The sequence below is a fragment of the Streptomyces sp. NPDC107517 genome (assembly GCF_055582645.1).
The window spans coordinates 1-56005 of record NZ_JBVJPM010000007.1 but is presented as its reverse complement, the minus strand read 5'-3'; the positions used below and the strand labels follow the sequence as shown (position 1 = coordinate 56005).

53 protein-coding genes and 1 pseudogene (1 of these 54 cut by a window edge) are annotated in these 56005 nt (G+C 71.8%); 26 read left to right on the top strand and 28 right to left on the bottom strand.

Annotated features, from left to right (window positions below):
• From ACZ67T_RS18170 to ACZ67T_RS18155, 4 genes are all read left to right on the top strand, one after another.
• On the top strand, positions 1-382 hold the 3' portion of the coding sequence (locus ACZ67T_RS18170; RefSeq protein ID WP_469985106.1) for a DUF6643 family protein. 56 nt of this gene lie to the left of the window's left edge; the window shows 382 of its 438 coding nt (coding positions 57-438); the start codon falls outside the window, past its left edge; its stop codon occupies positions 380-382.
• A gap of 45 nt (positions 383-427) precedes the next feature.
• The gene (locus ACZ67T_RS18165) at positions 428-1252 is read left to right on the top strand and encodes an MOSC domain-containing protein (RefSeq protein ID WP_469985104.1); all 825 of its coding nucleotides are present in this window, start codon (positions 428-430) and stop codon (positions 1250-1252) included.
• Between the two features lie 169 nt (positions 1253-1421).
• On the top strand, positions 1422-2036 hold the full coding sequence (locus tag ACZ67T_RS18160; protein ID WP_469985103.1) for an Rv1733c family protein: 615 nt from the start codon (positions 1422-1424) through the stop codon (positions 2034-2036).
• Positions 2037-2151: 115 nt separating this feature from the next.
• On the top strand, positions 2152-4557 hold the full coding sequence (locus ACZ67T_RS18155) for a right-handed parallel beta-helix repeat-containing protein (RefSeq protein ID WP_469985102.1): 2406 nt from the start codon (positions 2152-2154) through the stop codon (positions 4555-4557).
• On the opposite strand, the gene ACZ67T_RS18150 is transcribed toward ACZ67T_RS18155, so the two are convergent.
• On the bottom strand, positions 4527-6866 hold the full coding sequence (locus ACZ67T_RS18150) for a hypothetical protein (RefSeq protein ID WP_469985101.1): 2340 nt from the start codon (positions 6864-6866) through the stop codon (positions 4527-4529). The two genes, ACZ67T_RS18155 and ACZ67T_RS18150, sit on opposite strands and share 31 nt — an antisense overlap.
• 216 nt (positions 6867-7082) lie before the next feature.
• Here ACZ67T_RS18150 and ACZ67T_RS18145 point away from each other — a divergent pair, with 216 nt between their 5' ends.
• Complete coding sequence (locus ACZ67T_RS18145; protein WP_383094842.1) at positions 7083-7910, top strand: DeoR/GlpR family DNA-binding transcription regulator; 828 nt, start codon at positions 7083-7085, stop codon at positions 7908-7910.
• 67 nt (positions 7911-7977) lie between these two features.
• Entirely contained in the window at positions 7978-8475 is a 498-nt protein-coding gene (locus ACZ67T_RS18140) for an SRPBCC family protein (protein ID WP_469985099.1), read from the top strand.
• 15 nt (positions 8476-8490) lie between these two features.
• Here ACZ67T_RS18140 and cds1 read toward each other — a convergent pair whose 3' ends face one another.
• The gene (cds1, locus tag ACZ67T_RS18135) at positions 8491-9648 is read right to left on the bottom strand and encodes an L-cysteine desulfhydrase Cds1 (RefSeq protein WP_469985097.1); all 1158 of its coding nucleotides are present in this window, start codon (positions 9646-9648) and stop codon (positions 8491-8493) included.
• Positions 9649-9954: 306 nt separating this feature from the next.
• Here cds1 and ACZ67T_RS18130 point away from each other — a divergent pair, with 306 nt between their 5' ends.
• Positions 9955-10299, top strand: a complete 345-nt coding sequence (locus tag ACZ67T_RS18130; RefSeq protein ID WP_469985095.1) for a hypothetical protein — start codon at positions 9955-9957, stop codon at positions 10297-10299.
• 213 nt (positions 10300-10512) lie between these two features.
• Positions 10513-11031 (top strand): ATP-binding protein, encoded by a 519-nt coding sequence (locus ACZ67T_RS18125; RefSeq protein WP_469985093.1) that lies wholly within the window; start codon positions 10513-10515, stop codon positions 11029-11031.
• 62 nt (positions 11032-11093) lie between these two features.
• On the opposite strand, the gene ACZ67T_RS18120 is transcribed toward ACZ67T_RS18125, so the two are convergent.
• The 3 genes from ACZ67T_RS18120 to ACZ67T_RS18110 are packed head-to-tail and all read right to left on the bottom strand — an operon-like array spanning position 11094 to position 14727.
• Positions 11094-13655, bottom strand: coding sequence for an ABC transporter permease (locus ACZ67T_RS18120; protein WP_469985514.1), 2562 nt, complete (start codon positions 13653-13655; stop codon positions 11094-11096).
• Positions 13656-13660: 5 nt separating this feature from the next.
• Positions 13661-14449 (bottom strand): ABC transporter ATP-binding protein, encoded by a 789-nt coding sequence (locus ACZ67T_RS18115; protein ID WP_469985092.1) that lies wholly within the window; start codon positions 14447-14449, stop codon positions 13661-13663.
• Entirely contained in the window at positions 14446-14727 is a 282-nt protein-coding gene (locus ACZ67T_RS18110; RefSeq protein WP_469985513.1) for an SHOCT domain-containing protein, read from the bottom strand. Before ACZ67T_RS18110 ends, ACZ67T_RS18115 begins: the two co-directional genes overlap by 4 nt.
• Before the next feature lie 183 nt (positions 14728-14910).
• Here ACZ67T_RS18110 and ACZ67T_RS18105 point away from each other — a divergent pair, with 183 nt between their 5' ends.
• The 3 genes from ACZ67T_RS18105 to ACZ67T_RS18095 are packed head-to-tail and all read left to right on the top strand — an operon-like array spanning position 14911 to position 16989.
• Positions 14911-15483 carry a TetR/AcrR family transcriptional regulator gene (locus tag ACZ67T_RS18105; RefSeq protein WP_469985090.1) on the top strand — a complete coding sequence of 191 codons (573 nt, stop codon included), beginning with the start codon at positions 14911-14913 and terminating at the stop codon, positions 15481-15483.
• Between the two features lie 7 nt (positions 15484-15490).
• A complete protein-coding gene (locus ACZ67T_RS18100) occupies positions 15491-16075 on the top strand; it encodes a DUF4865 family protein (protein WP_469985088.1) in 585 nt (194 codons plus the stop codon).
• The gene (locus ACZ67T_RS18095) at positions 16072-16989 is read left to right on the top strand and encodes a phosphotriesterase family protein (RefSeq protein WP_469985086.1); all 918 of its coding nucleotides are present in this window, start codon (positions 16072-16074) and stop codon (positions 16987-16989) included. Before ACZ67T_RS18100 ends, ACZ67T_RS18095 begins: the two co-directional genes overlap by 4 nt.
• A 10-nt stretch (positions 16990-16999) precedes the next feature.
• Here the strand turns inward: ACZ67T_RS18095 and ACZ67T_RS18090 are convergent, their stop codons facing one another.
• The 4 genes from ACZ67T_RS18090 to ACZ67T_RS18075 all read right to left on the bottom strand — a co-directional run bounded on the left by ACZ67T_RS18090 (position 17000) and on the right by ACZ67T_RS18075 (position 21129).
• Positions 17000-17575 (bottom strand): DUF1097 domain-containing protein, encoded by a 576-nt coding sequence (locus tag ACZ67T_RS18090; protein ID WP_469985084.1) that lies wholly within the window; start codon positions 17573-17575, stop codon positions 17000-17002.
• A 112-nt stretch (positions 17576-17687) separates the two neighbouring features.
• Positions 17688-18938: an amidohydrolase family protein gene (locus ACZ67T_RS18085; RefSeq protein ID WP_469985083.1), complete on the bottom strand. Its 1251-nt coding sequence runs from the start codon at positions 18936-18938 to the stop codon at positions 17688-17690.
• 98 nt (positions 18939-19036) lie between these two features.
• A complete protein-coding gene (locus ACZ67T_RS18080; RefSeq protein ID WP_469985082.1) occupies positions 19037-20104 on the bottom strand; it encodes an acetamidase/formamidase family protein in 1068 nt (355 codons plus the stop codon).
• On the bottom strand, positions 20101-21129 hold the full coding sequence (locus ACZ67T_RS18075; RefSeq protein WP_469985080.1) for a carbamate kinase: 1029 nt from the start codon (positions 21127-21129) through the stop codon (positions 20101-20103). The genes ACZ67T_RS18080 and ACZ67T_RS18075 overlap by 4 nt, the downstream gene beginning before the upstream one ends.
• Before the next feature lie 171 nt (positions 21130-21300).
• Here ACZ67T_RS18075 and ACZ67T_RS18070 point away from each other — a divergent pair, with 171 nt between their 5' ends.
• The 4 genes from ACZ67T_RS18070 (at position 21301) to ACZ67T_RS18055 (ending at position 27001) form a co-directional block, all read left to right on the top strand.
• Complete coding sequence (locus tag ACZ67T_RS18070; RefSeq protein WP_469985079.1) at positions 21301-22917, top strand: PucR family transcriptional regulator; 1617 nt, start codon at positions 21301-21303, stop codon at positions 22915-22917.
• Between the two features lie 132 nt (positions 22918-23049).
• Positions 23050-24615: an acyl-CoA synthetase FdrA gene (gene fdrA, locus ACZ67T_RS18065; protein WP_469985077.1), complete on the top strand. Its 1566-nt coding sequence runs from the start codon at positions 23050-23052 to the stop codon at positions 24613-24615.
• Positions 24612-26060, top strand: a complete 1449-nt coding sequence (locus tag ACZ67T_RS18060; RefSeq protein WP_469985076.1) for a YlbE family protein — start codon at positions 24612-24614, stop codon at positions 26058-26060. The genes fdrA and ACZ67T_RS18060 overlap by 4 nt, the downstream gene beginning before the upstream one ends.
• 38 nt (positions 26061-26098) lie before the next feature.
• Positions 26099-27001, top strand: a complete 903-nt coding sequence (locus ACZ67T_RS18055) for an oxamate carbamoyltransferase subunit AllH family protein (protein ID WP_469985075.1) — start codon at positions 26099-26101, stop codon at positions 26999-27001.
• On the opposite strand, the gene ACZ67T_RS18050 is transcribed toward ACZ67T_RS18055, so the two are convergent.
• From ACZ67T_RS18050 to ACZ67T_RS18025, 6 genes are all read right to left on the bottom strand, one after another.
• Positions 26986-27303 carry a hypothetical protein gene (locus ACZ67T_RS18050; RefSeq protein ID WP_469985073.1) on the bottom strand — a complete coding sequence of 106 codons (318 nt, stop codon included), beginning with the start codon at positions 27301-27303 and terminating at the stop codon, positions 26986-26988. The two genes, ACZ67T_RS18055 and ACZ67T_RS18050, sit on opposite strands and share 16 nt — an antisense overlap.
• Complete coding sequence (locus ACZ67T_RS18045; protein WP_469985071.1) at positions 27252-27461, bottom strand: hypothetical protein; 210 nt, start codon at positions 27459-27461, stop codon at positions 27252-27254. The genes ACZ67T_RS18050 and ACZ67T_RS18045 overlap by 52 nt, the downstream gene beginning before the upstream one ends.
• A 64-nt stretch (positions 27462-27525) precedes the next feature.
• A complete protein-coding gene (locus ACZ67T_RS18040) occupies positions 27526-28788 on the bottom strand; it encodes an ROK family protein (RefSeq protein WP_469985069.1) in 1263 nt (420 codons plus the stop codon).
• A gap of 69 nt (positions 28789-28857) precedes the next feature.
• Positions 28858-29583: an alpha-ketoglutarate-dependent dioxygenase AlkB family protein gene (locus ACZ67T_RS18035; protein WP_469985067.1), complete on the bottom strand. Its 726-nt coding sequence runs from the start codon at positions 29581-29583 to the stop codon at positions 28858-28860.
• Positions 29584-29643: 60 nt separating this feature from the next.
• On the bottom strand, positions 29644-30495 hold the full coding sequence (locus ACZ67T_RS18030; RefSeq protein ID WP_469985065.1) for a class II fructose-bisphosphate aldolase: 852 nt from the start codon (positions 30493-30495) through the stop codon (positions 29644-29646).
• A 39-nt stretch (positions 30496-30534) separates the two neighbouring features.
• Positions 30535-31419 carry an SIS domain-containing protein gene (locus tag ACZ67T_RS18025; RefSeq protein ID WP_469985063.1) on the bottom strand — a complete coding sequence of 295 codons (885 nt, stop codon included), beginning with the start codon at positions 31417-31419 and terminating at the stop codon, positions 30535-30537.
• 179 nt (positions 31420-31598) lie between these two features.
• On the opposite strand from ACZ67T_RS18025, the gene ACZ67T_RS18020 reads away from it, so the two are divergent.
• The 3 genes from ACZ67T_RS18020 to ACZ67T_RS18010 all read left to right on the top strand — a co-directional run bounded on the left by ACZ67T_RS18020 (position 31599) and on the right by ACZ67T_RS18010 (position 34552).
• Positions 31599-32378, top strand: coding sequence for a DeoR/GlpR family DNA-binding transcription regulator (locus ACZ67T_RS18020; protein ID WP_100598526.1), 780 nt, complete (start codon positions 31599-31601; stop codon positions 32376-32378).
• Positions 32379-32531: 153 nt separating this feature from the next.
• Positions 32532-33749, top strand: coding sequence for an MFS transporter (locus tag ACZ67T_RS18015; RefSeq protein WP_469985061.1), 1218 nt, complete (start codon positions 32532-32534; stop codon positions 33747-33749).
• A gap of 65 nt (positions 33750-33814) precedes the next feature.
• Entirely contained in the window at positions 33815-34552 is a 738-nt protein-coding gene (locus tag ACZ67T_RS18010; RefSeq protein WP_469985059.1) for a maleylpyruvate isomerase family mycothiol-dependent enzyme, read from the top strand.
• Positions 34553-34577: 25 nt separating this feature from the next.
• Here ACZ67T_RS18010 and ACZ67T_RS18005 read toward each other — a convergent pair whose 3' ends face one another.
• Positions 34578-34982, bottom strand: coding sequence for a MarR family winged helix-turn-helix transcriptional regulator (locus ACZ67T_RS18005; protein WP_454407348.1), 405 nt, complete (start codon positions 34980-34982; stop codon positions 34578-34580).
• A gap of 87 nt (positions 34983-35069) precedes the next feature.
• Here ACZ67T_RS18005 and ACZ67T_RS18000 point away from each other — a divergent pair, with 87 nt between their 5' ends.
• On the top strand, positions 35070-36596 hold the full coding sequence (locus ACZ67T_RS18000) for an MFS transporter (protein WP_469985056.1): 1527 nt from the start codon (positions 35070-35072) through the stop codon (positions 36594-36596).
• A gap of 93 nt (positions 36597-36689) precedes the next feature.
• Here the strand turns inward: ACZ67T_RS18000 and ACZ67T_RS17995 are convergent, their stop codons facing one another.
• The 3 genes from ACZ67T_RS17995 to ACZ67T_RS17985 all read right to left on the bottom strand — a co-directional run bounded on the left by ACZ67T_RS17995 (position 36690) and on the right by ACZ67T_RS17985 (position 39522).
• Positions 36690-37355 (bottom strand): response regulator transcription factor, encoded by a 666-nt coding sequence (locus tag ACZ67T_RS17995; protein ID WP_469985054.1) that lies wholly within the window; start codon positions 37353-37355, stop codon positions 36690-36692.
• Positions 37352-38644: a sensor histidine kinase gene (locus tag ACZ67T_RS17990; RefSeq protein WP_469985052.1), complete on the bottom strand. Its 1293-nt coding sequence runs from the start codon at positions 38642-38644 to the stop codon at positions 37352-37354. The genes ACZ67T_RS17995 and ACZ67T_RS17990 overlap by 4 nt, the downstream gene beginning before the upstream one ends.
• A 143-nt stretch (positions 38645-38787) precedes the next feature.
• A complete protein-coding gene (locus ACZ67T_RS17985) occupies positions 38788-39522 on the bottom strand; it encodes a TetR/AcrR family transcriptional regulator (RefSeq protein WP_469985050.1) in 735 nt (244 codons plus the stop codon).
• Positions 39523-39789: 267 nt separating this feature from the next.
• Between ACZ67T_RS17985 and ACZ67T_RS17980 the strand changes: the two genes are divergently transcribed.
• Positions 39790-40272, top strand: a complete 483-nt coding sequence (locus tag ACZ67T_RS17980) for a nitroreductase family deazaflavin-dependent oxidoreductase (RefSeq protein WP_469985048.1) — start codon at positions 39790-39792, stop codon at positions 40270-40272.
• On the opposite strand, the gene ACZ67T_RS17975 is transcribed toward ACZ67T_RS17980, so the two are convergent.
• Positions 40256-41563: a geranylgeranyl reductase family protein gene (locus ACZ67T_RS17975; RefSeq protein ID WP_469985047.1), complete on the bottom strand. Its 1308-nt coding sequence runs from the start codon at positions 41561-41563 to the stop codon at positions 40256-40258. The two genes, ACZ67T_RS17980 and ACZ67T_RS17975, sit on opposite strands and share 17 nt — an antisense overlap.
• A 212-nt stretch (positions 41564-41775) precedes the next feature.
• On the opposite strand from ACZ67T_RS17975, the gene ACZ67T_RS17970 reads away from it, so the two are divergent.
• Both ACZ67T_RS17970 and ACZ67T_RS17965 read left to right on the top strand, forming a co-directional pair.
• Positions 41776-43134, top strand: coding sequence for a M20/M25/M40 family metallo-hydrolase (locus tag ACZ67T_RS17970; protein ID WP_469985045.1), 1359 nt, complete (start codon positions 41776-41778; stop codon positions 43132-43134).
• Between the two features lie 93 nt (positions 43135-43227).
• Positions 43228-43960: pseudogene (locus tag ACZ67T_RS17965) on the top strand (MBL fold metallo-hydrolase).
• Between the two features lie 15 nt (positions 43961-43975).
• On the opposite strand, the gene ACZ67T_RS17960 reads toward ACZ67T_RS17965, so the two are convergent.
• Positions 43976-45016 carry an NUDIX hydrolase gene (locus tag ACZ67T_RS17960; RefSeq protein ID WP_469985043.1) on the bottom strand — a complete coding sequence of 347 codons (1041 nt, stop codon included), beginning with the start codon at positions 45014-45016 and terminating at the stop codon, positions 43976-43978.
• 148 nt (positions 45017-45164) lie between these two features.
• On the opposite strand from ACZ67T_RS17960, the gene ACZ67T_RS17955 reads away from it, so the two are divergent.
• Both ACZ67T_RS17955 and ACZ67T_RS17950 read left to right on the top strand, forming a co-directional pair.
• Entirely contained in the window at positions 45165-45395 is a 231-nt protein-coding gene (locus ACZ67T_RS17955) for a hypothetical protein (RefSeq protein ID WP_469985042.1), read from the top strand.
• A gap of 61 nt (positions 45396-45456) precedes the next feature.
• Positions 45457-45834, top strand: coding sequence for an anti-sigma factor antagonist (locus ACZ67T_RS17950; protein WP_469985040.1), 378 nt, complete (start codon positions 45457-45459; stop codon positions 45832-45834).
• A gap of 14 nt (positions 45835-45848) precedes the next feature.
• Here ACZ67T_RS17950 and ACZ67T_RS17945 read toward each other — a convergent pair whose 3' ends face one another.
• The 3 genes from ACZ67T_RS17945 to ACZ67T_RS17935 are packed head-to-tail and all read right to left on the bottom strand — an operon-like array spanning position 45849 to position 48981.
• Positions 45849-46781, bottom strand: a complete 933-nt coding sequence (locus ACZ67T_RS17945; protein WP_469985039.1) for a carbohydrate ABC transporter permease — start codon at positions 46779-46781, stop codon at positions 45849-45851.
• Positions 46778-47701 carry a carbohydrate ABC transporter permease gene (locus ACZ67T_RS17940; RefSeq protein WP_469985038.1) on the bottom strand — a complete coding sequence of 308 codons (924 nt, stop codon included), beginning with the start codon at positions 47699-47701 and terminating at the stop codon, positions 46778-46780. Before ACZ67T_RS17940 ends, ACZ67T_RS17945 begins: the two co-directional genes overlap by 4 nt.
• Positions 47702-47712: 11 nt before the next feature.
• Entirely contained in the window at positions 47713-48981 is a 1269-nt protein-coding gene (locus ACZ67T_RS17935) for an ABC transporter substrate-binding protein (RefSeq protein ID WP_469985036.1), read from the bottom strand.
• A 267-nt stretch (positions 48982-49248) separates the two neighbouring features.
• Here ACZ67T_RS17935 and ACZ67T_RS17930 point away from each other — a divergent pair, with 267 nt between their 5' ends.
• Positions 49249-51315, top strand: coding sequence for an NPCBM/NEW2 domain-containing protein (locus ACZ67T_RS17930; protein ID WP_469985035.1), 2067 nt, complete (start codon positions 49249-49251; stop codon positions 51313-51315).
• 69 nt (positions 51316-51384) lie between these two features.
• On the opposite strand, the gene ACZ67T_RS17925 is transcribed toward ACZ67T_RS17930, so the two are convergent.
• A complete protein-coding gene (locus ACZ67T_RS17925) occupies positions 51385-52332 on the bottom strand; it encodes an ROK family protein (RefSeq protein ID WP_469985034.1) in 948 nt (315 codons plus the stop codon).
• Between the two features lie 160 nt (positions 52333-52492).
• Here ACZ67T_RS17925 and ACZ67T_RS17920 point away from each other — a divergent pair, with 160 nt between their 5' ends.
• Positions 52493-53530 carry a LacI family DNA-binding transcriptional regulator gene (locus ACZ67T_RS17920; protein ID WP_469985033.1) on the top strand — a complete coding sequence of 346 codons (1038 nt, stop codon included), beginning with the start codon at positions 52493-52495 and terminating at the stop codon, positions 53528-53530.
• A gap of 20 nt (positions 53531-53550) precedes the next feature.
• Here ACZ67T_RS17920 and ACZ67T_RS17915 read toward each other — a convergent pair whose 3' ends face one another.
• From ACZ67T_RS17915 to ACZ67T_RS17905, 3 genes are all read right to left on the bottom strand, one after another.
• On the bottom strand, positions 53551-53760 hold the full coding sequence (locus ACZ67T_RS17915) for a hypothetical protein (RefSeq protein ID WP_469985540.1): 210 nt from the start codon (positions 53758-53760) through the stop codon (positions 53551-53553).
• Between the two features lie 92 nt (positions 53761-53852).
• Positions 53853-55145, bottom strand: coding sequence for a DUF6986 family protein (locus tag ACZ67T_RS17910; protein WP_100598506.1), 1293 nt, complete (start codon positions 55143-55145; stop codon positions 53853-53855).
• Positions 55146-55312: 167 nt separating this feature from the next.
• Positions 55313-56005 (bottom strand): electron transfer flavoprotein subunit alpha/FixB family protein (locus tag ACZ67T_RS17905; protein WP_469985031.1); only part of this gene is annotated, 693 nt, incomplete at its 5' end.

The window sequence follows — 56005 nt, the reverse complement described above, 5'->3', positions numbered from 1 at the left end:
GGACACTCCGATCTACGACTCCCTCGTCGCAGAGCGGGGCACACCCCAGATCGCCCCGATCCGGGTTCCTGCCATGTACGACACCGGCAGTCATCTGCCCGCGCTCCCGTCCGCGCTTCCCGCGCTGCCGGCCGCGCCCTCCGCTCCCATGCCGCAGTACGGTTACGGGACCCCGCAGCAGGCGCCGCTCCAGCACGCGCCGGCGCCGTACATCCCGCAACAGGCCTCCGGGCCCCGCGGCTACGCCGGCATGCAGCAGCCGCAACAACAGCAGCAGCGCCCCGCGCCCGGCACCGGCTACGAGGCCATGCGCCCCGCGGCACCCCGCCCCGCCGCGCCCTACGAGGATCCGTACAACCGTCAGCAGTACCGCGGTTACTGACCTTCCGGACATGGGGCTGTCCGTGCCGGCTGGCAGGATGGCCCCATGTCGCATGCCTCGCTCCATTCGATTCACATACACCCACTGAAGTCGGTTCGGGGGCACGCGCCGCGCGAGGCGGCCGTGGAACCGTGGGGTCTTGCAGGAGACCGCCGGTGGGTGCTCATCGACGCCTCGGGCAAGGTCGTCACCCAGCGCCAGCACCCGCGTCTCGCGCTCACTTCGGCCGAGACCCCGGACGGCGACGCTCTGCGCATGTCTGCGCCCGGCCGCGCTCCGCTGACCGTGCAGGTGCCCCGGCCCGCCGGGACGACCACGGTGAACATCTTCGGGGACAAGGTCGAGGCAGTTCCGGCCGACGGCGCGGCGCACGCCTGGTGGAGCGCTCACCTCGAGGCCGACGTACGGCTCGTCCACCTCGACGACCCGGCGACGCGGCGCCCCATCGACCCCGAGTACGCGAAGCCCGGCGAGACGGTCAGCTTCGCCGACGGGTATCCGTTGCTGCTCACCACCCTGTCCTCCTTGGACGCCCTCAACTCCCTCATCGCACAGGGCGATCACGCGGACGAGGGCCCGCTGCCCATGAACCGCTTCCGGCCGAACGTCGTGGTGGACGGCACCGCGCCCTGGGCGGAGGACGACTGGTCACGCATCTCGATCGGCGACGTCACGTTCCGTATCACCAAGAAGAGCGGCCGCTGCGTGGTGACCACCACGAACCAGTCGACTTCGGAGCGTGGCAAGGAGCCGCTGCGGACGCTCGCACGCCACCGCCGCTTCGGTGACCAGCTGTGCTTCGGGACGAACCTGGTCCCGGAGACGACCGGGACGGTCCGGATCGGTGACTCGATCACGATCCTGGGCTGACGCGTGGCCGCGAGGGGAACCCCGCGCCGGAACACGGTCGTTGGAGCACAATGGAGAGACAAAGACGGGGACAGGCGGAGAGCTTCGTGGAGTGGGGTGATTTCGCTCTCTCTTCGCCGCACCTGCGCGTGAGCAGTGCCGTTCACGGTTAAGACGGAGGCGGAAGGGGGTGCTGGCTGTGCGGGCAATCGCCGGACTCTGGCGCTGGCGGCACAATCCGCTGCGCCGCGCGACCGACCTCGCCGAGGCCTGGGTCGCGCTGGTGGCGCTGCTGCTGATCATCGTGGTCGCACCGCTCGTCGGCGTCGCGACGGGGTCCCTCGCGCAGGGCGCCCTGATGCAGTCCGTGCAGGAGCAGCGCAAGGACCGCCGGGAAGTACCGGCGACGGTCGTACGGAAGCTGCCCCAGCCGCCGCTGGACCCCGACCCCGAGACGTCCACGGCGAGAGACGCGCACAGCAGGGTCGTCGCCGACTGGAAGGGACCTGACGGCGTCAAGCACACCGGCCGCGTCCTGTCGAGCCTCAAGACCCCGCATCCGGGCGACCGGTTCACGCTGTGGGTCGATGCCACGGGTCAGGTCGCCGCCCGCCCGCTGGACAACGCGACGGCGACAACACACGCCGTGCTGGCCGGATTCGGGACCGCGGCGGGCGTGGCGGGGCTCGTCGAGGGTGTCCGGCGCCTGGTCGTGTGGCGCATGGTGCGCCTCCGGTACGACCGTTGGGACCGCGCCTGGGACAAGGCGGGCCCGGACTGGGGCAGGACAGGGACCGGCAGCTGAGCGGCCTTCCGCTCCGGTCAACTCCCGTCCTTCGCGCACGCTACGGTGGACCCACCTTCGCCGCGGGGATCGCAGCGAGGACCCGCGTACGACGAGGTGGGGGCAGTACAAAGCCATGGCACAGGGCACGGTCCAGGTGACGCACACCGGCACGTCGCGGTGGCGGCGCCGCACTGGGGAGTACGGATCGCTCGCCGCGGCACTGGAGGCCGCGGGTGACGGCGACGTGCTGACCGTGGCGTCGGGCACGTACAGGGAGAACCTCGTCGTGGAGCGCGCGGTGACGCTGCGCGGCCCGGAGGGCTCGCCCGGGTCCGTGCGGATCGCCCCGGTCGACGGGGTGCCGCTCACGGTGCGCGCGTCCGCGACCGTCATCGACCTGCATGTCGAGGGGCAGGACTCGGCCGCCCCGGCACTCCTGGTGGAGGAAGGCGCTCCGGAGCTCTGCGATCTGCGGATCGTCACGCGCTCGGCGGCCGGCATAGAGGTGCGGGGCGGCGCGCGGCCCACCGTGCGGCGCTGCACCGTCGACAACCCCGGAGGCATCGGCATCGCCGTGCTCGACGGCGGGGGCGGTGTCTTCGAGGAGTGCGAGGTCGTCTCGGCGGGCCAGGCCGGAGTCGCCGTACGCGGCGGCGCGCACCCCCGCCTGGAGCGCTGCCGGGTGCATCACGCGTCGGGTTCCGGACTGTCCGTCACCGGCGAGCACAGCGGCCTGGAGGCCGTCGGCTGCGAGGTGTACGAGGTCAAGGGCACCGGCGTGCAGATCACCGGGCGCGCCACGGCGCACCTCACGGACTGCGATGTGCACCGCACCACGGCGGACGGTGTCACGCTCGACACGGACGCGGTGCTCACCCTCTCCGACTGCCGTATCCACGAGATCCCGGAGAACGCGATCGACCTGCGCTCGCGATCGGTTCTGACGCTGACCCGCTCGACGGTGCGCCGGTTCGGGCGCAACGGCCTGTCCGTGTGGGACCCGGGCACGCGCGTGGACGCCAATCAGTGCGAGATCCACGACAGTACGGGCGACTATCCGGCGGTGTGGGTGAGCGACGGCGCGACCGCCGTGCTCGACGCGTGCCGGGTGCACGACGTGCCGGACGCCCTGTTCGTCCTCGACCGCGGCTCCCGCGTGGACGTCGTCGACAGCGATCTCTCCCAAGTCCGCAACACGGCCGTGTCGGTGAGCGACGGCGCCACGGCCCAGCTGGACGACTGCCGGATCCGGGAGACCGCGACGGGTGCCTGGTTCCGTGATCACGGGAGTGGCGGCACCCTCGCCAACTGCACGGTGGACGCCGTCCAGACCGGCGTGATCGTCACCAAGGGCGCCGATCCGACGATCGAGCGCTGCACGGTCACCTCCCCCGCCGAGGCCGGCTTCTACGTGTCGGCCGGGGGCCGGGGCAGCTTCCACGGCTGCCGGGTGACCGGCAGCGAGGGCTACGGCTTCCACATCATCGACGGCTGCCGCACGACGCTCAAGAAGTGCCGTACGGAACGGTGTTCGCGCGGTGGTTACGAATTCGCCGAGGACGGTCCCGTCGTCGAGGACTGCACCAGCGACGAGAGCGGCGGGGTGCGCTCCGCGGGGCAGGCCGCTCCGGCGCCGGGCGTCCAGAAGGCCACGCAGACCGTGGGTCTGCTCAGCTCCCTGCCCGACCAGCGTGCGGCGGCACCCGAGACAGAGGCGCCGGACAGGACGCGTACGCCGACCGACGTCCTCGGTGAACTCGACACCCTGGTGGGCCTGGAGAGCGTCAAGCGCGAGGTGCGCGCCCTGACGGACATGATCGAGGTGGGCCGGCGCCGGCAGCAGGCGGGCCTCAAGGCGGCTTCCGTCAGGCGGCACCTGGTGTTCACGGGCTCCCCCGGCACCGGCAAGACGACCGTGGCTCGCCTGTACGGGGAGATCCTCGCCTCGCTCGGTGTCCTGGAGAAGGGCCATCTCGTCGAGGTGTCCCGGGTCGACCTGGTCGGCGAGCACATCGGTTCGACCGCCATCCGCACGCAGGAGGCCTTTCAGCGGGCCACCGGCGGCGTGCTGTTCATCGACGAGGCCTACGCCCTGTCCCCCGAGGACTCCGGCCGTGACTTCGGGCGTGAGGCGATCGACACGCTGGTGAAGCTGATGGAGGACCAGCGCGACTCCGTCGTGGTGATCGTCGCTGGCTACACCGCGGAGATGGAGCGCTTCCTCTCGGTCAACCCCGGTGTGGCGTCCCGTTTCTCACGGACCATCACATTCTCCGACTACGCGCCCGAAGAGCTGCTGAGGATCGTGGAGCAGCAGGCCGACGAGCACGAGTACCGGCTCGGCGAGGGCGCGTCCGAAGCCCTCCTGAAGCACTTCACGGCGCTCCCGAAGGGACCGGCCTTCGGCAACGGCCGCACCGCGCGGCAGACCTTCGAGTCGATGGTCGAGCGCCACGCGGGCCGGGTCGCCCAGCTCGCCGAGCCGAGCACGGACGACCTGACCCTGCTCTACGAGGACGACCTGCCCGAGCTGCCCTGAGGCGCGGCGGGCTCGCCGTCCGGGCGTGGCCCCGGTACTTCCGGGCGCAGCCTGGCGAGGAGGCGGGCCCGTTCCTCGGCGAAGACGGGATCGGCCTGGTAGTCGGAGTGGCCCAGGATCGGTGCGGGCAGCGGGTGTTGCTCGGTTCGGCCGTAGGCGAGGGGGTCCTTCAGCGCCGGGTGGTCGACCTGGGGGCCGTCCTCGCCGGGCAGCCGGACGGGGCCGCCGATCGGGTCGGTGGTGCGGTGCAGGTTGCGCCAGCAGTCGACCTGACGGTGCAGGGCGCCGAGCGCGGCGGGGCCGAAGTGGGCCGGGAACCAGCGCCCGTAGAGCCGCTCGAGAGGCGAGCCGTAGGTGAGCAGGGCGACGCGTCGGCGGACCGTGGGGTGCAGCTGCCAGGCGGCCGCGGCGGCGAGGACGCTGCCCTGGGAGTGCCCCGACAGGACGAGGCGGCCGCCCGTGGTGCGGGTCCAGGTGGCCATGCGCCAGGTCAGGTCGGGCACGGCGCGCTCCGCGTAGCAGGGCGGCGCGAAGGGGTGCGCGGCGCGCGGCCAGAACGTGCCGACGTCCCACAGGATGCCGATCGTGCGGCGGGCCGACGCGTCGCGGTAGGCGCGCCTTCCCCAGGTGACGAAGAGGATGAAGCCGAGGCCGATGAGCCAGGAGCCCATCGCCTGTGCGGTCTGCGCGGCGCCTTCCACGATGTCGTACGTGCCCTGTGCCGCCCGGCCGGGGACCTGGTGGGTCGCCCACGCGCCGGTGAGGGCTCCCGCGCCGAGGAGGAGAGTGACCGTGGAGACCACGCCGATGATCATGGGCGCCTGGTCGGTGAGGGCGGCACGCGCGCGCGTGCCCGCGATGCGGCTGGTGCGGGCGGCGTCCTCGGGCTCCCCCGGGTAGTCGGTCGCGACAGCGGCCGTCTCGCGGCGCTTGAGCCGCATGGTGCGCTGGGCGAGGACGGCGCACACCACGGCGACGACGATCAGCAGCGGCGGGATCACGGAGGCCTGCCAGGACAGCAGGACGGGCGGCCCCTCGATGGTGCCGCCGGCGCCCGGCGTGCCGGAGCCGTCCAGCCAGTCGGCGACGCGCTGGGACACTCCCCCGGACATCACACCGCCCAGGGCGCAGGCGAGCATCGCGGTCGCGGGTCCGCCGAGACCGCGCAGGGCCGTGCGGGAGTCGCGGGTACGGCGGTGGATGGCGTGGGCGACAACGGCGAGCACCACGATCACGGCGCCCTGGACGAGGACGATCCCGCCGAACGTCGCGTCTCCGGGCAGGCGCCCGTGCGAGCGCCACTCGGGGCGCGCCCAGCCGGCGTACAGGAACGTGAGCACCAGGAGGGCGAGGGCGGCCGCGGGCAGGAGGCGGACGAGGGTCCGGTCGAGGGTGTGGTCGACCGTGTTCTCGCTGCGGCCCCTGCGGCACACCACCCAGACGACGACGGCGGCGCCCACGACGAGCGCGCCGTCGAGGATCCGGCCGAGCACGTCGAGGAGGACGGGGCCGCCGCTCCCGCGGTCGAAGCGGGCTGCCGAGGTGCCGACGGCGGCCGCCACCGTGAGCAGGCCCGCGGCGGTGTGCGCGGCACGCAGCCGGGCGACAAGACGGCGGCCGTACCAGAACCCCGGCCGGCCGAGCGCGTTGGTCGGGGCCTCCTCCTCCGGGTCGGGCTGGTGGGGCAGCGGCTGCTGGGACTCGTATGCGCCCCAGGTGCGCTGGGAGAGGTACCAGAGGAGTCCGGTGAGGGCGGCAGGGACGAGGGCGGCGAGGGCGAGGCGGCGGCCGGGCTGGCTCCACCAGCCGCCGTGTCCGTGCGCGTCGACCGACAGGAAGCCGAGCCAGGAGCGCCCCTCGGCGCACGCGGGCGTGCCCGCGCACTGCCAGGCCACCAGGTCGAGCGCCACCTCGCAGGCGGCGGCGACCAGGAGGACGGTGAGGCTGAGGCCGACGAGGCGCACCAGGAGTCCGTAGGCGCGAACGGTCCGCGTGCGGCGGTGGGCGTTGGGGCGCATCCAGTGGGCGAGGTTGACCACCATGAACGGCAGGAGCAGCAGCCATAAGGCGCGCGAGCCGTTGCCGGACGTGAGGTTGCACCAGACGTACGCCTCGGGGACGGGCTTGCCCCGGTAGTCGTCGGGGCGTTGCTCCGCGTCGGCGTCGTCGGCGCGGCGGTAGACCGCGGCCGTGTCGTCGCCGGAGACCCGGACCGTGCGCGGGTCGCCCAGCATCGCCTCGGGGGTGGTGCCCCCTACGCCGTGGACCAGAAGTTCGAGGGCGGTCTCGTCCGCCGTGTCACGCTCCACCGTTCAGCATCCCCCGTTTGACGTGCGCGTGTGGTGCCGGAATCAGAATCCCCGCTCACGCCCGCGCTACGCATCCCTCGTCACCGAATCTCCCCCATCCGTGCCACCGCGCGCCACACTGCCCGCGCGAGCGGGCAGTGGTCCCTCTGTCTGTGGGGCGTGCGAGGATGTGGCGACCGTGGACGGCTGTGACGAGGCGAAGGGATCCGACAGGACGTGAGCGAGAATCAGAACCTCCTCGCGGAGCAGCGCCGGGCCTTGATCCTCGACGAGGTCAGGCGCCGTGGCGGCGTCAGGGTCAACGAGCTCACTCGCAAGCTGGGCGTCTCCGACATGACGGTCCGCCGTGATCTCGACGCGCTCGCCCGGCAGGGCGTCCTGGAGAAGGTGCACGGCGGCGCGGTCCCCGTGGAGGAGGCAAGCACGCACGAGCCGGGCTTCGAGGCGAAGTCGGGTCTGGAGCTCAGCGCCAAGGAGGACATCGCGCGGACCGCCGCGGCCCTGGCGGCTCCGGGCACGGCCATCGCGCTGTCCGGCGGCACCACGACGTATGCGCTGGCCCACCACCTCCTTGACGTGCCGGACCTGACCGTGGTGACCAACTCGGTGCGCGTGGCGGACGTGTTCCACGGTGCGCAGCGCTCGTCGGGACAGCGGCAGGGCGCGGCGACCGTGGTTCTCACCGGCGGCGTGCGAACGCCTTCCGATTCTCTGGTGGGGCCGGTCGCGGACCAGGCCATCGCGGCGCTCCACTTCGACGTGCTGTTCCTCGGTGTGCACGGCATATCGCTGGAGGCCGGCCTGTCGACGCCGAACCTGGCTGAGGCGGAGACGAACCGGCGCCTCGTGCAGTCCGCGCGCCGGGTCGTCGTGGTCGCCGACCACACCAAGTGGGGGACGGTGGGCCTGAGTTCGTTCGCCTCGCTCGACCAGGTGGACACACTCGTGACGGACGCGGGGCTGCCCGCGGACGCGCGCGCGGAGATCTCGGAGGAGCTGCGGCTCGTCATCGCGGGCGAGCCCGGAACAGGTACAGACATCTGACGGTTCGCCAGCTATGGTGACCTCTTGCCCGGTCAACCGCCCGATTCCGCTTGGGGGCTGAACGTCCATGGCACGCCGACTGAAGCCCGTGGGGCTCGAGTTCACCGAGTCCGCGCCGCTGCGCCTGGTCTTCGCCCGTGAGGTGTCCGCACCTCCGCAGGCGGTGTTCCGGGCGCTCTGCGAAGACGTGACGGGCTGGCCCGAGTGGTTCTCCGCCGTGACGCTCGCCCGCCCGACGGACGGCGGCGCGGGGCGCGAGGTGCGGCTCAGGGGCGGTACGCGCATGCGGGAGTCCATCCTCGCCGCCGAGCCCGACACGGTGTACGCGTACCGGGTGGACGAGACCAACGCGCCGGGGATACGTGCCCTGGTCGAGGAGTGGCGGCTCACGCCGTCGGGTGTCGGCGGGACGCGGGTGCAGTGGACGTTCGCCGCGGACGGCGCCGCCGCTTTCCGGGTGGCTCTGCGGCTCGGCCGGGCCGGACTCGGCCGGGCGTTCCGTGACGCGGTGGCCGCGCTCGACCGCAGGATCGCCGCGAACTCCCGTGATTCCAAGGCGAGTTGAGGCAGACCCCGGGCCTCAGTCGGCGCTCGGCCAGACGCCCGTGGCGAGCAGCGTCTCGATGGTCCGCGTGTACGGCGCGATGTCCATGCCCTGGTGGGCCAGCCACTGGTCGCTGTAGTACTTGTCGAGATAGCGGTCCCCCGGGTCGCACAGCAGGGTGACGACGCTGCCGGTCCTGCCCTCGGCCACCATCTCGGCGACGATCTTCAGTGCGCTCCACAACCCCGTACCGGTCGAGCCGCCCGCCTTGCGGCCGATGGCGCCCTCCAGGGCGCGCACGGCAGCGACGCTCGCCGCGTCCGGCACCTTCATCATGCGGTCGATCGCGCCGGGCACGAAGCTCGGCTCCATGCGGGGTCTGCCGATTCCCTCGATGCGGGAGCCGCAGTCGCAGGTGACGTCCGGATCCCCGGTCGTCCAGCCCTCGAAGAAGCAGGAGTTCTCGGGGTCGGCGACGCAGATGCGGGTGTCGTGCTGCATGTAGTGGACGTACCGGGCGATGGTCGCGGAGGTGCCTCCGGTGCCGGCGGTGGCGACGATCCAGGTGGGCTCCGGGTAGCGCTCCAGCTCCAGCTGCCGGTAGATCGACTCCGCGATGTTGTTGTTGCCGCGCCAGTCCGTGGCCCGCTCCGCGTACGTGAACTGGTCCATGTAGTGGCCGCCGGTGTCGACCGCGAGGGCCGCAGACTGCTCGTACATCGTGCGCGAGTCGTCGACGAAGTGGCACCGGCCGCCGTGGAATTCGATCAGGCGGATCTTCTCGGGGCTGGTGGTGCGGGGCATCACGGCGATGAACGGCACCCCGATGAGCTTCGCGAAGTAGGCCTCGGAGACGGCGGTCGAACCGCTGGACGCCTCGATGACGGGGCGGCCCGGCCGGATCCACCCGTTGCACAGTCCGTAGAGGAACAGCGAGCGGGCGAGCCGGTGCTTCAGGCTGCCGGTGATGTGCGTCGACTCGTCCTTCAGATAGAGGTCGATGCCCCACTCCTCGGGGAGCGGGAAACGCAGGAGGTGGGTGTCGGCCGACCGGTTGGCGTCCGCCTGGACCTTTCGTACGGCTTCTTTGAGCCAGCTTCGGTACGCGGCGTCCGTGTGGTCCACGTCCAGCGTGGGCGACGGTTCCGCCCCTTGGGGGATCACGGCTGACGGGTCCTGCCGAGGGGTGCTCACCGCATGGCTCCTTAGCGTCGTTCCGAGCGCCGGTCCGACGCCGTCCACACCCGGCCGTCGTCTTCACGACCGGTCGGACGCCCCGATCATAAACACCTTCCGCACGCTTCTCACCTGCATAAACACCCCTTTGAGCAACTCAAAGGAACACCTGCCCCAAGGCAGGAACAGGCGTGCGGAGGAACAAAGGCGTGAGTCGGCCCTTCCCCTGCCGAGCGCACTCCCCCACGCACTGGTGCGGACGCCTTCGTGGGGGCAGACTGCACCGCGGGGCCGGTGAGAGCTCACACCAAGGGGGCGGACGACATGGCGGAGCCGGAGTTCACGGCGACGGGTGTGCGCATAGGGCGACTGCTTCGCTCGCTCACCCGGGCAGGCGAGGTCCGCATCAAGGGCGGCCGTCTCGAACTGCTCACGAGTTACGGCAGCGAGATCGACAGCGCTCCGCTCCAGGAAGTCCGCGCCGGCAAGGCCTGGTTCGCGCCCGGCGACCGGGCGCTCGCCGATGTCGGCGGCAGGCGCTACCTGCTGAAACTCGGCGCCGATCATGAACCCGGCGACGCGGTGCCCCGCCTCGTCGGCGAGAGCGGGCCGCCCACGACGCGTCGGTTCCTCGACGCGGTGCGCAGGGCGCGCGGCCGGCTGACGTAGTCGGCGGCGGACTGGGGGACTGCGCGCGCGAGTTGCAGGCTCGCACCCCCTGAGTCACTCTGGTCACACATCACTACTCAGGGTTTACCGGCGATAACGCGCTGCGAACCAGCCCGCCGGACACGCAGCAGGCGGGCCTCGGCTGACAACGCGACCCTCTGCTGGCTCGGTACTCCGCCTTCTTCCGGACCTTCAATTCGGGGAGTCGCAGCCGTGATCAGCCACCCAAGCAAGCACTGCACGGTGGAGCTCCAAGCCCTGCCGTCGCGGATCCGCCAGGTCCGCAGAATCGTATCGGCGCAGTTGCGCTACTGGCATCTGGACCCTCTGATCGACGAGGCGATGCTCGGCGTGACCGAGTTGCTCACCAACGTCCATCGGCACGCCGGTCCCGACAAGATGTGCACCGTCGAGATCGAGCTGCTGCGCGACCGCCTCACCGTGTCGGTGCACGACCACGACCCGCACCTGCCGCAGCTGTGCGACGCCGACCCGCTCGCGACCTGCGGCCGGGGCCTCGCCCTGGTCGCCGCGGTCAGCGAGAGCTGGGGCGCGCGGCCGCAGGGCGAGGACGGCAAGGTCGTGTGGTTCACGCTCCCCGCGCCGCCGGCGGCGCTGCCACTGCCGCCGAAACCCGAGTACCGGGTGGCGGAGGCCTTCCCCGAGCTGGACGCCCAGGCGGACCGCCGCGCGGTCCGACATGCTCCCGCCCGGTCGGCCGTTGTCGGCTGACCGGGCGGTGACCACCCCCTCGTACGGCACGGGCCACGTCACTCCTCACGGCACGGACCACGTCACTCGGTGGCGATGGCCCGCAGCACGTCGAGGCGTGCGGCGCGGCGGGCCGGACGCAGGCCCGCGAGCGCTCCGGCGGCGAGGCCCACCAGGGCCACGACGACGAGCTGGAGCGGGGGCAGGGCGAACGCGAACGCGCTGTCGCTCGCGCCGTCCGACGCCTCGACCAGGACCCAGCCGAGGAAGCCGCCGAGCACCAGGCCACCCGCGGTGCCGAACGCCGCGACCAGGACGGACTCCCACCGGACCATGGCCCGCAGCTGGGCGCGGGTCTGGCCGACGGCCCTCAACAGGCCGAGTTCACGGGTGCGTTCGTGGACGGCCAGGGTGAGCGTGTTGGCGATGCCGAGCAGTGCGATCAGCACGGCGAGGGCCAGCAGCGCGTAGACCAGGGTCAGCATCATGTCGATGCCGCCGGCGGACGACTGCGCGTACTCGTCGCGGGTCTGCACCTCCGGATTCCCGTACGCCGCCGCGACCTTGGCGACGGCGGCCTTGCCGTCGGCCGTGCTCACGCCGTCCTTGAACGTGACGGCGATCAGGGTGTCGGAGTCCTGCGCGCGGTGCGGGGCCCAGGCCTCACGCGTGATGACGTAGTCCCCCGCGAGCTCCGACCGGCCGTAGACCGCGCGGACGGTGAAGGTCTGCTGCTTGCCGTCGGTGAAGGCCAGTCGGGCGGAGCTGCCCGGTTCCAGGTGCTGTCTGTCGGCCTCCTTGCGGGTGATCGCGATGCCGTCCGTGCCGAGGTCGTTCAGCGAGCCGCGGACGGTGCCCAGGTCGAAGGACCTGGCGAGCGCTGCCGGGTCGGTGACGGTGAGGGCGCGGCCCTCGCCGTCGACGTCCGCGACGCCCTTGCCCAGGCCGACGGCCGTCGCGACCTGCGGCTGCTCGGCGATGGCCGGGGCGAGCTTCGGGCTGAGGCCGCTGCCGCCCGCGCCGAACGACGGCGCGGACACGGCGATGTCGCCGGCGAAGGAGCGGGACACCGTCTGATCCATGGTCGCCTTCAGCGAGGCGCCGAAGACAGTGAACAGGGAGACGACGGCGACGCCGATCATCAGGGCGCTCGCGGTGGCGGCGGTGCGCTTGGGGCTGCGCAGCGCGTTGCGCCGGGCGAGGCCGCCGGTGACGCCGCGCAACGTGTCGAGGGGGCTGCCGAGGACGCGTACGGCGCGTGACGAGGCGACGGGTCCGAGCACCACGAACGCGACGAGGATCAGCACGCTGCCGAGGCCGGCGAGCCAGACGGACGGCGACGCGAGGACACCGATCAGGGTGACGGCGACCGCCGCGACACCCAGTGCGGTGCCGAAGACGGCTCGGCGGCGCGAGGCCCCCGACCGGTCGACCGCCGTCTCGCGCAGGGCCGCCAGGGGTGCGGTGCGTCCGGCCCGCACGGCGGGCAGGAGAGCGGAGCCGAGGCAGACGAGGATGCCGACGGCGAGCGGGAGCAGCATGGACAGGCCGCTGATCACGAGAGCGCCGTCGGGGAACGGGAAGCCGATCGCGGGGAACAGCGCCTGGAGTCCGGCCGCGATGCCGATGCCGCCGGCGAGACCGGCGACCGACGCGAGGACGGCGACGGCGCTCGCCTCGACGAGCGTGGTGGCGGTGACCTGGCGGCGGGAGGCACCGAGGGCACGCAGGAGCGCGTTCTCCCGGGTGCGCTGGGCGACGACGATCGCGAACGTGTTGTGGATCGAGAAGGTCGCCACGAGCAGGGCGATGCCGGAGAACACGAGGAGGAAGGTGGTGAAGAGAGAAAGGAACTGGCCGGAGATCATGTCCGTGTTCTCCTGCGCCGACGCCTCACCGGTGATGGCCTCGACTCCCTTGGGCAGTACGGGAGTCAGCTCGTCGACAAGTTCCCGCTGGCTGGTGCCGGGAGCGGCCCGCACCTGGATGGACGCGGCCTCGCCGGGCCTCGGCGTGAGGTACTTCTCCGCGTCGGCCTGCGTCATGCCGGTGTACGTCACCTGGGCCATGCCGTCCTCGCCGCCGAACGTGGCGAGGCCGACGATCGTCACCCTGACGGGGTCGGGGGTGCGCAGGGTCGTGGTGTCGCCGATCTTGAGGCCGCCCTTCTCGGCGGCTCCACGGTTGACGACCACCTCGCCGGTCTTCGAAGGGATGTGTCCTTCGGCCAGGCGGTACGGGTTGAGTTCGGGGTCGGTGATCCAGTTGCCCGCAAGGGTGGGCGGGCCCTGGCCGCCGATCGCCTTGCCGTCGCTGCCGACGAGCTGGCCCGCGCCCTGGATGCCGGGCACGGCGGCGGCGACGCCCGGGGTGTCCGCGAGCTCCTTCGCGAGCGACGCGGCGACCGGCTGCCGGGAGCCCTGGCTCTCACCGGCGGTCGTGATCACGTTCGTGCTGCGGACGACGGCGTCGGTGCCGCTCGACGCGTTGCCGAACATGGTGTCGAAGCTGGCGCGCAGGGTGTCGCCCATGACGAGTGTGCCGGCGAGGAACGCGACGCCGAGCAGGACGGCCAGGAAGGTGCCGGCGAAGCGCCGCTTGTGGGCGCGCAGGGACGACAGGCTCAGACGCGCGGAGGTGCTCATCGAGCTCATGCCGGGGCCTCTCCCGCAGGTCGTGGGCCGCCGGCCGCGTCGAAGGCCTTCATGCGGTCGAGGACCTTGTCCGGGGTCGGGTCCTGCATCCGGTCGACCAGGCGGCCGTCGGCGAGGAAGACGACCTCGTCGGCGTGGGCGGCGGCCACCGGGTCGTGGGTGACCATGACGACCGTACGGTCCATCTGCCGCACGGCGCGGCCGAGGAGCCCGAGCACCTCCTCGCCGGAGCGCGAGTCGAGGTTGCCGGTCGGCTCGTCGGCGAAGACGACGTCGGGGCGGCCCGCGAAGGCCCGGGCCACGGCGACGCGCTGCTGCTGTCCGCCGGAGAGTTCGGACGGGCGGTGGTGCAGGCGGTCCCGCAGGCCGACGACGTCGACCAGGGCGTCGATCCACTCCCTGGAGGCGGCGTCGTCCTTCGCGCCCGCGAGGTCCATCGGCAGGGTGATGTTCTCCGCGACCGTCAGCGTCGGCACCAGGTTGAAGGCCTGGAACACGAAGCCGATGCGGTCGCGGCGCAGCAGGGTCAGACGGCGGTCGTCGAGGTCGCTCAGATCGGTGTCGCCGATGAAGGCGGAGCCGGCGCTGAGGGTGTCGAGGCCCGCCGCGCAGTGCATGAGCGTGGACTTGCCGGAGCCGGAAGGCCCCATGATCGCGGTGAACCTCCCGGCCCCGAAGCCGACGCTCACGCCGTCCAGGGCCCGGACCGCGGTGTCGCCGCTGCCGTAGACCTTCACGGCGTCGACGACTCGGGCCGCGGTCCGGGTGAGGGTGGCGGTCGTCATTCCGCACCGCCCTTGGCGCGGCCGAACTCCTCGTTCAGGACGGAGCTGCGGCGCCAGTACTCGTCCTCGTCGATCTCGCCCGCGGCGAAGCGCCGGCCGAGCACGGTGATGGGCGAGTTCTCGTCGGCTGCGGGCCGCCAGGGGCCGCCACGACGGCGTCCGCGCCACACCGTGCGGCGCAGCAGCGTGACGACGCCGATGACGACGGCCGCCCAGATGAGCGGGAAGAACAGGATCCACGGGCCGGGCCCGCCGTCCCAGTTCGCCAGGGTCTGCATGAGAGTCATCTCCTCGGAACGTGTGCTCACGTTTTCTCGATGACTCGAGACTCGCTCCGAAGGGGGGTCGAAGTCGTCGTACAGCCAGCGGCAGCGCGCGTACCACCACGGGAGTACTGGGCCTGCCGCCGTCTACTCTCCTCGCTCTCGACTTCTGTACCTACTAGTATGTACAGTTGCTTCATGAGCACTTCGGACCGGTTGATCGAGTCCACCCGCGAGCTCCTGTGGGAGCGGGGGTACGTGGGCACGAGCCCCAAGGCGATCCAGCAGCGCGCCGACGCCGGGCAGGGCAGCATGTACCACCACTTCGGAGGGAAGCAGGACCTCGCGCTCGCCGCGATCGAGCGGACGGCTCAGGAGATGCGGGCCACGGCCGCGAAGTCGTTCGGCGGCGCCGGCTCCGCGTACGCCCGCATCGAGGCGTATCTGCGGCGCGAGCGCGAGGTGCTGCGCGGCTGCCCGATCGGCCGGCTCACCATGGACCCGGATGTGATCGCGAGCGACGCGCTGCGCGCTCCGGTCGACGAGACGATCGACTGGCTGCGCGAGCAGCTCGCCGGGATCGTCGAAGAGGGCAAGGAACAGGGCGAGTTCGCACCTTCGCTGGATGCCGAGGAGATCGCGGCGACGATCGTCGCGACGGTCCAGGGCGGCTATGTGCTGGCCCGCGCGTCGGGCTCTCCCGCCGCTTTCGACGCAGGGGTCCGCGGACTGCTCTCGCTGCTCGCACCCGCCGCCCGAGCCGAGGAGTGACACGACCGTGCACGCGATGCAGTACGAGATCACGCTGCCCGCCGACTACGACATGGCCGTCATCCGCAAGCGGGTGGAGACCAGAGGGCATCTCCTGGACGAATTCCCCGGACTCGGGCTCAAGGCCTATCTGATGCGGGAGCGCGGCGTCGCCGGGTCACCCGTGAACCAGTACGCGCCGTGCTACCTGTGGAACACCCCTCAAGGCATGAACTCGTTCCTGTGGGGGCCCGGTTTCCAGGGCATCGTGGACGACTTCGGCCGGCCCGAGGTGCAGCACTGGGCCGGACTCGCGTACGAGGAGGGGCAGGCCTCGCACGCCACCGCGAGGAGCGCGGTACGCCGCCGGACACCCCTCACCGGGCAGGCGCCGCTCGCCGAGGCGGCGGACGCCGCCGTGCGCGACGCGGCCCGCATCGCCGCGCAGGACGGGGCGGTGTGCGCGGCAGTCGCCGTCGACCCGCGCCACTGGGAGCTGCTCACCTTCTCCCTCTGGGACCACGCGGCGCCGGACACGCCGGGCGACCTCTACGAGGTGCTGCACCTGAGCGCCCCCGAGCGCGACCTGCTTCCCCGGGGGAGGCAGTGGTGACCGCGACCGTACGGACCGTGCTCGGGGACGTGGCGCCGGAGGAACTCGGTGTGTGCGACGCGCACGACCACCTCTTCTTCCGCAGCCCGCTCCTGCCCGGCCAGGAACTCGACGACGCGGCAGCCGCAGAGGCGGAACTGCGCGCCTACGGGAAGGCGGGCGGCGGCGCGGTCGTCCAGTGGACGCCGCACGGTCTGGGGCGCCGGGCCGAGCTGCTGCCCGGGTTGTCGGCCACGACGGGTGTACGCATCGTGGCCGCGACGGGCCTTCATCAAGGTGCCCACTACCCACCGGAGTTGCTCGACCGGCTGCGTCCCGACCTCGCCGGCGTGTTCGTACGGGAACTCACCGAGGGCATCGGCGCCAGCGGTGTGCGGGCCGGGCTCATCAAGGTCGCCGGCGGCTTCCACGCCCTCGACGGGCACGCGGTGTGGACGATGCGGGCCGCGGCCGAGGCGCATCACGCGACGGGCGCGCCGATCGCCGTCCACCACGAGCTGGGTACGGGTGTGCTGGACGTACTCGACCTGCTGTGCGGGGAGTTGGGGGTGGCGCCGGAGCGGGTCGTGCTGGGGCACCTCAACCGCTCCCCCGACTTCGCCGTGCACCGCCAGGCCGCCGAGTCCGGCGCGTATCTCGCCTTCGACGGGCCGTCGCGCGCCCACCACGCGACGGACTGGCGGATGCCGGACGCGATGGCGGCGCTCGCCGACGCGGGGTTCGGCGACCGGCTCCTGCTCGGCGGCGACACGACGACCGCCGGGGCGCGTTCGGTGAGCGGCGGGCCCGGGATGCCGTACCTCCTGCGCCGCCTCCGCCCACGGCTCGAACTGGCCCTGGGTGAGGAGTTGCTGGGCCGGATCCTCGTCGACAACCCGGGCAGGGCGTTCGCGGTGGAGCGGCTGCCCGGGTGACGGACGGACTTCACTCCGCGCGCGCGGGTCCGGCGGAGGGTGACGGGACGTCCGGCGCGAGTCCGACGGGCGCCGGTTCCGTCGCCTTGACCGGGAACGTCAGCCTGTTGGACAGGTACGCGAAGACCGGTCCGAGCGCGTTCATCGCGATGACGCTGACCCAAGCCGTCCAGACGTTGCCCGCGTCGTAGCCGAAGCCGCCGAAGAACGTGGCGAAGTAGCTGGCGAAGCCGAAGAACATGCCGGGGATCAGCGACAGCGCCTTGATCCGACCCGAGTACATCAGAGCGCTGTTGACGGCCAGGATGACCAGGGCCTGCATCGCGTTGCGGGCGAACTGGCCCTCGCCGAGGGCCGTGCCCGCGTGCTGTTCGATGAGCACGATGGCGAGGGCGAAGGTCGAGCCCGCGGGCATCGCGAGCCACAGCCTGCGGGCGTTGGCCCAGCTCGGTCCGCCGAGCAGGAACGTGCCCGCCCACGATATGAAGATCGCCCAGGGCGGCAGATGGAGTGCGTTGCCGCCGATGAACGCCGTCAGGCCGGCGAGGACGGAGGCGACGATTTCGTGCGGGAGGCGTTCGCGCATGGGGATTCCTCTGCTGGAGGTGTGGTTGACGGTGCGCGGGGCCGTGCGGGTGCAGTAGTCGGTGCGGGGCAGCTGCGGTTGCGGGCGCGGTTGTGCGGAGGGGCAAGTGGTGTCAGCGGGTGAGGAGTTCGCTGGTCCTGGTCGTGCGGGCCACCACCTTTCCCGCCTTGATGACATGGGCGCGTTCGGGCCGGTCCAGGATGATGTCGTCGTAGACGTGCGTGTCGAGGACCACCAGGTCGGCGCGGGCGCCGGGCCGTACGCCGTAGTCGTGGGCGATCCCGACGACGCGGGCCGCGTCGTGCGTGACCATGCGAAGGACCCGATGAAGATCGACGGGCCCGGACAGATGGCCGGTCTGCGCCAGCAGGAGCGCCGTGTCGAGGGGGTCCGCGCGCCCGAACGGGGTGAAGGCGTTCCGGATGTTGTTGGAGGAGCAGGCGGCGAGCACGCCGTGGTCCCACAGTTCCCGGACCGGGGCGATCCCCCGCCGGACCGACCGGGTGTCGCGTCGGCCACCGAGGTGCAGGTCCGTCGCCGGGAGCGGCACGACGGCGACGCCCGCGTCGGCGAGTGCCGCCATCGCCCGCGCCCGGTCCGCCGGCTCCCGGCCGCCCAGCGAGGTCATATGGCCGAGCGTCACCCGGCCACCCAGGCCCCGGCGCACCGTCTCACCGGCGATGAACTCGGCGAGCGCGTACCGGGGGTCGGACGCGTCGTCGGCGAAGTCGGCGTGCAGATCGGCCGGGACTCGGTGCTGTACGGCGAGGTCGAGCACGAGCTCGACGTGGCGGCGGCAGTCCTCCAGGGTGGCCTCGTTGTACGTGCAGCCGCCCACCACGTCGGCGCCCGCCGCCAGCGCCGCGATCAGCAGCTTCTCGGTGCCGGGTGAGCGCAGGACGCCCTCCTGGGGGAACGCCACGATCTGGAGGTCGACCACATCCGCGTATTCCTCCCGGAGCTGGAGCAGGACCTCGACGCCGAGCAGCCCCGCGATCGGGTCGACGTCCGGATGGGCACGGATCACCGTCGTGCCGTTGAGGACCGCCGCCTCGAGCACGCGCCGCGCACGAGCCGTCACGTCCTCGTGCGTGAACGCGCTCTTCAGTTCGCCGGTCACCGCGATCGCTCCGGCGAGGGTTCCGTCGGGGTTGCTTCGTACGCCGTCCAGGAGGGCCTTGTCGAGATGCAGATGCGGTTCGACGAAGCCGGGCAGGACGACCCGGCCCGCGCAGTCGATCACCTCGTCGGCGTCCTGGCCCGAGGCGTCCCCGACGGCTCGCACCCGGCCGCCGTCGATCACCACGTCGCAGGGCGACCGGGCGTCTTCGACGCGTGCTTGACGCAGTATCAGTTGAGGCATGCGGGCTCCCGGTGGGTGGATGGGCGGGGGCGGATGCGGGGGGTGACTGGCGTGGGCGGCAGGCGCGATCAGCCGCGACCGGACCTGACTGGACCGGATCAGTCAGGGAAGTCCGCCTTGCGGATGAGGCAGTGCACTCCCTGGACCTGGTCGACGACCTGCGAGATCTCGAAGTCCGCCGCCGCGCTCAGGTAGGCGTACGCGGCCGGCCCGTCCATGCCGAAGCGGTCCGTGAGGAAGCGGACGGCGGCGCGGACCGCTTCCCGCATCGCCTCGTCGAGGTCCTCGTGCAGCCCCACGGGGATCCAGTGCCGGTCGGTCTCGCCGAAGGGATGCGTGAGGGCCGCGGCTGCCGCGCGGGCCCGTGCGCCCTTGAGGAGGGTGAGCCGGAATGTGGCGCGCAGCGGCGCCTCCAGGGCGGTGAGGGCGACTTCGCCGTTGCCCTGGGCGTAGTGCGGATCTCCGGTGTAGAAGCCCGCGCCGGCCGTCTGTACGGGCAGATACAGCGCGGAGTGCGTCGCGAGGTCCTTGATGTCGAGGTTGCCACCGTGCCGTCCCGGCGGCACGGAGTGCTCCGGCCCGTCCGTGTCGGTGGCCACGCCCATGATGCCCATGAAGGGCCGCAGCGGGAACCGGGCCGCCGCCCGGCCGTTGCCGTAGCGGATCACGCCGACGTCCCGGCCGTCCGCACGCTCCACCGTGCAGAAGGTGAACTCCGGTCCTGTGCGGGCGAATTCGTCGGGCAGGGCGCCACGGCCGTGCCGGCTGGAGATGACGCCGTAGTCGGCGCGCCGGTGCAGGGACAGCACTTCGGCCTTGAGGAGGTCGCCCGGCTCGGCGCCCCTGATGTGGACGGGCGCACTGACGACATGCGGCCCGTCCTCGTCCGGGTCCCGTGGCGGCGGGGACTTCGCCAACAGGCGGGCGTCGGAGAGCACTTCGGTCGCGGCGATGCCGTACCGCCCGAAGAAGGCCGCCGGATCGCGCCCCTGGTCCTCCAGGATGCCCTCGTGCGAGACGGTGTCGAAGGTGACGCTGTCGCCGGAGTCGATGGTGAGCGCCGGCGCGGTGGTGCGGCAGGGCAGCCGCCCCCAGCCGGCGGTCTCCGGTGTGGCCCGCAGATAGTGCGTGCCGTCGATCGGGCCCTGTCCCGCTTCGAGTATCACTGCGGCCTCCCTGCCGTGACGGTGCCGTTGAGGGGTTCGGTGGTCCGCGCCGGTTCGCTGTCGAGCCAGGTGCCGCCGTGCCCGTCGAGGGCGGCGCCGAGCTGCTGCGGTGAGGTGATGAGCACCTGACGGCCGGGGGCGCCGCGCAGGAAGTCGAGGGCGGCGCGGATCTTGGGACCCATGCTGCCCGGCGGGAACTGGCCCTGCGCCAGGAGTCGTTCGGCCTCGTCGTGGGTGAGCCGGTCGAGGTAGCGCTGCGTGGGCCGGCCGTAGTCGACGGCGACGCGTTCCACTGCGGTGGTGATGACCAGCAGGTCCGCGCCGAGTTCCGCCGCGAGATGCGCCGAGGTCAGGTCCTTGTCGACGACGGCTTCGACGCCCCGGTAGCCGCCGTCGTCGGTCTCCACGAGCGGGATGCCGCCGCCACCGGCCGCGATGACCGTGAATCCGGCCGAGGACAGCGCCCGTACGGCCTCCGTCTCCAGGACCCGGCGCGGTCGGGGCGACGGGACCACGCGCCGCAGGCCCCGCGCGTCCTCCTCCGCCACGGTCCAGCCGTGGCGGTCCGCCAGCTCCCTTGCCCTGGCTGCCGGGTAGAAGGATCCGATGGGCTTGGTCGGGCGGCTGAACGCCTCGTCGTCCGCGGCGACCACGGTGTGGGTGATCAGCGCGGCGACCCGGTCGTCGGCGCGGCCGAGCGACCGGAGACGGCCCGCGATCGCGGTCGCCAGGATGTATCCGAGGCCGCCCTGCGAGTCGGCCACGCACATGTCGAGGTCGACGGCGGGCAGTTCGGGCGCCAGGGCCGCCGCGAGGTCCGCGCGGCGCTTGATGAATCCGACCTGAGGGCCGTTGCCATGGGTGACGACGACCCGCCACCCCGCGTCGGCCAGCGCCACGACGGGGGACGCGAGCCGGCGCGCGGCCTCGACCTGTTCGGCGACGGTGGCGTGGGTGCCACCGCGCAGCAGCGCGTTGCCGCCGATGGCGACCACCGCTGTCCTCGGCACGGCTCGGGAAGTCATGCGGGTCACCGTAGGAGAGGCGGGCCGAGCCGGTCATGGGCACCGGACGCCAGGATGAGCGGCCCGCCGTTGACACCCGCTGACAAGGGGCGTCCCCGACCGTGGCGGGAAACATGGAAGTTACGCGCGGGGTATTACAGGTTACTCGCGGCTGTCGCATAGTGACTGTGCATGACAGGCATCGGTATCGGCACCGCCCCGACCGTCCCCTACGGCCTCTCTCCCGGGCTGACCGTGAGCGAGGCGCTGGCCCTGCCGTGCCTCAGCGGCGCACGACTCGTCGCCGGGGCGAGCGGCCGCGGCCGCCGTATCCGCGTCGTCAACATCATGGAAGTCCCCGACATCGTGCGCTGGATGCGCGGCGGTGAACTGCTGCTGACCACCGCCTACGCCGTCCGTGACGACGCGCAGGCGCTGAGCGACCTGATCCCCGTACTCGCCGAGCGCGGCCTCGCCGCCCTGGCCGTGAAGGTGGGTCCCTATCTGCCCGCGCTGCCGCCGGCGATGCTGGCGCTGGCGGACGAACTCGGCTTTCCTGTCGTCGAGTTGCCGGGCGCCGTCATGTTCAACGACATCCTGTCCGAGGTGCTGGGCACCGTGCTGAACCGTCAGGCCCTGGAGTTGGAGCGTTCGCGCGCCATCCATGAACGGCTCACGGCGGTGGCCCTCGACGGAGGCTCCTATCAGGAGCTCATGAACGTACTGCTCGAACTGTCCGGCTGCGCGGCCGCCGTGCTCGACGAGCACGGGTGGATCCTGGCCTCCGCGGGATCCCCGCCTCCCGACCGTCCGCCCGCCGCCGAGCGCGCCATCGAGACGGGCACGGGCGCGAGCGGCGCCGTGGCCCTGTGGCGGGACGACGCGGAGGCCGTGGACCACGAGGCCGGGGCGGCCCTTGCATCCGCTCACGAGCTCGACACTCATCAGCGCATGGCGCTGGAGCACGCCACGACCGTCGCCGCCACCATCGCCGCCCAGGAACGCGCCCTGGCCAGCCGCCAGCAGCGCTACCGCACGCTGCTCCTGATGGAGCTGGTCTCCCGGCCGCCGCGCGACCGCGCCGAGACCGCGCGCCGGGCCGCGGCCATGGGCTGGAACCTGCGGCTGCCCCGCGCGGTCGTGCTCGTCGAGGTCGCCTCCACCGGCACCGGGGGTCCCACCGACACCGAACTCGCCCTGGAGGACCGGCTGTTGCCGCTCGTTCGGTCGGCGGCCGGGGCCGGCGCGATCATCTGGGGCAGCCAGAGCGGACTGGTCCTGCTGACGGAACCGGGGCCGTCACTCGCCGGCCGGTGTCAGGCCCTGCATGCGGCTGTCACCGCCGCGCACCCCGGCTGGGACGTGGCTGTCGCCGCCGGGACCGTCCGGGACGACTTCACCGACTACCACCACAGTTACGAGGAAGCGGCGCAGACCCTGACGCTCGGCCGCGAACTGCACGGCCCCGACTTCGTTCGCGGCTACGCGGACCTGGGGGTGTACCGGCTCCTCGGACAGCTTCCCGCGGCGGAGCTCACGGCCCTCGTCGACGACGCGCTCGGCCCGCTGCTCGCCCATGACGCCGAGCACGAGGGCAGCCTCGTCGAGACCCTCGGCGTCTATCTCCTCCAGGACCGAAACGGCGTGGCCACCGCCGCGCGGCTGCACATCCACTACAACACCCTGCGCTACCGACTGCGCCAGATCGACCGCCTCACCGGCGGGCTCGAACGCCGGCCTACGGCCCGGCTCCAGACCGAACTGGCCGTCCACGCCCACCGGTTGCTCTCCTCGCGGAACCGGCGCTGAGCAAGCCCTCGGCACGGCTGACGCCGACCCCGCAATGGCGGGTCACTGTCACCCGTTGCCGGTAAATCCCCGGCCGGTTCTGGCACTTCGAGCCATGCTGAAAGGGGCGGGCCGCTGCCTAGAGTCGGAGCCATGGTGCTACGAAACGCCGTGCACAAGGATCTCTACGCCGACTCCGTCGCCCTCATGAGGGTCGCCGCCCGCCTGGCCGAACCGCCGGGCGTCGAGACCATCAGCCTCGTGATGGGAACACCAGCCAACCGCGACGTCCTCGCGCGGTCGGGGCTGCTGACCACCCCGGGCCACGACGCCGGACCCAACGACCTGCTCGTCGCCGTCCGCGGCGAACCCGACGCGGTGGACACCGCCCTCGCCCTGGTCGTCGATGCCCTGTCCGGTCCCGGCGAGGGACCGGGCGCAGGACCGGAGACCGGTGCGGACACCGAACCCCCGGTGCGCTCGCTCGCCGGCGCTCCCGCCGACGCGAGTCTCGCGCTGATCTCCACGCCCGGACCGTACGCGGCCGCCGAAGCTCTCAAGGCGCTGCGCCTGGGCATGCACGCCTTCGTCTTCAGCGATCACGTGCCGATCGAACAGGAGGTGCTCCTGAAGCGGGAGGCCGCCCGCCGCGGGCTGCTCGTCATGGGGCCGGACTGCGGAACCGCGGTCATCAGCGGCATCCCCCTCGGATTCGCCAACGAAGTGCGGGCGGGCCGCGTCGGCCTGGTCGGAGCCTCCGGTACGGGACTGCAGCAGGTGTCGAGCCTGCTGCACTCCATGGGCGCCGGGGTCAGCCATGTGATCGGCACGGGCAGCCGCGACGTGAGCGCGGAAGTGGGCGGGCTGACGATGCGGGCCGGGCTCGACGCCCTGGCCGCGGACCCCGCGACGGACGTCATCGTCCTCGTGTCCAAACCGCCTGCCCCCCACGTGGCCGGACAGCTGCTGAGGCACGCGGGCGCGTCGGGGAAACCGGTGGTGGCCTGCTTCCTCGGCACGGACGAGACCTCCCCCGCCCCTGCCCGGGTCACGCTCGCTCCCACCCTGTTCGAGGCGGCACGGTCCGCAGCCTCCCTCGCTGTCGGCGGAGCGCTCCCGCCCGGCGAAGAGCTGCCCGAGCTGCCCGCCCCCGCTCCGCCTCGCCGCCTGCTGCGGGCCCTGTACGCGGGCGGCACCTTCGCCCACGAGGCGGCCTCGCTCCTCGGCACGGTGCTCGGTGACATCACCCGTACCGCTCCCCCGCCCGCGCCGGGCGCGACCCCGCGCCTCCCGGACCGGCATCTCGTACTCGACCTGGGCGACGACGAGTTCACCGCCGGACGCCCCCACCCGATGATCGACCCCACGGTCCGCACCGAGTATCTGCGGGCGGCCCTCGCGGACCCCCGCAGCGCCGCTGTCGTCCTCGACGTGGTCATCGGACACGGCGCCGCGCCGGATCCTGCAGCGGCTCTGGCCGGAGCGCTGACCGAGGCTCCTGCCGACGCACCACCGGTGATCGCGTTCGTCGTGGGCACCGATGACGACCCACAGGGGCTCACCGCACAGCGGCGGACTCTGCGCGACGCGGGCGCGTATGTCGTCGACAGCAGTACGACCGCTGCGCGGGTCTGCGCCGAACTCCTCGCCAGCAGTGACGACTTGGCACTCGCCCCAGCTCTGTCCGCCCCCGCCTCCCGGATCGGAGAGACCGCATGACCGCACAGGCCATGGCCGCACGAGCCGTGCCCGCGCAGGGCCTCCTGACCGGCGTCCCGCACGTCGTGAACATCGGTGTCGACGCGTTCGCCGGGCCGCCGCGGGCCGCGGGCGCGACGGTGACCGCGCTCGACTGGCGCCCCCCTGCCCACGGTGATCCGGAACTCGGCGCCGGGCTCGCCCGCCTGGTCGCGCACCCGGCCGTCGAGGCGGCCAACGCCGAAGCCCTCGAACGGATCCTGGGCGTCGTGCCGCTGTGGACCGACGTCCGCCCCGCCGGAGAGCTGATCCCCGAACTGGCCCAGGAGAGGCTCCTGTTGCACGCCGGACCGCCGATCGAGTGGGAGCGCATGTGCGGCCCGATGCGGGCCGCCGTCGTCGGCGCCGCACTCCTGGAGGGCTGGGCGGCGACGCCGCAGGAAGCGGAAGCGCTCGCCGACGCGGGGGCCATCCGCTTCGCCCCCTGTCATCACCACGACGCGGTCGGCCCGATGGCGGGCGTCATCTCCGCGTCCATGCCCCTGCTCGTCGTGGAGGACGAGGCCACGGGACTTCGGGCGTACTCCAACCTCAATGAGGGACAGGGCCGTTGCCTGCGCTACGGCGCACTCGGCGACGACGTCATGGAGCGGCTGCGCTGGATGGGTGAGCGCCTCGGCCCCGCTCTGCGCGCTGCGATCGGCTCGCTCGCCGAGCCGGTGAACCTGCGGTCGGTCACCGCGCAGGCCCTTCAGATGGGCGACGAGTGCCACAGCCGCAACACCGCGGCGAGCGCCCTGCTCACCCGCGAACTCTCCGCCGCGCTCGCCCGGCACGCGGACCTGGGCGGGATCGAGGCGCTGGACTTCCTGCGTGACAACAACTACTGGTTCCTCAACTTCTCCATGGCTGCCAGCAAGTTGGCGCTCCTGGCCGGGCACGGTGTGCCGCACTCCACGGTCGTCACCGCCTTCGCACGTAACGGTGTCGACGTCGGCATCCGCGTCAGCGGCCTCGGCGACACCTGGTTCACCGCGCCGGCCGCCCCCGTGGACGGCCTCTACTTCGCCGGTTACGGACCCGCCGACGCCAATCCCGACATCGGTGACAGCGCCATCACCGAGATGCACGGCCTGGGCGGGTTCGCGCTGGCCGCCGCCCCGGCGATCGTCGGCTTCGTGGGCGGCACCCCCGAAGGAGCCCGCCGCGTCAGCCAGGAGATGGCGACGCTCACCGTCGGCCGGCACCGCGACTACCGCCTCCCCGGCCTCGACTTCGTCGGCAGCCCCGTCGGCGTCGACATCCGCAAGGTCGTCGACACGGGCCTCGAACCGGTGATCACCACGGGCATCGCCCACCGCGAGCCGGGCATCGGCCAGATCGGCGCCGGGCTCACCCACGCCCCGATGCGCTGTTTCACGGACGCGCTGAGCGCCTTCGAGGTGCCCGAGGAGCCCGACGAGTGACGGGCACGGCGGCCTTCTGGAATGCCCTACGTGCTGGGGTGCCACGCCCTGAGCACGTACACCTCGGCGCCGAGGCTCACGTACACGTCGACACCAGCGGTCACGTACGCCTCGGCACCATCAGTACGGCCGTCGCCCCGCTGCTGCGCGGCCCGTTCCGGCCGGTGCGCGTCGTCGCCGCCACCCGCCACGCGGTCCATCTCGCCACCGGTGACCGGGAGATGCCCGCGCTCGCCGTGGTGACCCGGGACGCGATCCGACTGCCGAACGCGCTCGTCCTGCCCTTCTCGTCGGCGGACCGGCCGCTGGAACTGAACACACCATGGGCCGGCCTCGGGGCAGGCCGCGTATTCATCGAGACCGTTCGCTTCGAGCCGGAGGCGTCCTGGACACCGCCCCGTGTCCAGGGCGCCTCCTCCGCACCGGACCCCGCGCGCCTCAGGCGGGTGACGGTCCTGCTCGACGCGTCGGCGCAACCCCTGCCACTCGCGCTGGCTCCCCGCCTGATCGACCTGCGCCACGCCCTGCGCGCCGATGACGCGGGCGAAGTCCGGCGGGCCGCCCGCGCACTGGTCGGCCTCGGCCCCGGACTCACCCCGTCCGGTGACGACATCCTGTGCGGCGCACTGCTGGCGAGCCGGGCGTGGGGTGGCCCTCTCGCGCCTCTCTCGGACGCGGTCGCGGACGCGTCCCGCCGCACCCCGCTGCTCTCGGCCGCGCTCCTGCGGCACGCGGAGCGCGGCGAATGCGTACCGCAGGCCCACGCGTTCCTGCGGGCGCTGGGCGCGGAGGCCCCTCCCCTGGAACTGGAACCCGCCGTACGCGAACTGCTCGCCGTCGGACACCACTCGGGGGGCGACCTGGCGCGCGGGGTGCTCGCGGTGGGCCTGAGCAGAGCGTGCGCGGCGACCGGTGACCGTGACGACTACGCGTTGAAGTAACGGTTGCCCTTTTCGATGAGGTGGGAGGCGTAGACGCGGCCGAGGGCCGGCTTGCCGCGGTAGAAGCCGACGTAGCGCTGTGCGCTGTCCACGACCACGGGGCGCGCGAAGCAGGCGAAGCGGTTGCGCTGCTGCTGTTCGGCCCAGGCCATGGCGGCCGGGTCGACGCGCTCGCTGACGAGGACGGGGAAGGCGGCGAGGCCGGTCTGCATGCCGACCGGGAGGCCGCCCTTGTTCTGCTTCGCGTACGTCAGAACCTGCGAGGTGAAAGCGTCGATGCTCTGCGGGGTGATCTCGGGCACGGCGGCAGGTTGGTGGCCATCCAGCGCATCCGGAAGTCGGCCCGCCGCCCCACGAGGACGGGCACACCGAACCAGTCCTCCCAGCGCGTCGCGCAGCCGTCCGCCTGGAGGCGGCTCTCCACCGAGGCCAGGTAGTTCCGGGCCGATTCACCAGTCATGGCGGTGATTGTGCACGGTCAAGCCCTTGCCGGACCAGTCGGCGTGGGTTCGGAGTCCCGCGCGTCAGGCCGGGCCCAGCGCCGAGAGCGGGTCGTCGAGGACCGGCTGCCACGCCAACTCGGCAGCTCCGACGAGGCTGTTGTGGTCGAGCGTGCATGCCAGGATGGGCACGCCGCCGCTGCGGCCCCACAGGCTGCGGTCCGCGACGACGGCCCGCAGGCGGTCCGGGTCCGCGTCGAGGAGCGCCCGGTGCAGGCCGCCCAGGATGATGCGGTCGGGGTTGAGGATGTTCACCAGGCCCGCGAGGCCGAGTCCGAGACGGTCGATCAGGGCCTCGGTGGCCATCCGCACCTTCGGGTCGTCGAGGCTGCCGGCGATCAGGTCGCGGGCCTGCTGGAGCAGGGAGCCGTCAGGGCCCGGTTCGCGGCCCGCCGCGTCGAGCAGGGCCAGCGGATCGGTCTCCACGTCGAGGCAGCCTCGGCTGCCGCAGTAGCAGGGCCGGCCCTCGGGGTTCACGGTGAGGTGCCCGACCTCCAGGGCGAGGCCCGAACTTCCGGTGTGCAGACGGCCGTCGAGAACGAGCGCGCCGCCGACGCCGCGGTGGCCGGTGGCGACGCACAGCAGGTCGCGCGCGCCACGGCCCGCGCCGTGCCGGTGCTCGGCGAGGGCGGCGAGGTTGACGTCGTTCCCGGCGAACGCCGGCCGCCCGATGCCCGCCTCCCGTACGCGCTCGGCGAAGATCTCGCGGACGGGCGAGCCCGCGGGCCAGGCGAGGTGCAGCGGGTTGAGGGCGGTGCCGTCGGGTTCGGCCACCGCGGACGGGACGGCGAGGCCCGCGCCGACGCAGTGGCGCCCGGTCTCGCGCAGCAGTTGGGCGCCGGCCTCCACGACCGAGCCGAGCACCCGCGCCGGATCCGGGTCGATGATCTCGCAGCCGGGCGTGGTCGCGACGATCCGGCCGCCGAGGCCCACCAGGGCGGCGCGGTAGCCGTCGGCGTGCACCTGTGCGGCGAGTGCGACGGGTCCGTCCTCGGCGACGGACAGCCGGTGCGAGGGGCGCCCTTGCGAGCCTGCGGCGGCGCTAGGCTTGGCGTCGATCCTGATCAGCCCGAGCGCTTCGAGCTCGGCGGCGACCGCGCCTGCCGTGGCCCGGGTCACGCCCAGTTCGGCGGTGAGGACGGCGCGGGTCGGCGCGCGGCCGGTGTGCACGAGTTCGAGCGCGGGCCCGAGCGCACCACGGCCCCGCTCGAGACGTGGCGCACGCGCGGATCCCTCCGCCTCGCCCGCCGTCTGCCCCTCGGCCCCGGAGGCCGCCTTGCCACGCATCAGCAACTCCTCGCCCTGATCACCGTGTCGCATCGTAGCCGGTGAACGCCGCAGCCCCTGCGGGTGAACTCACCCCTGTGCGGAGGGTGGGGAAGGCGCGGAGGGCGGTCCGGTGAGTCCGGTGACGCGCATCGTGAGGTTCAGGCGGCCCCGGGAGAGCCCGGTGGCGGGGTCGCCGGTGCCGGGATACACCTTCGGCACCCCGTGGAACGCGAGCCGTGACGGCCCTCCGAAGACCAGCAGGTCCCCGGAGACCAGCTCCACGTCCTCGTACGGTTTGCCGCGGTTCTCGGTGTTCCCCAGCCGGAAGACGCAGGTGTCGCCGATGCTGAGCGAGACGACGGGTTCCCGTGCGCGCTCGTCCTTGTCCTGGTGCATGCCCATGGTGGCGGCGCCGTCGTAGAAGTTGATCAGGGCCGTGTCGGGGTCGTAGCCGTCGCCGGCGGCGTCGTCCTCGTACGCGTCGACGAGCGCGCGTCTGCCCAACTCCCTCAGCCAGTCCGGAAAGGGGGCCACCTGCGCGCCGTTCACATCGGCTGCCGTACGTGTGTAGCGGTAGGGCTGCCAGTGCCATCCGACGCACACGGTCTGGACGGACATCACGCCGCCGCCCGGCAGTCGCGTGTGACGCATCGGCACGGGCCCGGCGGCCCAGCCGCGGCAGGCCTCGACGAGTGCGCGCTGGGCCCCGGCGTCGAGCCAGCCGGGCATGTGCACGGCGTCGGGCGTGATCTCCCGGCGCTCCCGGTGCACCGGGAAGAGCGGGGGCGCGTGCGGTTCGTGCCGGCCGGCCATGGACCCATTGTCCCCGGTACGAGGTGTCTTCCGCGTACCGGGGCGGATGCGGAGGACGGATCAGCGGCGCATCACCTCGACCAGCTCCGTCACCGTGCGGGCCATCGCCTCGCGGCCCACGCTCAGGTACTTGCGGGAGTCGACGGCGTCGGGATGTGCGGCAAGGAACTCCCGGATGGCCGCTGTCATCGCTATGTTCAGGGCCGTGCCGACGTTCACCTTGGCGATGCCGCCCCGGACGGCCTGCGAGAGTTCGTCGTCACCGACACCGGAGGAACCGTGCAGGACCAGCGGTACGTCGAGGCCCTCCGAGAGCTGCTTGAGGAGGTCGTGGTCGAGCGTCGCGGTGCGGGTGGTCATGGCGTGCGAGGAGCCGATCGCGACGGCGAGGGCGTCGACTCCCGAGTCCGTCACGTAGGCGCGGGCCTCACCGGGGTCCGTGCGGGCACCCGGCGCGTGCGCGTCGAGCGGCGCCGCACCGTCCTTGCCGCCGACCTCGCCCAGCTCCGCCTCGACCCACAGCCCGTTGGCATGGCCCCAGTCGGCGGCCGCGCGGGTGGCCGCGAGGTTCTCGTCGTAGGGGAGCCGCGCCGCGTCGTACATCACCGAGCTGAACCCGGCGTCCGCGGCCTGGCGGAGCAGCTCGTCGCTCTGGACATGGTCGAGGTGGAGCGCCACGGGGACCGAGGACGCCTCGGCGGTGGCGGCCGCGGCCCGCGCGAGGGGCAGCAGACGCCCGTAGCGGTACCGCACGGCGTTCTCGCTGACCTGGAGGATCACCGGCGCGTTCGCCGCCTCGGCGCCCGCCACGACGGCCTCGATGTGCTCCAGGGTGATGACGTTGAACGCGGCCACCGCGGTACGCGCCGCGGTGGCCTCGGCGACGAGCGCGCCGGTTGCTGCGAGGGGCACAACCCCTCCTTTCGGGAGGCTCGGAAGCTCGGTCGACGGTCAGCCGGCGGTGAGGATCACCGAGCGGGTGAGGTGGCGCGGCTGGTCGGGGTCGAGGCCGCGGGCGGCCGCGACGGCGACGGCGAGGCGCTGCGCGCGCACGAGTTCGGCGAGCGGGTCGAGGCTCCCCTCGACCCAGAGCGCGCCGGTGCCGGCGACCTGTTCGGCGAGCCCCTCGGGCGCCGTGCCGATCATCCAGGTGGCGGTGCCCGCGGTGGTGACGCTGATGGGGCCGTGGCGGTACTCCATCGCGGGGTACGCCTCGGTCCACGACAGGGACGCCTCGCGCATCTTCAGCGCTGCCTCGTTCGCGAGGCCGACGGTCCAGCCGCGTCCCAGGAAGGTGAACTGGCCGCACTCCACGAGGCCTTCGGGCAGCGGCGCCTCGAGCGCGGTGCGCGCGTCGGCGACGGCCTGCTCGGTGTGCAGGCCGAGGTGGGCGCGCAGGAGCGTGAGCGCCGTCGTCGCGAAGCGGGTCTGGACGACGGACTGCTCGTCGGCGAAGTCCAGGACGATCACGTCGTCGGCGGCGGAGACGATCGGTGTGTTCGGGTCGCCGATGACGGCGGTCGTCCGGATGCGGCCCTTGACCGCGGCGAGCAGCTCGACGACCTCGGTCGTCGTGCCGGACCGGGACAGCGCGATGAGGCGGTCGTAGGGGCGCCCGGCCGGGAACTCCGAGGCCGCGAACGCGTCGGTCTCGCCCTGCCCGGACTCCTCGCGCAGCGCGGCGAAGGCCTGCGCCATGAACCACGAGGTGCCGCAGCCCACGATCGCGACGCGCTCCCCCGGCGCAGGCAGCTTGGCGGCCTCGCCCGCGGCCAGGCCCGCCGCGCGCGTCCAGCACTCCGGCTGGCTGTTCAGCTCGTTCTCGACATGGCTCATGCCGTGCCCACTCCCTGATGTGTGGTGTCCGTGGACCGGTCGAGTACGCCGCATGCGCCGCGCTCGATCGGCCCCGTCGAGCGTATGCTCGTTCCTGCAAGAATTCGATACCTTTCGAGCATAACCAAGCATCAGGTAGTGCGCTAGGGTCACCGGAGAACGACGATTGGAGGCCGCGGATGTCCCGCGACGCCCGCTGGAAGTCCCTGCTGGAACTGCTCGTGGAGCGGGGGCGCCTGGATGTCGAGGAGGCGGCGGCCGATCTGGGGGTGTCCGCGGCCACGATCCGGCGCGACTTCGACCAGCTCGCCGAGCAGCAGATGCTCGTACGCACCCGGGGCGGCGCCGTCGTCCACGGCGTCTCCTACGAGCTGCCGCTGCGCTACAAGACGGCGCGCAATGCCTCCGAGAAGGAACGGATCGCCAAGGCGGTCGCCGAGCTGATCACGCCGGGCGAGGCGGTCGGCCTGACCGGCGGCACGACGACGACCGAGGTGGCGCGCGCACTCGCGGTCCGCCCCGATCTCGCCTCCGGCTCCCCGGCCCTCACGATCGTCACGAACGCGCTGAACATCGCCAACGAGCTTGCGGTGCGGCCCCAGTTCAAGATCGTGGTCACGGGCGGGGTCGCCCGGCCACAGTCGTACGAGCTCATCGGCCCGCTCGCGGACGGCGTGCTGAGCCAGATCACCATCGACACGGCCGTGCTCGGTGTCGTCGGTTTCGACGTCGCGCACGGCGCCGCGGCGCACGACGAGGCGGAAGCGGCCATCAACCGGCTGCTGTGCGAGCGGGCGGAGCGCGTGATCGTCGCGGCGGACTCCAGCAAGCTGGGCCAGCGCGCGTTCGCCCGGATCTGCTCGACGGAGCGGATCGGAACCCTGGTCACCGACAGTGCCGTGGACGCGGCGACGGTGGAGCGCTTCGAGGAGGCGGGGGTCAAGGTCCTCGCCGTGTGACGCTCCGAGAGCCACACCTGAGGTCTTCATGGCTGCGGCCCCGCCCGGACGGGTGGGGCCGCAGCCATTTCCCTGTGCCGGCCCGGCGGATGTCGTGGCCGTCACGCCTCGAACCGTCTTGTCCCCGGCGGGGCGGCGCCCTACCCTGACTTTGTGCCGACACTAAACAAACTCCGGACCGTCAACGACGACAGCCCGCGGACCTCGTCCCTCACCCGCCTCCGTATCGCGCTCACGATCTTCTTCGCGCTCGACGGCTTCATCTTCGCGGGATGGGTGGTGCGCATCCCCGCCGTGAAGGAGCAGACCGGCGCGTCGGCGAGCACGCTCGGACTCGCCCTCCTCGGCGTCTCGGTGGGGGCCGTGGTCACGATGATGCTCACAGGGCGCCTGTGCGGGCGCTTCGGCAGCCATCCGGTCACCGTGGTGAGTGCCGTGCTCCTGGCGCTGAGCGTGGCACTGCCCCCGCTCACCCACTCGGCGCTCACCCTCGGCCTGGTCCTGCTCGTGTTCGGTGCCGCCTACGGCGGGATCAACGTGGCGATGAACAGCGCCGCGGTCGACCTCGTCGCCGCCCTGCGCCGCCCCGTCATGCCGAGCTTCCACGCGGCGTTCAGCCTCGGCGGCATGCTCGGCGCGGGCCTCGGCGGCCTGGTCGCAGGCCACGTCTCACCCACCCGGCACCTCCTCGCCCTCACCGTCATCGGCCTGCTCGTCACGGCCGCCGCCGGCCCCGCGCTCCTGCGCCACGACGCTCCGACGGCCCCGGACGACAGCAGTCGCACACGGAGCGAGCCCGCGTCGGCGTCCGAGCGGCCGGCCGGACGCGTGCGCGGACTCGTCCTCGTCTTCGGCCTCATCGCCCTGTGCACCGCGTACGGCGAGGGCGCGCTCGCGGACTGGGGCGCGCTGCACCTGGAGGAGGACCTGCACGCCCATCCCGGCGTGGCCGCGGCAGGGTATTCCTGCTTCGCGCTCGCCATGACGATCGGCCGGATCAGCGGGACGACACTGCTCGAACGCCTGGGCAGGACCCGCACGCTGGTGTTCGGCGGCGCCACGGGCGCGGCCGGGATGCTGCTCGGCTCACTCGCCCCCACCGTGTGGCTGGCGCTCCTGGGCTTCGCCGTCACAGGTCTGGGTCTCGCCAACATCTTCCCCGTGGCGGTCGAACGGGCCGGCGCCCTGGCCGGACCCACGGGCGTCGCCGCCGCGTCCACGCTCGGCTACGGCGGCATGCTCCTCGGACCGCCGATGATCGGCTTCATGGCGGACTGGTTCTCGCTCCCCGCCGCGCTGACCAGCGTGGCCGTACTGGCGGGCGTCGCCGGCCTGATCGGCTTCGCGACCCGGCGCGCGGCCGTCTCCTGACCCGCACACCACGAGCTTCCCGCAAGGACGCATTCAAGCCAGGTCTCATCGGGCAGACTCCCGCCATGGAGACTGCGGAGCACATCGAGACGCTCGACGAGGAGGGCCGCCTCCTCGCCCGCGCCGCCGAGACGGCGGGCACCGACGCCAAGGTGCCGACCTGCCCGGGGTGGGACGTACGGGACCTGCTGCGGCACGTGGGCATGGTGCACCGCTGGGCCACGGCGTTCGTCGCCGAGGGGCGCACGTCGTACCACCCCGACGGCGGCCTGCCGGAACTGGACGGCGCGGAGCTCATCGCCTGGTTCCGCGAGGGCCACGGCCGGCTCGTCGGGACACTGGCCGGCGCCCGGCCCGACGTGGAGTGCTGGACGTTCCTGCCCGCGCCGTCGCCGCTCGCGTTCTGGGCGCGGCGGCAGGCGCACGAGACGACCGTCCACCGGGTGGACGCGGAATCCGCGCTGACCGGGACGCCCGGCGTCATCCCCGCACAGTTCGCGGTCGACGGCATCGAGGAGCTGCTGCTCGGTTTCCACGCGCGCGGCCGGAGCAAGGTGCGCTCGGACACCCCGCGCCTGCTGCGCGTACGGGCCACCGACGCCGGCCGGGCATGGACCGTACGGATCTCGCAGGAGCCGCCGGTCACCGAGCGGGACGGGGCGGGCGAGGCCGACTGCGAGCTGTCGGGCCCCGCGGCGCGGCTCTATCTGTCGCTGTGGAACCGGCTGCCGTTCCCGGGCCTCACCGGCGACACCTCGCTGGCCGCGCTGTGGCGGGAGCGGTCGGGGATCACCTGGAGCTGAGGACCCGCCGGGCCATCCGCCGAATTCAGCCCTTCGGGCCGTCCGCGAGCATCCGCCCCAGTACCGCGCGCTGCAACGGTCGCACCTCGGTGTGCAGGTCGCGGCCCTTCTGCGTCAGGCAGACGCGAACGCCGCGGCGGTCCTCGGAGCACATCCCGCGCGTCAGGAGGCCGTCCTTCTCCAGGCGGCCGATCAGGCGCGACAGGGCGCTCTGGCTGAGATGGACCTGCGCGGCGATCTCCTGCACGCGGAAGGAGGAACTGCCGTCCTCCGCCGTGCCGGCGGCCAGGACGTCGAGCACCTCGAAGTCGCTGGCGCCCAGGCCGTGCTGATGCAGCTCGCGATCGAGCTCGCACATGGTGCGCGCATGCACCGCAAGGATGTCCCGCCACTGATCCACGAGGCCGGGCTCGGCCTTTTTCGCCGCCATAACCGCACCGTAGCAGAAAAGACAGGCATTGTTGCATCGGAATTAAATGCACTTGCAGTCAATGCATATGCATGTAGTGTGCTCCGCATGACTTCTCCGCTCGCCGACACCCCTGCGTCCCAGGAGCGTTGGTCCCCCCGTCTGTGGGGCACACTGCTCGTCCTCTGCGCCGCGATGTTCCTCGACGCGCTCGACGTGTCCATGGTCGGAGTCGCCCTGCCGTCCATCGGCTCGGAGCTCGACCTGTCCACGTCGACCCTGCAATGGATCGTCAGCGGCTACATCCTCGGCTACGGCGGCCTGCTGCTGCTCGGCGGCCGCGCGGCCGACCTGCTCGGCCGGCGCCGGGTGTTCCTGATCGCCCTCGGCGTCTTCGCCCTCGCGTCCCTGCTCGGCGGACTCGTCGACTCCGGGCCGCTCCTGATCGCCAGCCGCTTCATCAAGGGCCTCAGCGCCGCGTTCACCGCGCCGGCCGGCCTGTCCATCATCACCACGACGTTCGCCGAGGGCCCGCTGCGCAACCGCGCGCTCTCCATCTACACCACCTGCGCCGCGACCGGCTTCTCCATGGGCCTCGTCCTGTCCGGCCTGCTCACCGAGGCCAGCTGGCGCCTGACCATGCTGCTGCCCGCGCCGATCGCCGTGATCGCGCTGCTCATCGGCATCAAGCTCATCCCGCACAGCGAACGCGAGAAGAACCACCGCGGCTACGACATCCCCGGCGCCATCACCGGCACCGCGTCGATGCTGCTCCTCGTGTTCACCGTCGTCCAGGCACCGGAGGCGGGCTGGGCCTCGGCCCGGACGCTGCTGTCCTTCCTGGCCGTCGCCGTCCTGCTCGCGGTCTTCGTCTCCATCGAGCGCCGCTCCCCGGGCCCGCTGATCCGCCTCGGGGTGCTGCGCTCCGGCTCACAGATCAGGGCGCAGCTGGGCGCGATGGCGTTCTTCGGCTCGTACGTCGGCTTCCAGTTCCTCGTCACCCTGTACATGCAGTCCCTGCTCGGCTGGTCCGCGCTGCACACCGCGCTCGCGTTCCTGCCGGCGGGCGCCCTCGTGGCGCTCTCCTCGACGAAGGTCGGCGCCATCGTCGACCGGTTCGGCACGCCGCGCCTGATCGCGCTGGGCTTCACCTTCATGGTGATCGGCTACGCGCTGTTCCTGCGCATCAACCTCGACCCGGTCTACGCGTCCGTCATCCTGCCGACGATGCTCCTGATCGGCGCGGCCTGCGCCCTGGTGTTCCCCTCGCTCAACATCCAGGCCACGAACGGCGTCCACGACGACGAGCAGGGCATGGTGTCGGGCCTGCTCAACACCTCCGTGCAGGTCGGCGGCGCCATCTTCCTCGCCGTCGTGACGGCCGTCGTCACCGCGAACTCCGGCGAGGGCTCGTCGCCGCAGGCCGTGCTCGACAGCTTCCGGCCCGGGCTCGTCGTCGTCACCGCGATCGCCCTGGTGGGCCTGCTGATCACCCTCACCGGCCTGCGGACCCGTCGTCCGCAGGACACGATCCTGATCGCGAAGTCGGTGCGGGAGGAGGGGCCGGTGCGGGTGTCGCTGAAGGAGGAGGCGGACGCCGCCGCGCACACGGATCGCGTCGCGGTCCGCGACTGACCCACAGGTCCTCTGCCCCCTCACACGCGGGTGCGCCCGGCCGGCAGTCCCCTGCCCGCCGGGCGCACCTGCGTGTCAGCGGCGCGTGTCGGCTCAGCCCAGCCAGCCGGGCCTCACGAGGCCCGACTCGTAGGCGAGCACGACCAGTTGGGCCCGGTCACGCGCGCCGAGCTTCACCATGGTGCGGCTCACGTGCGTCTTCGCGGTGAGCGGGCTGACGACGAGGCGGCGGGCGATCTCCTCGTTCGACAGGCCGATGCCGACCAGCGCCATCACCTCGCGCTCGCGCTCGGTGAGCTGCCCGAGCGACCCGGCGGCCGCCGGCTCCTTGGAGCGTGCCGCGAACTCGGCGATCAGACGGCGGGTCACCCCGGGCGAGAGCAGCGCGTCGCCGTCCACCACCGCCCTTACGGCACGCAGCAGTTCCTCGGGCTCGGTGTCCTTGACGAGGAACCCGGAGGCTCCGGCACGGATCGCCTCGAAGACGTACTCGTCCAGTTCGAAGGTGGTCAGCATGATCACCTTCACGGTTTCCAGCGCGGCGTCGTCGCTGATGCGGCGGGTCGCGGCGAGACCGTCGAGGACCGGCATCCTGATGTCCATCAGGACGACGTCGGGCCGCAGTTCGCGGACGAGGCGCACCGCCTCGTCGCCGTCGGAGGCCTCCCCCGCCACCTCGATGTCACTCTGCGCGTCGAGCAGCGCCCGGAATCCGGCGCGGACGAGCGACTGGTCGTCGGCGAGCAGTACGCGGATCAACGGTTCTCCTCCGTCGGCGTGAACGGCAGTTCTGCGAGCACCCGGAAGCCGCCGTCGGGCCGCGGTCCCGCCTCGATCGTGCCACCGAGCGCTGCGGCCCGCTCACGCATTCCCGCAAGGCCGTTCCCGCTGCCGCCGGCCGCCTCATGGCTCGCCGGCCCGTCGTCGTCCACGCGCAAGGACAGCCCGGCCCCCGTGTACCGCACCTCTACGCGCGCGTTGCGCGACTCCGAATGCCGTACGACGTTGGTGAGCGCCTCCTGCACGATGCGGAACGCGGCGAGATCGGCACCGGGCGGCAGCGCGGCGCGGGATCCCTCCGTGGCGATGCCGACGGTGAGGCCCGCGCTCGCGGCCTGCTCCACGAGTTCCGGGAGCCGGTCGAGGCCCGGGGCGGGGGCGCGCGGCGCGTCACCCGGGGTCCGGAGCGTGTCGAGGACCTGACGGACCTCGCCCAGCGCCTCCTTGCTCGCGGACTTGATGATGGTGAGGGCGGTGCGAGCCTGCTCGGGGTCGGAGTCGAGCAGCGCCAGACCCACGCCCGCCTGGACGTTGATGACCGAGATGGAGTGCGCGAGCACGTCGTGCAGCTCCCGCGCGATCCGCAGGCGCTCCTCGTCGGCGCGCCGCTCCGCGGCCTTCTCCCGCTCGGCACGCTCCTTCGCCCACTGCTCGCGACGCGTTTTGACCAGCTCGGAGAAGGCGACGATCGCCAGAACCCACGCGGCGATGAAACCCTCCTGGCCCCAGGACGCGGCCTCGTCCCCCGACGGCGGCAGATACGCGTACAGCCAGTGCGCCACGAGGACGTGCCCCACCCAGAACATGCCGACCGCCGCCCACGCGGCTCTGCGGTGCCCCGCCACGATCGCGGCATAACAGCCCACGGCGACAGTGATGAAGACCGGCCCGTACGCGTAGCCCGCGCCGAGGTAGAGCGTCGCGCAGGCCGCCGTGCCGAAGGCCACGAGGACCGGGTACCGCTGACGCCACAGCAGGGATACGCCGGCCGCGATCAGCAGCGCGCGGGCGAACACGTCGAGGTCGGCCCGATCGGTCTGGGCGTGCGCGGCGAAGTTCGAGCCGACGAGGACGAACACGGTGATCAGGACGGTGGACCGCCAGGGCCAGCGCGACCCCTGTCCCGAGGCTCCCCACGAGGGCGGCCCGTAGTGACCGCGCCGGGCGGCACCGGCCGCGGTCCAGGGCGGCCCGTAGCGCCTGAGGTGCGGCGGACCCGCCCAGGTCCGGGGCGGGCCGTCGGCCCCGCGTACGTGCTGCTCATCCATGACCGCAACGCTAGACGCCGCGCACCGTCGCGGGCGTCAGCCGGGCGTGGTGACCACGCCTACTCCGCGGGGAGTACGCGACGCAGTCCGGGCGGCGCGTGTCACGCCCGGGGCAGCGGGTTTCGCAACCGGGCGAAGGCATGTCATTCCCGGGGCAGCACCAGGCCCACACCGTGGGCGAGCTGTGTCGCGGCGTGCGTGAAGAAGGTGGCGCGGTCCTCCACGACCCGGTTGAACTGGCCGAACAGCTCGAAGCCGATCAGGCCGAACAGCTGGGCCCAGGCGGCGACGAGCGCGGCCACCACGGCGGGCGGCAGGTCGGGGGCCAGGTCGGCGGCGAGCCGCTCGGCCTCGGGCCGCAGCTCCCCGGGCAGCGGCGGCTCCGCGATCCCGCGGCCCTGACAGGCGTCGCGGACGATGCCGAAGAACAACAGCCCGACGCGCGACGCCGCCGGGACGGTCGTCATCGGCGCGGTGTATCCGGGCACGGGCGAGCCGAAGATGAGCGCGTACTCGTGCGGGTGGGCGAGCGCCCAGGCGCGGACGGCTTCGCTGACGGTGACCCAGCGGCGCACCGGAGAGGCCGCTCCCGCCTTGCTCCCGGCGCTCTTCGCCGCCTTCTCGAGCAGGGCGGCGTCCGCCTGCTCGGCCGCCTCGCCGATGGAGTCGTACGCGTCGATGATGAGCGCCGTCAGGAGGTCGTCGCGGCTGGGGAAGTAGCGGTAGAGCGCCGAGGAGACCATGCCCAGCTCGCGGGCGACGGCGCGCAGGGACAGCTTGGCGGCGCCCTCGGCCGCGAGCTGTCTGCGGGCCTCGTCCTTGATGGCGGCGGTGACTTCTTCCCGTGCCCTGGCCCTGGCTCCTCGTGCGGTGCTCATACGGGCAGTGTCCCACGAGTGTGGAGCAGTGCACACGTTCCGGATCGATGCACTCGTTATGGATCGGTGCACTCACTTGGGAGCGGTGCGCTCAGCGGCGAGCGGCGCGGACAGCGGTCACGGCGAACAGGAAAGAGAGCACTGCTCTTGCTTTGGATCACCGATCTCGTGCACACTGATCTCAAGCGAGAGCAGTGCTCTCGCAATCGAGATCGAGACCGAATCCAGCGGCGCCCGCATCGCGCCACCTACACCCAGGAGAACCTCATGACCGCGAACGCCCAGTCCGGCTCGTCCTCCTCCCCCAGCCCCTACTACCTGAAGGGCAGCCGCCTCAACGTCCGGCTGAACGGCGTGATCGGCTGGCTCGCGCGTCACGGCGTCAGCCTGATGGGGTCCGCCGAGCTCTCCGTACGCGGCCGCAAGAGCGGTCAGATGCAGCGCGTCCCGGTCAACCCGCACACGTACCAGGAGGCGCAGTACATCGTCTCGGCCCGCGGGCACTCCCAGTGGGTGCGCAACATGCGCGTCGCCGGGAACGGCGAGCTGCGCGTCGGGCGCAAGGTCCGCACGTTCACCGCGACCGAGGTGCCCGACAGCGAGAAGCTGCCGATCCTGCGCAGCTACCTGGAGAAGTGGGGCTGGGAGGTCAACCAGTACTTCCAGGGCGTCACCGCCAAGTCGACCGACGACGAGCTGACCGCGGCGGCGCCGGACCACCCGGTCTTCCGCATCACGATCGAGAAGTAGCCTCCGGATCACCGGCGGCCGACGGCGCGGCCGAGGAAGCGACCGCCGTTGCCGGCCGGTCCAGACGGCTCAGCACGCGACCCGCGATCGGATACGTCCTGACGATCTCGCCGAGCGTCGTCGACCCGCGGGTGATGCGGGCGAACGCCTTCCACGCGGGGCGGAACCCGGTGATCGCCGCATGCAGCACCCCGGGCCTGCGCTCGAAGACCGTCAGCATCCGCCTGCCGACGCTCATCTCGACGCCGAGCCCCGCCTTGACCGCGAACGCGTAGTTCAGCGCCTGCCGGCGCGCGTCCACCGCGTCGTGCGCCTCGGAGACGCGGACCGCCCACTCCCCCGCGAGACGACCGGAGCGCAGAGCGAACGAGATGCCCTCGCGGGTCCACGGTTCGAGAAGTCCCGCCGCGTCCCCGCACACGAGTACGCGACCGCGCGAGAGCGGTGAGTCGTCGGCGCGGCAACGCGTCAGATGGCCGGAGGAGACCGACGGTTCGAAGCCGGCGAGGCCGAGCCGGGCGATGAAGTCCTCCAAGTACCGCTTCGTGGCGGCGCCCTCGCCCCGCGCCGAGATCACGCCGACGGTCAGGGTGTCCCCCTTGGGGAAGACCCAGCCGTAACTCCCGGGCATCGGGCCCCAGTCGATGAGGACGCGGCCCTTCCAGTCCTCGGCGACCGTCTCGGGAACGGGGATCTCCGCCTCGAGGCCGAGGTCGACCTGGTCCAGCTTCACCCCGACATGAGCCCCTATGCGGCTGGCACTGCCGTCCGCCCCGACCACGGCACGGGCCAGGATCGTCTCGCCGTCCTGGAGGATCACGGCGACCGTGCGACGGTCGGGCACGGCCGAGCCGTGCTGCTCGACCCGCGAGACCGTCGTCCCCGTGCGCAGTTCGGCGCCCACCTTCTGGGCGTGCTCGACGAGCTGGTGGTCGAAGTCGGCGCGGTTCACCAGGCCGAAGAGCATGTGGCGGGAGCGCCGGGTGCGGGTGAACTTCCCGTCGAGGGAGAACGTCACCGCGTCGATCCGGTCCCGGAACGGCAGCTCGAATCCCGGCGGCAGCGCGTCCCTGGAAGGGCCGATGATGCCGCCGCCGCACGTCTTGTACCGGGGCAGTTCCGCCTTCTCCAGAAGGAGGACGCTGCGTCCGGCGACCGCTGCCGCGTAGGCGGCAGAGGCGCCGGCGGGACCGGCGCCCACCACGACGACGTCCCACACCTGCCCGCCGCCACCGGCGTCCGCCGCGTGCTCGCCCGTTCCGTTGCCGTCCGCCGAGTTCTCGCTGCTCACGATGGTCTACTGCTCCCGATCCAGCCGCCTGCCGCACCTTTCCCAGGCATCCTACGGCGGTGCCCTGCCGACCCCCTGTGGGAGGATCGGCGCCGCATGCCCTGTGCACGAAACGCTCACGCACACCAGCCGACGGCGGACCCGCACGGACGCGTGCGAAAAGCCGCATACGTATACACACGTGCAACGTCGCACCTACGAGGAGCGTTCCCATGTCACCGAATCCGATCGCCGAGACCGTCGCCTCGCTCATGCCCGGAGCCCGGACCGAGCTCGCCGAACTGGTGGCGTTCAAATCGGTGGCGGACTTCGACCAGTTCCCGAAGAGCGAGAGCGAGGGCGCCGCGAACTGGGTGGCGGACGCGCTGCGCGCCGAGGGCTTCCAGGACGTCGCGCTGCTCGACACCCCGGACGGGACGCAGTCGGTCTACGGCTTCCTGCCGGGCCCCGAGGGCGCGCCGACCGTTCTCCTGTACGCGCACTACGACGTGCAGCCGCCGCTGGACGAGTCGGCGTGGGTCACGCCGCCGTTCGAGCTGACGGAGCGCGAGGACGGCCGCTGGTACGGGCGCGGCGCCGCGGACTGCAAGGGCGGGGTCCTGATGCACCTGCTCGCGGTGCGGGCACTCAAGGCCAACGGCGGTGTCCCGGTGAACATCAAGGTGATCGCCGAGGGTTCCGAGGAGCAGGGCACGGGCGGTCTCGAGCGGTACGCCGAGCAGCACCCTGAGCTGCTGAAGGCCGACACGATCGTCATCGGTGACGCGGGCAACTTCCGGGTCGGCCTGCCGACGGCCACATCGACGCTGCGCGGCATGACACTCGTCCGGGTCCGGGTCGACACGCTCGGGGGCAACCTGCACTCGGGGCAGTTCGGCGGCGCCGCCCCGGACGCGCTCGCGGCGCTGGTGCGGATCCTCGACTCACTGCGCGCGGAGGACGGCTCGACGACGGTCGACGGTCTCGCGGCCGACGCCGCGTGGGACGGCCTCCAGTACGACGACGGCCAGTTCCGCAAGGACGCCAAGGTCATCGACGGCGTCGAGCTGATCGGTTCGGGCACGGTCGCCGACCGCATCTGGGCCCGCCCCGCCGTCACCGTCCTCGGCATCGACTGCCCGCCGGTCGTCGGCGCGACGCCGTCCGTGCAGGCCGGGGCGCGCGCCCTGATCAGCCTGCGGGTGCCGCCGGGCACGGACGCCGCGGAAGCGACGAAGCTCCTCGTCGCGCACATCGAGTCGCACACCCCGTGGGGCGCCCGCGTCCAGGTCGAGCAGATCGGGCAGGGCCAGGCGTTCCGCGCGAACACCGCCAGCCCGGCGTACGCGGCGATGACGGAGGCGATGAGCGTCGCGTACGACGGTCAGGAGATGCAGTACGCGGGCCAGGGCGGCTCGATCCCGCTGTGCAACACGCTGGCGTCGCTGTACCCGGAGGCGGAGATCCTGCTGATCGGCCTGAGCGAGCCCGAGGCGCAGATCCACGCGGTGAACGAGAGCGTGTCGCCGCAGGAGCTGGAACGCCTCTCGGTCGCCGAGGCCCTGTTCCTCCAGAACTACGCCGCGATCTGAGCCGCGCGGTCGTCACCTACGCCCCGGGCGGAACTCTTCTGCCCGGGGCGTAGCCATGTCCCGGGGACAGCCGCCGGTGCCTACGGTCGGCGCATGAGTGTCTACGCCGTCACCGATGTGATCGAGGTCGTCCCCCGCCTGCACCTGTTGCGCTTCCCGGTGGGGCAGGCCTATCTGTGGACCGACGGGGACGAGTTGACGCTGGTGGACGCGGGGGCCGCCGGCGCCGGGGCGTCGATCGCGCGTACGCGCGCTGGGCAGGCATCCGCGCGACGTGCGCCGTATCGTCCTGACGCACTTCCACGAGGACCACGCGGGCGGCGCGGGTGAGTTCGCGGCGCTCAGCGGGGCCGATGTGTGGGCTCACCCGCTGGACGCGCCGTTCGTGCGCGGCGAACGGCCCGGCCCCGCCCCTCAGTTCGAGGACTGGGAGCGACCTCTCCACGAGCAGGCCCTGAAGCTGCTCCCGCCACCTCCGGAGGACCCCGTACTCCCGCGTGAAGTAAGGGAGTTGACCGACGGTGACGTGATCGACTTCGGCGGTGGCGCCCGCGTCGTCGCGGTGCCCGGGCACACGGACGGCAGCATCGCGCTCCATCTGCCCCACCACGGTGTGCTGTTCACGGGAGACGCCGTGGCCGCCTCTCCACTGGACGGTCAGGTCATGCTGGGCGTCTTCAACCTCGACAGCCGCCGGTCCGTCGAGTCCTTCCGCACCCTGGCCTCGCTCGACTCCGACGTGGCGTGCTTCGGGCACGGCGACCCCGTGACGAGCGGGTCGGCGGCGGCCTTGCGCGCGGTGGCCGCGCGCCTGGACGCCGCGTAGCCACCCGGTACGGCATCAGCCCACCGGCACTCCGGCCTCCAGGTAGAGGGCGGCGCCGCGCTCGCGGGCTCGCAGCGCCCAGCGCAGGCGCTCGTACCGCACGGGAGGCAGGAGTCCGGCGGCCTCCCGCTCGGTGACGAACCGCCAGCCGCGCAGTTCCTGACCCGGAAGGATCATGCGGCGCGCCTCGGCGTCGCCGAGGCGCCCCCCGTCGAAGAGCAGCCGCAGGCCGCCGTACGCGGGTGGTGCCGGCGCCTCCCAGTCGACGACGAGCAGGCCGGGCAGCTCGGGGAGCTGGATCCCGGTCTCCTCGGCGACCTCCCGCACTCCGGCCCTGGCGGGGGCTTCCCCGGGCTCCACGACACCGCCGGGGAACTCCCAGCCCGCCTTGTACGTGGGGTCGACGAGCAGGACGCGGTCGTCCTCGTCGAAGAGCAGTACGCCCGCGGCGACGGTCTCTCCGGTGGGCGCGGGTGTCTGCACGATGTCGCAGGGCTCGACGGCGCCGGTGCGCACGGCCTCCGCGATGCGGACGGCCGCTTCGTACGTACTCAGTGCGCTGGTGTCGACGGGGTGGGCGTCGGCGGTGAGCCAGGTGGCCAGCGCCGTGCGGTAGGCCTCGATGTGGTCGTAGGACCACTGCCGGACGCGTATCTCGCCGTCGGGCGTCTCGGGAGGTATCTCGCGGCGGGCCATTCGCGCGCGCAGGATCGTTTCCGCCGGGGCCAGGAGCACATGGCGTACGGGGATCCTGCGGGCGGCGAGACCGCCGAAGATCTCGTCGCGGTACTCCTGCCTGAGCAGGGTCGCCGGGACGACGAGAACCCCGCCCACCTCGGCGAGCAGCGCGGCCGCCGTGTCGACGACGAGCCGCCGCCAGATCCGCAGGTCCTGGATGTCGGTCACCTCGGCCAGCTGCTTGGCGGGCAGCAGCCGCGCCAGTTCCCCGCCGATCACGTCGGGATCGAAGAGCGTGCTGTTCGGGATCAGCTCGATCAGTTCCCGTGCGGTGGTGGACTTCCCCGCACCGAAAGCACCGTTGATCCAGACGATCACGGTTCCCCCTCCTCTGTCGGCCCCCTGAGGCTTGCCCGCAACAGCGTGCGGCGGAAACCAGCACCTGATGGGGGCGCGCCTCGCGTACGCCTCGCGCACGTCACCGAGGTCCGCGAACGAGGCGCGAGGGCCGCTTAGGATCCGCTCCGTGGACCTTCCCGAAGAGTTGATTCGCATGCAGCACGACGCCGACGACAAGGGCCGCACCCTGGAGCACCTCGATGACGGGGAGCGCCAGGCGCAGCGGGAGGCCTGGTTCGAGGCGGCGGCCGGGGTCGAGGCCGCGGTCACGGCCTACGCACAGGAACAGGGTCTGAACCGGCACGACGTGGAGAAGACCCTGCGCCAGGCCGCCCGCCGGCCGCACTCCCAGAGCTGACTCCGGAAGGTGTACGGGAGCGCTCCCCCCTTGACGTGTGTCCGCGCGGCCGGGGGAATCCATGCGACAGGGTGAACAGCGGCGCCGCGACACGGACGCGCCCCCGGCGCCCCCCGTGGTCTACGAGACCGGTGACTGCGTCGTCGTCGAACTGCGCGGCGAGGTAGACATCGTGACGCTCCAGGACTCCGTCGCCCTGCTCGAGACGGTGGCGGCGGGCCCGGCCGCCACCGTGGTGATCGACCTGACCCGCACGACCTTCTTCGACTGCTCGGGCCTCACCCTCCTCATGCGCACCCGCCGCCGCGTGGAGTCCCGCGGCGGCCGCCTGAGGGTCGTCTGCGACCAGCCGCTGACGCTGCGCCTGCTGGAGGTGACGGGCCTGCTGCCGCTCTTCGCCCCGGCCCCGACCGTCGAAGCGGCGGCACGGCAGGACTAGAGCGGCCGGCCCGGCTATCCCTTGCTCGACCCCAGCGTGAGTCCCGCGATGAAGTGTCTCTGCAGGAGCAGGAACACCAGGATCGTGGGGAGAGCCACCAGGACCGAACCGGCGGCCAGCAAGTTGTAGTCCGTGAAGAATTGGCCGCGGAGGTTGTTGAGGGACGAGGTGATCGGGAGTTTGTCGGGGTTGGAGATGAAGATCAGGGCCCAGAGGAAGTCGTTGTAGACCCAGGTGAATTCGAGCGTGCCGAGCGCCGCGAGTGCCGGTCGGCACAGTGGCAGTGTGATGCGCCAGAACTGCGTCCACAGCCCTGCGCCGTCGACGATCGCCGCCTCCAGGATCTCCTGGGGAAGCGTCCGCATGAAGTTCGCCAGGACGAAGACACAGAATCCCAGCTGGAATCCGATGTTGACGATGATCACGGCCCAGTACGAGTCGTACATCGTCAGCGAGTCCGACATCCACCAAGGCAGCGGAATCTTCAGGAAGAGGACGTACAGCGGGGTGACGAGTACCTGGGGTGGCAGCAGGTTTCCCGCCGTGAAGAACATCAGGAGCACGATTCCGCCGCGCACCTTGATGCGGGACACCGCGAAGGCGACGAAGGAGGCGAGAAAGAGTGTGATCAGGACGGCCGGGACGGCGATGACCAGGGTGTTCTTGAAGTACTCGCCCATCCCCGAGTCGCTGAAGGCCTCACGGTAATAGTCGAAGGACAGGTGCTTGGGCAGCGAGAAGTAGCCGTGCTGCGCCGTCTCCTCGTAGGGCCGCAGCGAGGCGTAGACCGCGAGCAGGAGCGGCGCGAGGAACGCCAGCGAGACGGCCATGAGGAAGATGTGCACCCCGAACCGGCCGCGTCGGCGCGGGCGTTCACCGTGCCGGTCGCCGCCGGCCAGGGAGCGGCCCCGGGCGGCGGGGGACGTCGTACGGATGTCGGCGGTCATCGGTCGCGCGCACCTCGCAGCTCTTGGACCAGGAACGTCACGATGAATCCCAGGGAGACCGTGAGGAGGACGACCGCGATGGCCGAGCCGAAGCCGATACGGCTGGCCTCGCCGATGACGTTGTCGGTGATGAGCACGGACAGCAGCTCCAGGCCGTTGCGGCCCTTGTTCACCGCGTAGACGATGTCGAAGGCGCGCAGCGACTCGATGACGGTGATGACGCCGACGATGACATTGACGGGGCGAAGTGTCGGGAAGACGACGCGGAAAAAGGTCTGGCGGGCGTTCGCGCCGTCGATCGCCGCGGCTTCTTTCAGTGTCGGGTCGACGGATTTCAGGCCGGCGAGATAGAGGATCATCACGTATCCGGTGTGCCGCCAGCTCGCGGCCAGCATCATCATCCAGATGTTGATGTCGGAGTTGCCCAGCCAGTCGATCGGGTTCTCGTGGTTGTTGAGAACGGTGTTGACGACGCCCTGGTCGGTGCCGAGGACGAGCTGCGCCATGAATCCGACGACGGCGAGTGAGAGCACGACCGGCATGTAGAGAGTCGACTGGTAGAAGCGGCTGAAGCGCACTCCGCGGTCGATGAGTACGGCGAGGAGGAGGCCGAAGGGCGTGGCGATCAGGCCGAGAAAGGCGAGCCACAGGAGGTTGTGGCGCACGGCCGGCCAGAACGGCGGATAGTTGTCGACGAGGTTCTGGTAGTTCTTTCCGCCGACCCAGTGGATGTCGCCGATGCCGTCCCACGACGTGAAGGACAGGCCGATGGAGGCGAGCGTCGGGCCCCAGATGATGACGATGTCGAGCAGTACGGGTATTCCCAGGAGCACGACGAGAACGGCGAGGTCACGGCGGGTGAACCGCCGTGACCTCCGCCGCCCTGCGCGCCGCGCGGTGTTCAGCGCCACGGAACGCATTCCCCCACTACTCAGCTGACGGCGGACGAGAAGATTTCCTTCTTCTGCCGCTCGATCCGGTTGACGAGGCCGTCGACATCGTTCGGATTTCCGATGAAGTCCTGGAGCGCCTTGATCATCACGGTCTGCGCGAAGTCGGGCCGGGTGTCGCGGTCCATGAACTGCGATATCTGCTTCGCACCGGAGACGAGTTCGGCCGACTTCTTCTGCAGCGGGGTGTACTTGGACGTGTCGGCGCCGTCGTTCACGGCGACGTTGTTCGGGTCGCCCGCGAGATAGATGTCCTCGGCCCCGGGAGTGCCGAGATATTTGAGGAGGGCCTTGCCCGCTTCGATGTTCTTGGCCTTCTTCGCGATCAGGAACCCGTCGATGGGAGCTTCCACCGCGTCCTGCCCGTACTGGGGGTCGATCTCCGGGAACGCGAAGAAGTCGATGTCCGCGCGTTCGTTCTCCGGGAACTGCTGGCCCGGGTGCGGCATTCCGAAGACGGCCATGCCGGTCTGGCGCTTCTGCAGGCCCTGGGCGGCCTCCTCCCAGGTCCGGCCGAGCGCGCCCTTCTGGTAGTACGGCATGAGTTCGCGCCAGAGGTCGAACACCTTCTTGACCTTGGTGTCGGTCCAGGCTTCCGTGCCCGCCATGAGGCCCTTGTGGAAGTCGTATCCGTTCAGGCGCATGTTGATGTAGTCGAAGGTGCCCATCGCGGGCCAGCCGTCCTTGTCGCAGAACGCGACCGGGGTGCCGTCCTTGTGCATCTGCTTCGCCAGGGCGATGAAGTCGTCCCAGTTCTTGGGCTGTTCGTAGCCCTTCTTCTCGAAGAGGCTCTTCCGGTGGAAAACGGCCCACGGATAGTAGTAGTACGGCACGAAGTACTGCTTGCCGTCGTGTGTGGACTGGTCCTTGAGCGCCTGCGAGAAGCCCTTGAAGCCCTTCCAGACGTCGTCGACGTCCGTCAGGAGGCCCTTCTCGGCGAAGTACTGCATGCGGTAGCCGGCGAACCACATGAAGACGTCGTCCGGGGTGCCCTGGAGATAGCGCGTGATGTTCGTCTGGAACTCGTTGTGATCCGTGGTGTTGACGTCGACCTTCTTGCCGGACTTCTTCTCGTACGCCGTGAAGGCCGCCGCGAACGCCTTCTTCGGTACCGCGTCCGAGGAGTTGGACCCGACGGTGACGGTCTTCATGTCGCCGCCCGGGCCGTCCCCGCACGCCGTGAGCAGTGCCGGGAGCGTGAGCGCACCGGCGCCCACCGCCGTGCCCCGCAGGAGACCCCGACGGGACATCCGATGTCCTGCCGCGCCCCCGGGCGCGCCAGAACCGTAGAACGATGACTGTGCCATGTCCCCCTCCTGGGGCCGCAACCCAACACAACCGAACGCGAGGGTTGGATCCCACTCTCAACTCTCGAGATCGTCAAGGGTTCTGACGGGACATCGGGCAACCGTTACCGCATCTCTTCCAACAGAGTCCAACACGGCCTACCGTAAACGCGCTCCACTGACGCGAACATGACGTCACCCCACCTTTCGCGAGTACGGAGGAACGTAACGATGCGTCACCTTCCCACCCGCACCTCTCGCACCACCCGCCGAAGAATCGTCGGAGCGTTGGCCACCGGGCTGCTGTGTGCCGCGGGCGTCACGGCACCGGCCGCGGTCGCCGACCCGCCGAAATCCGGCGCGTCCCGCGCGCAGGACGCAAGCGCTCAGGAAGCCTCGCCCACGCTCGACGACGGGCTCGCGCTGACGCCTCCCATGGGCTTCAACAACTGGAACTCCACGCACTGCCGCGCCGAGTTCAACGAGGCCATGGTCAAGGGCATCGCCGACATCTTCGTGGACAAGGGCCTCAAGGACGCGGGCTATCAGTACGTCAACCTCGACGACTGCTGGGCCCTGCCGCAGCGCGACGCGAACGGCAAGCTCGTGCCGGACCCCGTGCGCTTCCCGGGCGGCATCAAGGCCGTCGCCGACTACGTCCACTCCAAGGGCCTCAAACTCGGCATCTACACGAGCGCGGGCACCAAGACGTGCAGCGACATCGGCTTCCCCGGCGGCCTCGGCCACGAGTACAGCGACGCCCAGCAGTTCGCCGACTGGGGCGTCGACTACCTCAAGTACGACAACTGCAACAACCAGGGCGTCGACGCCAAGCAGCGCTACCGCACGATGCGAGACGCCCTGAAGGCCACGGGCCGGCCCATCGTCTACAGCCTCTGCGAATGGGGTTCCAACAAGCCGTGGGAGTGGGCCGCCGACGTCGGCCATCTGTGGCGCACCACCGGTGACATCAGTGACAGCTGGGGCTCGATGCTCTCCCTGATGAAGCAGAATCTGCCGCTCGCGCAGTACGCGGGACCCGGGCACTGGAACGACCCCGACATGCTCGAGGTCGGCAACGGCGGCATGACCGCGACCGAGTACCGCACGCACTTCTCCATGTGGTCGATCATGGCCTCACCGCTGCTCATCGGCACCGATCTGCGCAAGGCCTCCGCCGAGACCCTCGACATCCTCAGCAACCGCGAAGTCATCGCCGTCGACCAGGACCCGCTGGGCAAGCAGGGCACGGTGCTCTCCTCCGAGGGCGGGCGCTGGGTCGTCGCCAAGGAGATGAAGGACGGCAGCCGCGTCGTCGCCCTCTTCAACGAGTCGGGCAGCGCGCAGCGGATCGCGACCTCGGCCGCCGCGGTCGGACTGCCGCACGCGAGCGCCTACACGCTGCGGGATCTGTGGCAGCACAAGAGCTACAACACGGCCGGTGCCATCTCGGCGACCGTGCCCGCGCACGGGACCGCACTGGTACGGGTCGCCGCCGACGACAAGTGGGCCGCGAACCCGCCCGCCGTCGAACTCGGCCTGGACGGGGCGCCGTTCGTCGAGGCAGGCAAGGCCGCCCGCCTCACGACGTCGGTCACCGACCTCGGCCGCACGCCCGCACGCCAGGTGTCCGTCGCACTGGACGGGCCCGCCGGGTGGACCGTCAGGCCGACCTCGCCGACCGGCGCCGGATCCGTACCCACGGGCAAGGCACTCACCACGTCGTGGACCGTGACCGCGCCGGCGGGGACCGCGACGGGGGCGTACGACCTGTCTCTCAAGGCCATGTACCGCTCGCCGAGCGGGGTGCGCGCCCGGAGCGCGCTGCCGCTGACCGCGCACGTCGTGGTCGCGCCGCCTGCCGGGGCCTCGTCCCTCGGCGATCTGCCGTGGCTGTCCACGACGAACGGGTACGGGCCCGTCGAGCGGAACACGAGCAACGGGGAGAGCGACGCGGGTGACGGACATCCGATCACCATCGGCGGCGTCGTGTACGGGAAGGGGCTCGGCGTGCACGCGGACAGCGCCGTCGAGTACTACACGGGCGGCTCGTGCGAGCGGGTCAGCGCGAGTGTGGGCGTCGACGACGAGAAGGGCACGAAGGGCACCGTGACGTTCGAGATCTGGGCCGACGGCAAGAAGGTGGCATCGACCGGCACCCTCACCAACGCGGACGCGGCCGAACAGCTGTCGGCCGACGTGAGCGGGGCCCAGGCGGTGCGCCTCGTGGTGACCGACGCCGGCGACGGCGTGGACTCCGATCACGCGGACTGGGGGGACGCGACGCTGTCCTGCTGACGCGTCAGTGGGTGGTGTCGGGGCAGAGCTTCCTGCCCCGACACCACCCCTTCGCACTCAGGTGACGCGTCAGAGTGCCGACACGTGCCGGTCGCGCGTGAGCGCAGCCGCTGCCGCTCCGACGAGGCCCGCGTCCGTGCCCATGCGGGCCGGGGCCACCGTGAGGCGCTGCACGAACGACAGCGTCGCGTAGTCACGCAGCGAGCGGCGCAGAGGCGCGAAGAGGACGTCTCCCGCCTTCGCCACTCCCCCGCCGATCACCGCGATGTCGATCTCCACGAGCGTGGCCGTCGCGGCGATGCCCGCGGCCAGCGCCTGGGCGGCGCGTTCGAACGAGGCGATGGCCACCGTGTCGCCCGCGCGCGCGGCCGCCGCCACCGCCGCGGCCGACACGTCGCCGTCCGCGCCGGGACGCCAGCCGCTGTCCAGCGCGCGGCGTGCGATGTTCGGCCCGCTCGCGATCCGCTCCACGCAGCCGCGCGCCCCGCACGGGCACGGGTCCCCGTCCAGGTCCACGCTGATGTGGCCGATGTGGCCCGCGTTGCCCGTGGGGCCCGGGTGCAGCTTGCCGCCGAGGATCAGACCGCCGCCGACGCCGGTGGAGACGACCATGCACAGCGCGTTGTCATGGCCTTGCGCCGCGCCCTGCCAGTGCTCGGCGGCCGCCATGGCCACGCCGTCGCCGACCAGATCGACGGGCAGGCCACCGGTGACCGCGCGGACCCGGTCCACGAGCGGGAAGTCGCGCCAGCCCGGCACGTTGACCGGGCTCACCGTGCCGGTGGAGGCGTCCACCGGACCAGCGCTCCCGATGCCCACGGCCCGCGCCCGCACCCACAGCGGCGCGGCGGTCAGCTCGCGCAGCACGTCCTCGACGGCCCGCATCACCGTGTCCCCGTCCTCCTTGGCCGGAGTCGGCCGCTGCGCGCGCAGCAGGATGCGGCCGTGGTCGTCCACCAGGGCTCCGGCGATCTTGGTGCCGCCAATGTCGAGCGCGGCGACGAGGTCGGTCTGCATCAGTGTGAGGCCCCCTGGTGAAATGGCAGGTCGGAGAATGCGATGGATAGTCTCTCCCGCATCTGACAACGTTGTCCAGGGCCTATGCTCGACGCCACATCCCCATACAGCATGATGAACCACCTGGAACCGCAGCGACGACAGGACAGGACAGCCCACCGTGGACCGCACCGCCCGCCGCCCCGACAGCCGTTACGGCAACCGCCCGACCATGAAGGACGTCGCGGCGCGCGCCGGGGTGGGACTCAAGACGGTGTCCCGCGTCGTGAACGGCGAGCCGGGGGTCACCCCCGACACCGAGCGCCGCGTCCAGGAGGCCATCGAGGCCCTGGGCTTCCGCCGCAACGACAGCGCGCGCGTCCTGCGCAAGGGCAGGACCGCGAGTATCGGCCTGGTGCTCGAAGACCTGGCCGACCCGTTCTACGGTCCCCTGAGCCGCGCCGTCGAGGAGGTCGCCCGCGCCCATGGCGCGCTGCTCATCAACGGGTCGAGCGCCGAGGACCCGGAGCGCGAGCAGGAACTCGTCCTCGCGCTCTGCGCACGCCGGGTGGACGGGCTCGTGGTGATCCCGGCCGGTGACGACCACCGCTATCTGGAGCCCGAGATCGCTGCCGGTGTCGCGACCGTGTTCGTCGACCGCCCTGCCGGGAGGATCGACGCGGACGTGGTCCTGTCCGACAGCTTCGGGGGCGCGCGTGACGGCGTCGCGCATCTGATCGCGCACGGCCACCGCCGTATCGGCTTCATCGGTGACCAGCCGCGCATCCACACCGCCGCCGAGCGTCTGCGCGGCTACCGGACCGCGATGGAGGACGCCGGGACAGTCGTCGAGGACGCGTGGATTTCGCTCGGTGTGACCGATCCGGAGCGGGTGCGGCGCGCCGCGGAGGAGATGCTCGCGGGGCCCGAGCCGGTCACGGCGATCTTCGCGGGCAACAACCGTGTGACGGTCACGGTCGTCCGCGTCCTTTCGGAGGTGACCCGCCCGGTGGCGCTGGTCGGCTTCGACGACATCGAGCTGGGCGATCTGCTGCGCCCCGGCGTGACCGTCGTCGCGCAGGACGCCGCACAGCTGGGCCGCACGGCCGCCGAGCGGCTTTTCCGGCAGCTCGACGGGCTGTCGGTGACGCCGGAGCGGATCGAGCTGCCGACCCGGCTGATCACGCGCGGATCGGGCGAACTGCCCCCGGCCGACTGACAGTTGAGGCTGCGGGCGGGTCAGCAGACAGGGAGCCCGGGGAGCGGCGCGTCGTTGTCGCCGCCCTTGATGCAGACGTCGCTGACGAAGACATCCGTGTTGCCGCTGTCGTCGTCCGTCTTCGCCCACCACACGACGCCCATGCCGCCCCGGCCGAGCTGTCCCCGCACGCGGTACCGGCCCGCGTGGAGGCGGCCGCCTCCCGCCTCTTCCCGATCCCCCGAAGACACCGCTGCCCCGTCCCTGTGACGCCTTTTTCAGTGGCGTACAGACTACGGGGCAGCGGTGACAGGGGATACGCGTTATGGGACCGGGACGACCGTCACCGTTCCTGCGCGGTCAGGTCGCCGCGGCGCGGGCCCGCGAATCCCTGGAGGCGAGCCAGGGTGAGACCGGTGATCCGGGTGACCTCGCCCGTGTCGAGGGCGCCGCAGTCCAGGCCGCGCAGCAGATAGCCGGCGAGCGCCTTGGCGGTGGCCGGCTCGTCCGCCACGTCGCCGCCCTCGTGGTGGCCGGCGTAGGCGGCCAGGCGCGCGGCGGCCGACTCGAAGCCCTCGCGGTAGAAGGCGAAGACCGCGGCGTAGCGGGTCGGGATGTGGCCCGGGTGCATGTCCCAGCCCTGGTAGTAGGCCCGGGCCAGGGCGCGGCGGGTGAGGCCGTAGTGCAGGCGCCAGGCGTCGTGGACCTTCGCGGTCGTGCCGACGGGCAGGACGTTGGTGGAGCCGTCCGAGACACGGACACCGGTACCGGCGGCGGCCACCTGCATGACGGCCTTCGCGTAGTCGGCGGCCGGGTGGTCGCTGGCCTGGTAGGCGGCGCTGACGCCGAGGCAGGCGCTGTAGTCGAAGGTGCCGTAGTGGAGTCCGGTCGCGCGGCCCTCGGCGGCGTCGATCATGCGGGCGACGGCGGCGGTGCCGTCGGCGGCGAGGATGGACTGGCTGGTCTCGATCTGGATCTCGAAGCCGAGGCGTCCCGCCTCGAGACCGTGCGCCTTCTCGAACGCCTCCAGAAGCCGGACCATGGCGGTGACCTGCTCCGGGTACGTGACCTTGGGGAGCGTGAGGACGAGCCCGTCGGGGAGGCCGCCCGCCTCCATGAGGCCGGACAGGAAGATGTCGAGGGTGCGGATGCCCCGGTCGCGTACCGGCGCCTCCATGCACTTCATGCGGATGCCCATGTACGGAGCGGCGGTGCCGTTCTTGTACGCCTCGGCGACCAGCCGGGCCGCGCGGGCGGCGTCTTGGTCCTCGTCGGCGCCCTTGTAGCCGTCCTCGAAGTCGATCCGCAGGTCCTCGACCGGCTCGCGCTCCAGCTTGGCGCGTACGCGCGTGTGGACCGCCTCGGCGAGGTCGTCGCCCAGACCGAGAACGGCGGCGAAGGAGGCGGCGTCCGGGGCGTGTTCGTCGAGCATCGCCAGGGCCTTGTCGCCCCAGGTGCGAATGGTGTCGGCGTCGAACTGCTCACCGGGGACGTACACGGTGTGGACGGGCTGCCGGGTGCCGGGGTCTCCGGGGTAGCGGCGCTCCAGCTCCGCGTCCACCGGGGCGAGGGAAGCGCTGATGCCCTCGCTGACCGCACCGGCGAGGCTCGTTGCCACCTTCTCTTGCTGACCCATTCCTGCACCCTCCACACTCTCGACGTTCCAGAGTTTCCGCTTCACGGAATCAACAATCCGTATAGCGAAGTTATCTGCGCTCGCCACCTGCGTCAATGGTCCGCCGTACGCGAACGGGGCCGCGCGGTGAAGATCACCACGCGGCCCCGTCACCGGCCCGGAGAAGCTCAGCCCTTGCGGGTGTTGATTTCCTCGGTGAGTTGGGGGACGACGTCGAAGAGGTCGCCGACGACGCCGTAGTCGACGAGGTCGAAGATCGGGGCTTCGGCGTCCTTGTTGACCGCGACGATGGTCTTCGAGGTCTGCATGCCGGCCCGGTGCTGGATCGCGCCGGAGATCCCGTTGGCGATGTAGAGCTGCGGGGAGACGGACTTGCCGGTCTGGCCGACCTGGTTGGAGTGCGGGTACCAGCCCGCGTCGACCGCGGCGCGGGAGGCACCGACGGCCGCGCCGAGGGAGTCGGCGAGGGCCTCGATGATCGCGAAGTTCTCGGCGCCGTTGACGCCGCGGCCGCCGGAGACCACGATCGCGGCCTCGGTCAGGTCCGGGCGCCCGGTCGACTCGCGCGGCGTGCGGGCGGTGACCTTGGTGCCGGTGGCCTGGCCGGAGAACGTCACGTCCAGGGCCTGGACCGTGCCGGCCGCGGGGGCCGCCTCGACCGGGGCACTGTTGGGCTTGACGGTGATGACCGGGGTGCCCTTGGCCACCCGGGTGGTGGTGGTGAAGGAGGCGGCGAACGCCGACTGGGTGGCGACCGGACCGGCCTCGCCGGCCTGCAGGTCGGTGGCGTCGGTGATGATGCCCGACCCGATCCGCACCGCCAGACGCGCGGCGATCTCCTTGCCCTCCGCGGAGGACGG

Bases quoted from the DNA above. Each gene is read 5' to 3' on its own strand.
- ACZ67T_RS18165 (WP_469985104.1), top strand. From the start codon at position 428: ATGTCGCATGCCTCGCTCCATTCGATTCACATACACCCACTGAAGTCG.
- ACZ67T_RS18155 (WP_469985102.1), top strand. From the start codon at position 2,152: ATGGCACAGGGCACGGTCCAGGTGACGCACACCGGCACGTCGCGGTGG.
- ACZ67T_RS18140 (WP_469985099.1), top strand. From the start codon at position 7,978: ATGGCACGCCGACTGAAGCCCGTGGGGCTCGAGTTCACCGAGTCCGCG.
- ACZ67T_RS18130 (WP_469985095.1), top strand. From the start codon at position 9,955: ATGGCGGAGCCGGAGTTCACGGCGACGGGTGTGCGCATAGGGCGACTG.
- ACZ67T_RS18120 (WP_469985514.1), bottom strand. From the start codon at position 13,655: ATGAGCACCTCCGCGCGTCTGAGCCTGTCGTCCCTGCGCGCCCACAAG.
- ACZ67T_RS18115 (WP_469985092.1), bottom strand. From the start codon at position 14,449: ATGACGACCGCCACCCTCACCCGGACCGCGGCCCGAGTCGTCGACGCC.
- ACZ67T_RS18110 (WP_469985513.1), bottom strand. From the start codon at position 14,727: ATGCAGACCCTGGCGAACTGGGACGGCGGGCCCGGCCCGTGGATCCTG.
- ACZ67T_RS18105 (WP_469985090.1), top strand. From the start codon at position 14,911: ATGAGCACTTCGGACCGGTTGATCGAGTCCACCCGCGAGCTCCTGTGG.
- ACZ67T_RS18090 (WP_469985084.1), bottom strand. From the start codon at position 17,575: ATGCGCGAACGCCTCCCGCACGAAATCGTCGCCTCCGTCCTCGCCGGC.
- ACZ67T_RS18085 (WP_469985083.1), bottom strand. From the start codon at position 18,938: ATGCCTCAACTGATACTGCGTCAAGCACGCGTCGAAGACGCCCGGTCG.
- ACZ67T_RS18075 (WP_469985080.1), bottom strand. From the start codon at position 21,129: ATGACTTCCCGAGCCGTGCCGAGGACAGCGGTGGTCGCCATCGGCGGC.
- ACZ67T_RS18070 (WP_469985079.1), top strand. From the start codon at position 21,301: ATGACAGGCATCGGTATCGGCACCGCCCCGACCGTCCCCTACGGCCTC.
- fdrA (WP_469985077.1), top strand. From the start codon at position 23,050: ATGGTGCTACGAAACGCCGTGCACAAGGATCTCTACGCCGACTCCGTC.
- ACZ67T_RS18060 (WP_469985076.1), top strand. From the start codon at position 24,612: ATGACCGCACAGGCCATGGCCGCACGAGCCGTGCCCGCGCAGGGCCTC.
- ACZ67T_RS18045 (WP_469985071.1), bottom strand. From the start codon at position 27,461: ATGACTGGTGAATCGGCCCGGAACTACCTGGCCTCGGTGGAGAGCCGC.
- ACZ67T_RS18040 (WP_469985069.1), bottom strand. From the start codon at position 28,788: ATGCGTGGCAAGGCGGCCTCCGGGGCCGAGGGGCAGACGGCGGGCGAG.
- ACZ67T_RS18035 (WP_469985067.1), bottom strand. From the start codon at position 29,583: ATGGCCGGCCGGCACGAACCGCACGCGCCCCCGCTCTTCCCGGTGCAC.
- ACZ67T_RS18025 (WP_469985063.1), bottom strand. From the start codon at position 31,419: ATGAGCCATGTCGAGAACGAGCTGAACAGCCAGCCGGAGTGCTGGACG.
- ACZ67T_RS18020 (WP_100598526.1), top strand. From the start codon at position 31,599: ATGTCCCGCGACGCCCGCTGGAAGTCCCTGCTGGAACTGCTCGTGGAG.
- ACZ67T_RS18010 (WP_469985059.1), top strand. From the start codon at position 33,815: ATGGAGACTGCGGAGCACATCGAGACGCTCGACGAGGAGGGCCGCCTC.
- ACZ67T_RS18005 (WP_454407348.1), bottom strand. From the start codon at position 34,982: ATGGCGGCGAAAAAGGCCGAGCCCGGCCTCGTGGATCAGTGGCGGGAC.
- ACZ67T_RS18000 (WP_469985056.1), top strand. From the start codon at position 35,070: ATGACTTCTCCGCTCGCCGACACCCCTGCGTCCCAGGAGCGTTGGTCC.
- ACZ67T_RS17990 (WP_469985052.1), bottom strand. From the start codon at position 38,644: ATGGATGAGCAGCACGTACGCGGGGCCGACGGCCCGCCCCGGACCTGG.
- ACZ67T_RS17985 (WP_469985050.1), bottom strand. From the start codon at position 39,522: ATGAGCACCGCACGAGGAGCCAGGGCCAGGGCACGGGAAGAAGTCACC.
- ACZ67T_RS17980 (WP_469985048.1), top strand. From the start codon at position 39,790: ATGACCGCGAACGCCCAGTCCGGCTCGTCCTCCTCCCCCAGCCCCTAC.
- ACZ67T_RS17970 (WP_469985045.1), top strand. From the start codon at position 41,776: ATGTCACCGAATCCGATCGCCGAGACCGTCGCCTCGCTCATGCCCGGA.
- ACZ67T_RS17950 (WP_469985040.1), top strand. From the start codon at position 45,457: ATGCGACAGGGTGAACAGCGGCGCCGCGACACGGACGCGCCCCCGGCG.
- ACZ67T_RS17945 (WP_469985039.1), bottom strand. From the start codon at position 46,781: ATGACCGCCGACATCCGTACGACGTCCCCCGCCGCCCGGGGCCGCTCC.
- ACZ67T_RS17940 (WP_469985038.1), bottom strand. From the start codon at position 47,701: ATGCGTTCCGTGGCGCTGAACACCGCGCGGCGCGCAGGGCGGCGGAGG.
- ACZ67T_RS17935 (WP_469985036.1), bottom strand. From the start codon at position 48,981: ATGTCCCGTCGGGGTCTCCTGCGGGGCACGGCGGTGGGCGCCGGTGCG.
- ACZ67T_RS17930 (WP_469985035.1), top strand. From the start codon at position 49,249: ATGCGTCACCTTCCCACCCGCACCTCTCGCACCACCCGCCGAAGAATC.
- ACZ67T_RS17925 (WP_469985034.1), bottom strand. From the start codon at position 52,332: ATGCAGACCGACCTCGTCGCCGCGCTCGACATTGGCGGCACCAAGATC.
- ACZ67T_RS17910 (WP_100598506.1), bottom strand. From the start codon at position 55,145: ATGGGTCAGCAAGAGAAGGTGGCAACGAGCCTCGCCGGTGCGGTCAGC.